The organism is Marinomonas pollencensis (assembly GCF_003387375.1).
Lineage (GTDB): Bacteria > Pseudomonadota > Gammaproteobacteria > Pseudomonadales > Marinomonadaceae > Marinomonas > Marinomonas pollencensis.
The window spans coordinates 1-57671 of the sequence record NZ_QUNG01000009.1 but is presented as its reverse complement, the minus strand read 5'-3'; the positions used below and the strand labels follow the sequence as shown (position 1 = coordinate 57671).

General features: G+C 45.7%; 49 protein-coding genes. 19 read left to right on the top strand and 30 right to left on the bottom strand.

Features of this window, described 5'->3' with window-relative positions; genetic code table 11:
* Positions 1 to 617: 617 nt before the first annotated feature.
* The 4 genes from olsF to betA all read left to right on the top strand — a co-directional run bounded on the left by olsF (position 618) and on the right by betA (position 6491).
* Entirely contained in the window at positions 618 to 2330 is a 1713-nt protein-coding gene (gene olsF / locus DFP81_RS12975; protein ID WP_115898326.1) for a bifunctional ornithine lipid synthase OlsF, read from the top strand.
* Between the two features lie 417 nt (positions 2331 to 2747).
* Positions 2748 to 3053, top strand: coding sequence for an isoamylase early set domain-containing protein (locus DFP81_RS12970; protein ID WP_115898325.1), 306 nt, complete (start codon positions 2748 to 2750; stop codon positions 3051 to 3053).
* Positions 3054 to 3352: 299 nt separating this feature from the next.
* Positions 3353 to 4810 carry a betaine-aldehyde dehydrogenase gene (gene betB, locus DFP81_RS12965; protein ID WP_115898324.1) on the top strand — a complete coding sequence of 486 codons (1458 nt, stop codon included), beginning with the start codon at positions 3353 to 3355 and terminating at the stop codon, positions 4808 to 4810.
* A gap of 13 nt (positions 4811 to 4823) precedes the next feature.
* A complete protein-coding gene (gene betA / locus DFP81_RS12960) occupies positions 4824 to 6491 on the top strand; it encodes a choline dehydrogenase (RefSeq protein WP_115898323.1) in 1668 nt (555 codons plus the stop codon).
* 85 nt (positions 6492 to 6576) lie between these two features.
* Here betA and DFP81_RS12955 read toward each other — a convergent pair whose 3' ends face one another.
* From DFP81_RS12955 to DFP81_RS12940, 4 genes are all read right to left on the bottom strand, one after another.
* Positions 6577 to 6957: a DUF6515 family protein gene (locus DFP81_RS12955; RefSeq protein WP_115898322.1), complete on the bottom strand. Its 381-nt coding sequence runs from the start codon at positions 6955 to 6957 to the stop codon at positions 6577 to 6579.
* A gap of 172 nt (positions 6958 to 7129) precedes the next feature.
* Positions 7130 to 7387 carry an EF-hand domain-containing protein gene (locus DFP81_RS12950; RefSeq protein ID WP_115898321.1) on the bottom strand — a complete coding sequence of 86 codons (258 nt, stop codon included), beginning with the start codon at positions 7385 to 7387 and terminating at the stop codon, positions 7130 to 7132.
* 94 nt (positions 7388 to 7481) lie between these two features.
* Positions 7482 to 8162, bottom strand: a complete 681-nt coding sequence (locus tag DFP81_RS12945; protein ID WP_115898320.1) for a response regulator — start codon at positions 8160 to 8162, stop codon at positions 7482 to 7484.
* Entirely contained in the window at positions 8155 to 9654 is a 1500-nt protein-coding gene (locus DFP81_RS12940) for an ATP-binding protein (protein WP_115898319.1), read from the bottom strand. The genes DFP81_RS12945 and DFP81_RS12940 overlap by 8 nt, the downstream gene beginning before the upstream one ends.
* Positions 9655 to 9800: 146 nt before the next feature.
* On the opposite strand from DFP81_RS12940, the gene DFP81_RS12935 reads away from it, so the two are divergent.
* From DFP81_RS12935 to DFP81_RS12925, 3 genes are read left to right on the top strand one after another with little or no spacing between them, the layout of a single operon-like run.
* Positions 9801 to 11186: a ferredoxin reductase family protein gene (locus tag DFP81_RS12935; protein ID WP_181903092.1), complete on the top strand. Its 1386-nt coding sequence runs from the start codon at positions 9801 to 9803 to the stop codon at positions 11184 to 11186.
* Between the two features lie 13 nt (positions 11187 to 11199).
* Positions 11200 to 11415, top strand: a complete 216-nt coding sequence (locus DFP81_RS12930) for a 4Fe-4S dicluster domain-containing protein (protein WP_115898317.1) — start codon at positions 11200 to 11202, stop codon at positions 11413 to 11415.
* Positions 11416 to 11418: 3 nt separating this feature from the next.
* The gene (locus tag DFP81_RS12925; protein WP_115898316.1) at positions 11419 to 13224 is read left to right on the top strand and encodes an FAD-dependent oxidoreductase; all 1806 of its coding nucleotides are present in this window, start codon (positions 11419 to 11421) and stop codon (positions 13222 to 13224) included.
* 62 nt (positions 13225 to 13286) lie between these two features.
* Here the strand turns inward: DFP81_RS12925 and DFP81_RS12920 are convergent, their stop codons facing one another.
* Entirely contained in the window at positions 13287 to 13964 is a 678-nt protein-coding gene (locus tag DFP81_RS12920) for a zinc metallopeptidase (RefSeq protein ID WP_115898401.1), read from the bottom strand.
* Between the two features lie 109 nt (positions 13965 to 14073).
* On the opposite strand from DFP81_RS12920, the gene DFP81_RS12915 reads away from it, so the two are divergent.
* Together DFP81_RS12915 and mltA are read left to right on the top strand one after the other, a co-directional pair.
* Positions 14074 to 14652 (top strand): DNA-J related domain-containing protein, encoded by a 579-nt coding sequence (locus tag DFP81_RS12915; protein WP_115898315.1) that lies wholly within the window; start codon positions 14074 to 14076, stop codon positions 14650 to 14652.
* Between the two features lie 143 nt (positions 14653 to 14795).
* Positions 14796 to 15974, top strand: coding sequence for a murein transglycosylase A (gene mltA, locus DFP81_RS12910; protein WP_115898314.1), 1179 nt, complete (start codon positions 14796 to 14798; stop codon positions 15972 to 15974).
* A gap of 119 nt (positions 15975 to 16093) precedes the next feature.
* Here the strand turns inward: mltA and DFP81_RS12905 are convergent, their stop codons facing one another.
* The 6 genes from DFP81_RS12905 to DFP81_RS12880 form a co-directional block, all read right to left on the bottom strand.
* Positions 16094 to 17044 (bottom strand): energy transducer TonB, encoded by a 951-nt coding sequence (locus DFP81_RS12905; protein WP_115898313.1) that lies wholly within the window; start codon positions 17042 to 17044, stop codon positions 16094 to 16096.
* Positions 17041 to 17472, bottom strand: coding sequence for an ExbD/TolR family protein (locus DFP81_RS12900; protein WP_115898312.1), 432 nt, complete (start codon positions 17470 to 17472; stop codon positions 17041 to 17043). The genes DFP81_RS12905 and DFP81_RS12900 overlap by 4 nt, the downstream gene beginning before the upstream one ends.
* Positions 17472 to 17891: an ExbD/TolR family protein gene (locus DFP81_RS12895; RefSeq protein ID WP_115898311.1), complete on the bottom strand. Its 420-nt coding sequence runs from the start codon at positions 17889 to 17891 to the stop codon at positions 17472 to 17474. The genes DFP81_RS12900 and DFP81_RS12895 overlap by 1 nt, the downstream gene beginning before the upstream one ends.
* Positions 17881 to 18558, bottom strand: coding sequence for a MotA/TolQ/ExbB proton channel family protein (locus tag DFP81_RS12890; RefSeq protein ID WP_245959159.1), 678 nt, complete (start codon positions 18556 to 18558; stop codon positions 17881 to 17883). The genes DFP81_RS12895 and DFP81_RS12890 overlap by 11 nt, the downstream gene beginning before the upstream one ends.
* A gap of 241 nt (positions 18559 to 18799) precedes the next feature.
* Positions 18800 to 20059, bottom strand: coding sequence for an MATE family efflux transporter (locus DFP81_RS12885; protein ID WP_281272038.1), 1260 nt, complete (start codon positions 20057 to 20059; stop codon positions 18800 to 18802).
* 213 nt (positions 20060 to 20272) lie between these two features.
* Positions 20273 to 21505, bottom strand: coding sequence for a multidrug effflux MFS transporter (locus DFP81_RS12880; protein ID WP_115898309.1), 1233 nt, complete (start codon positions 21503 to 21505; stop codon positions 20273 to 20275).
* Positions 21506 to 21835: 330 nt separating this feature from the next.
* Between DFP81_RS12880 and DFP81_RS12875 the strand changes: the two genes are divergently transcribed.
* Entirely contained in the window at positions 21836 to 23398 is a 1563-nt protein-coding gene (locus DFP81_RS12875) for a cation:proton antiporter family protein (protein ID WP_115898308.1), read from the top strand.
* An 87-nt stretch (positions 23399 to 23485) separates the two neighbouring features.
* Here the strand turns inward: DFP81_RS12875 and DFP81_RS12870 are convergent, their stop codons facing one another.
* The 10 genes from DFP81_RS12870 to DFP81_RS12820 all read right to left on the bottom strand — a co-directional run bounded on the left by DFP81_RS12870 (position 23486) and on the right by DFP81_RS12820 (position 36601).
* Positions 23486 to 23653 carry a DUF6435 family protein gene (locus tag DFP81_RS12870; RefSeq protein ID WP_115898307.1) on the bottom strand — a complete coding sequence of 56 codons (168 nt, stop codon included), beginning with the start codon at positions 23651 to 23653 and terminating at the stop codon, positions 23486 to 23488.
* Positions 23654 to 23694: 41 nt separating this feature from the next.
* Entirely contained in the window at positions 23695 to 23901 is a 207-nt protein-coding gene (locus DFP81_RS12865; RefSeq protein ID WP_115898306.1) for a DUF1289 domain-containing protein, read from the bottom strand.
* Positions 23902 to 24107: 206 nt separating this feature from the next.
* On the bottom strand, positions 24108 to 25529 hold the full coding sequence (locus DFP81_RS12860; protein WP_115898305.1) for an FAD-dependent oxidoreductase: 1422 nt from the start codon (positions 25527 to 25529) through the stop codon (positions 24108 to 24110).
* A 97-nt stretch (positions 25530 to 25626) separates the two neighbouring features.
* Positions 25627 to 30078, bottom strand: a complete 4452-nt coding sequence (gene gltB / locus DFP81_RS12855) for a glutamate synthase large subunit (RefSeq protein ID WP_115898304.1) — start codon at positions 30076 to 30078, stop codon at positions 25627 to 25629.
* 441 nt (positions 30079 to 30519) lie between these two features.
* Positions 30520 to 32070, bottom strand: a complete 1551-nt coding sequence (locus tag DFP81_RS12845) for an SPOR domain-containing protein (RefSeq protein ID WP_115898302.1) — start codon at positions 32068 to 32070, stop codon at positions 30520 to 30522.
* Between the two features lie 29 nt (positions 32071 to 32099).
* A complete protein-coding gene (gene aroB, locus DFP81_RS12840) occupies positions 32100 to 33203 on the bottom strand; it encodes a 3-dehydroquinate synthase (RefSeq protein WP_115898301.1) in 1104 nt (367 codons plus the stop codon).
* Entirely contained in the window at positions 33184 to 33750 is a 567-nt protein-coding gene (locus tag DFP81_RS12835) for a shikimate kinase (RefSeq protein ID WP_115898300.1), read from the bottom strand. Before DFP81_RS12835 ends, aroB begins: the two co-directional genes overlap by 20 nt.
* A gap of 41 nt (positions 33751 to 33791) precedes the next feature.
* Entirely contained in the window at positions 33792 to 34928 is a 1137-nt protein-coding gene (locus DFP81_RS12830) for a type IV pilus secretin PilQ (RefSeq protein ID WP_115898299.1), read from the bottom strand.
* A gap of 52 nt (positions 34929 to 34980) precedes the next feature.
* Positions 34981 to 35682 carry a hypothetical protein gene (locus DFP81_RS12825; RefSeq protein ID WP_115898298.1) on the bottom strand — a complete coding sequence of 234 codons (702 nt, stop codon included), beginning with the start codon at positions 35680 to 35682 and terminating at the stop codon, positions 34981 to 34983.
* Positions 35654 to 36601 (bottom strand): hypothetical protein, encoded by a 948-nt coding sequence (locus DFP81_RS12820; RefSeq protein ID WP_115898297.1) that lies wholly within the window; start codon positions 36599 to 36601, stop codon positions 35654 to 35656. The genes DFP81_RS12825 and DFP81_RS12820 overlap by 29 nt, the downstream gene beginning before the upstream one ends.
* Positions 36602 to 36751: 150 nt before the next feature.
* Between DFP81_RS12820 and DFP81_RS12815 the strand changes: the two genes are divergently transcribed.
* A complete protein-coding gene (locus tag DFP81_RS12815; RefSeq protein WP_115898296.1) occupies positions 36752 to 39196 on the top strand; it encodes a penicillin-binding protein 1A in 2445 nt (814 codons plus the stop codon).
* A 62-nt stretch (positions 39197 to 39258) separates the two neighbouring features.
* Here DFP81_RS12815 and DFP81_RS12810 read toward each other — a convergent pair whose 3' ends face one another.
* The 4 genes from DFP81_RS12810 to rpmE form a co-directional block, all read right to left on the bottom strand.
* Positions 39259 to 39819 carry an LOG family protein gene (locus tag DFP81_RS12810; protein ID WP_115898295.1) on the bottom strand — a complete coding sequence of 187 codons (561 nt, stop codon included), beginning with the start codon at positions 39817 to 39819 and terminating at the stop codon, positions 39259 to 39261.
* 152 nt (positions 39820 to 39971) lie between these two features.
* A complete protein-coding gene (locus DFP81_RS12805; RefSeq protein ID WP_115898294.1) occupies positions 39972 to 41240 on the bottom strand; it encodes a malic enzyme-like NAD(P)-binding protein in 1269 nt (422 codons plus the stop codon).
* Between the two features lie 175 nt (positions 41241 to 41415).
* Positions 41416 to 42189, bottom strand: coding sequence for a thermonuclease family protein (locus DFP81_RS12800; protein ID WP_115898293.1), 774 nt, complete (start codon positions 42187 to 42189; stop codon positions 41416 to 41418).
* Positions 42190 to 42197: 8 nt separating this feature from the next.
* Complete coding sequence (gene rpmE / locus DFP81_RS12795) at positions 42198 to 42413, bottom strand: 50S ribosomal protein L31 (RefSeq protein WP_115898292.1); 216 nt, start codon at positions 42411 to 42413, stop codon at positions 42198 to 42200.
* A gap of 260 nt (positions 42414 to 42673) precedes the next feature.
* Between rpmE and DFP81_RS12790 the strand changes: the two genes are divergently transcribed.
* The 6 genes from DFP81_RS12790 to DFP81_RS12765 all read left to right on the top strand — a co-directional run bounded on the left by DFP81_RS12790 (position 42674) and on the right by DFP81_RS12765 (position 48660).
* Positions 42674 to 44905 (top strand): primosomal protein N', encoded by a 2232-nt coding sequence (locus DFP81_RS12790; RefSeq protein ID WP_115898291.1) that lies wholly within the window; start codon positions 42674 to 42676, stop codon positions 44903 to 44905.
* A gap of 43 nt (positions 44906 to 44948) precedes the next feature.
* Positions 44949 to 45572 carry an SPOR domain-containing protein gene (locus tag DFP81_RS12785; protein ID WP_115898290.1) on the top strand — a complete coding sequence of 208 codons (624 nt, stop codon included), beginning with the start codon at positions 44949 to 44951 and terminating at the stop codon, positions 45570 to 45572.
* Positions 45573 to 45672: 100 nt separating this feature from the next.
* A complete protein-coding gene (gene hslV / locus DFP81_RS12780; RefSeq protein WP_115898289.1) occupies positions 45673 to 46239 on the top strand; it encodes an ATP-dependent protease subunit HslV in 567 nt (188 codons plus the stop codon).
* 15 nt (positions 46240 to 46254) lie between these two features.
* Positions 46255 to 47577, top strand: a complete 1323-nt coding sequence (gene hslU / locus DFP81_RS12775; RefSeq protein ID WP_115898288.1) for an ATP-dependent protease ATPase subunit HslU — start codon at positions 46255 to 46257, stop codon at positions 47575 to 47577.
* A gap of 21 nt (positions 47578 to 47598) precedes the next feature.
* Entirely contained in the window at positions 47599 to 47982 is a 384-nt protein-coding gene (locus DFP81_RS12770; protein WP_115898287.1) for a gamma-butyrobetaine hydroxylase family protein, read from the top strand.
* Between the two features lie 48 nt (positions 47983 to 48030).
* Positions 48031 to 48660 (top strand): ubiquinone biosynthesis accessory factor UbiJ, encoded by a 630-nt coding sequence (locus DFP81_RS12765; protein ID WP_115898286.1) that lies wholly within the window; start codon positions 48031 to 48033, stop codon positions 48658 to 48660.
* Positions 48661 to 48702: 42 nt separating this feature from the next.
* On the opposite strand, the gene DFP81_RS12760 is transcribed toward DFP81_RS12765, so the two are convergent.
* From DFP81_RS12760 to ilvA, 4 genes are all read right to left on the bottom strand, one after another.
* On the bottom strand, positions 48703 to 49560 hold the full coding sequence (locus DFP81_RS12760) for a DMT family transporter (protein ID WP_115898285.1): 858 nt from the start codon (positions 49558 to 49560) through the stop codon (positions 48703 to 48705).
* A 42-nt stretch (positions 49561 to 49602) separates the two neighbouring features.
* Positions 49603 to 50586, bottom strand: a complete 984-nt coding sequence (locus DFP81_RS12755) for an asparaginase domain-containing protein (protein WP_115898284.1) — start codon at positions 50584 to 50586, stop codon at positions 49603 to 49605.
* A 108-nt stretch (positions 50587 to 50694) separates the two neighbouring features.
* Positions 50695 to 52428: an arginine--tRNA ligase gene (gene argS / locus DFP81_RS12750; RefSeq protein ID WP_115898283.1), complete on the bottom strand. Its 1734-nt coding sequence runs from the start codon at positions 52426 to 52428 to the stop codon at positions 50695 to 50697.
* A gap of 137 nt (positions 52429 to 52565) precedes the next feature.
* A complete protein-coding gene (gene ilvA / locus DFP81_RS12745) occupies positions 52566 to 54071 on the bottom strand; it encodes a threonine ammonia-lyase, biosynthetic (RefSeq protein WP_115898282.1) in 1506 nt (501 codons plus the stop codon).
* A gap of 277 nt (positions 54072 to 54348) precedes the next feature.
* On the opposite strand from ilvA, the gene rpiA reads away from it, so the two are divergent.
* Positions 54349 to 55020 carry a ribose-5-phosphate isomerase RpiA gene (gene rpiA / locus DFP81_RS12740; RefSeq protein ID WP_115898281.1) on the top strand — a complete coding sequence of 224 codons (672 nt, stop codon included), beginning with the start codon at positions 54349 to 54351 and terminating at the stop codon, positions 55018 to 55020.
* Between the two features lie 48 nt (positions 55021 to 55068).
* Here rpiA and DFP81_RS12735 read toward each other — a convergent pair whose 3' ends face one another.
* Positions 55069 to 56040 carry a zinc transporter ZntB gene (locus tag DFP81_RS12735; RefSeq protein WP_115898280.1) on the bottom strand — a complete coding sequence of 324 codons (972 nt, stop codon included), beginning with the start codon at positions 56038 to 56040 and terminating at the stop codon, positions 55069 to 55071.
* A gap of 147 nt (positions 56041 to 56187) precedes the next feature.
* Between DFP81_RS12735 and DFP81_RS12730 the strand changes: the two genes are divergently transcribed.
* Positions 56188 to 57147, top strand: a complete 960-nt coding sequence (locus DFP81_RS12730) for a class 1 fructose-bisphosphatase (protein ID WP_115898279.1) — start codon at positions 56188 to 56190, stop codon at positions 57145 to 57147.
* Positions 57148 to 57671 lie beyond the last annotated feature (524 nt).

Here is a 57671-nt window from a genome sequence, read left to right as displayed (position 1 = left end):
TTCGTCCCAAATGGCGCCGCATCGCTGCTACCGTTTTTTGTGCCGCTTGGGCTGTACTCGAGTGGGTATCTGGAGAAGAGTTTTGGGCCCTGGTTGCAGTTGGGATTACCTGCTATTGCGTCTGGCATTTTTTCTACCGTTTTAACGATTCAGCCGAAAAATAGAAGCTTGCAAGAAAGCCGAAAGCAAACAATAGAAAACCGTCTAAAAAATAGACTCGCTTACCCTCCTGATGCCATTCTGGTCTAGGCTCCAACAGAAAAATCGTCAAGAAAATACACGCTAAGCTCCTTACTAAAAGCGCATTTCATACCATACTGAGACGCTCCTTTTGTTATAATACTTCGTGTTGAGTATCTATTTTCTTTTTCTTGCTAGATGGGCTTCTGCCTTATCTGAAAAAGAAAGTTTCCCAGATGACTCCGTCGCTACTGCCCTGCAGTTAGCGATTCTTGGCCCACTTCGGTGGGCTTTTTTTTGCCTTAACAAAAGGCGCCGTTTCATACATTTATTCAATGGTCATATTTCCGACACCTTAGCGTCACCAGCTTGTCATATAGTCACTCTAATCTCGAAGTAACCAATAAAGAACTCTTTCCCCTTAGCGGAGCTTCGCTGTGATACAAGTAGAACAATTGATTGCCAATAAATCACCTCAGTTCTTCGACAAGAGCCCTTTAATTACTCGCCCAACACTGAGTGTATTAAAACGCCTATTCCATGAAAATGAAGTAAACGACTTCCTAGAAAATAATGGCGACTGCATCGGCTTCGAATTTATTGATCGTGTTCTAGAACATTTCAATTTCACCTACCAAGTTGGCCAAATAGATCGCCGCAACATACCCGCTAGCGGGCGCGTTATGATCATTGCTAATCACCCTCTTGGTGCATTAGATGGCTTAGCTCTACTGCGTTTAATCGGCGAGATCCGTCCTGACGTTAAGATAGTCGGGAACGACCTTTTAATGGGTTTTGACGGTTTAAAAAACCTTGTTTTACCAGTAGATAACATGGGCGGTAAAACCGGGCGACAACAACTGAAAGCGATAATGAATTGTCTTCATAATGAAGAAGCTGTCATTATATTTCCTGCTGGAGAAGTGTCGCGTTTATCACCAAGCGGGGTAAAAGACCAAGGCTGGAATCATAACTATTTAAAGCTGGCGCAGAAGACCAACAGCCCTTTATTACCCGTCCATATTGGTGGACGCAACTCTATGCTGTTTTACACTAGCTCTCTTGTCTATCGCCCTCTTTCCACCATCCAGCTAGCAAACGAAATGTTTCGTCAGAGAAACCGAAAAATCCCGATGCAAGTAGGGCAAGCTATCCCCATTCAGGAGCTCGCAAAGCTACCTTTAAGCGACAAAGAAAAAAGTAAGCTGGTGAAACGTCACCTTTACCGTATCGCCAAGGGAAAAAAACCCTTATTAAAAACCGAAAAAACGGTTGAGCACCCACAAAACCGACAACTGATTCGTAATGAATTAAAGCAATCTGAGCACTTAGGCAGTACCAAAGACAATAAACAAATCTATTTATTTGACTACGACCCAGCCTCCATCACCATGAAAGAAATTGGTCGTTTACGTGAAATTGCCTTTCGTAAAGTAGGCGAAGGCACTGGAGAACGCTCCGACCTAGATAAATATGATCAATATTATCGCCACTTAATTCTGTGGGATGAAGAAGAGCTCGAAATTGTCGGTGCTTACCGTATCGGTGAAGTGGCGCGCTATATGAAAGAAGAGAGCCCAAACCGTATTTATAGCGCTGAATTGTTCTGCTATTCCTGTGATATGGAACCCTATTTTGAACAAGGTATTGAACTGGGGCGCAGCTTTATCCAGCCGAAATACTGGGGCAAACGCAGCCTAGACTATTTGTGGTACGGCATTGGTGCTTACCTAAATCGGCACCCAAATATTCGCTATATGTTTGGCCCTGTAAGCCTCAGCAATAGCTACCCTCAAATTGCCAAAGATTTTATCGTGTCTTTTTACTCTTTGTATTTCTCAGACAAAGAACACTTAGCGCGCTCATTCACCCCCTACCAAGTGACCCAAGAACACGCCGACATTATCTCGGGACTGTTTTCAGGCACCAGTTATGAAGAAGACTTTAAAGTCCTTAAAGAACAACTTGGTCACTTTGGGGCGAGCGTCCCTACTTTATTTAAGCAATACAGTGAGATTTGCGAAGAAGGAGGAGTTCGCTTCTTAGACTTTGGTGTCGATGCTGACTTTGGCTACTGTATAGACGGTTTAGTCTTAGTAGACCTAAATACAGTCAAAGAAGCGAAGCGAAAACGCTACCTAGGCCAATGATGATGGCGATTAGAGTGATGATGTAACTTATGGCGATGCTTATCGTGTGGTCGTTTAAAAACAACAAGATATATGATCTTAATGACCAATATTGCAATTAACACAACTAACACTGTCATTTGAAGGTCCATGTTATCACCTCTTTTTTAGAGTGGGTGCGTTATGTCACCTTCTAATTATAGTTCATAGAAGCAAAATAAATGTGCACTTTTTGATCAGTAGCACCAAACAGTAGCAGCGTTTAAGGGCTATTTTTATTATGATGTCAGAGGGTGTTCGTAGAAAAACCGCTCATTTGTTGTAATTTTTAATCGTATTAATAAGTTACGATTCATGGCGCAGGACTTGCTTAGAATAGGTGTCCTTACTTTCACCCTAGACATTAATTGCCTCTCAGACTGGACAATGGAGTTGGAAATGATTGAGAAAAAATATTTAAAAACCAAACCTGAATGCAAAGTAAAATTTGCCCTTCCTGCCGATAAGGTAGGTACTGCCAAAAATGTTGCTGTCGTTGGCGACTTTAATAATTGGGATTGCACCGCCAACCCAATGAGAAAGCAAAAATCAGGAGTGTTTGCCTCAACCCTAAGCTTAGAAGTAAACACAGCTTACCAATTTCGCTATGTTTTAGATGGCACTCAATGGCTAAATGATGACATGGCTGACGACTATGTGCCCAGCCCAGTAAGCTACGATAGCAATAGCGTAATTAGCCTTTAAGAAGCCGCACCGACTTTTTCTAAGCCCCTTACTTTAGCCCTTTAAAGTAAGGGGCTTAACTTTACATAGGTCATTATTCTCACGTGATAATTCTTACCTAGTTAGCACAACCTCTTTCTTTTCCCTAACGTTTCCAACTATCCTTAGACCACTAATTATTGCATTACGGCTGCTTTTTATAGTCAAAAAATGTACAATTGTTTTTATTAAACGAGCGTTTAATAAAAACGCGATAGTTAAAATATCGATTATTCATGCGAATTTATCGTCAAGAAACCAAATTCTTAAAGAGGTTTATCATGGCACATCAGCAGCAATATATTCACGGTCGCTACCATGCATCCACCAGCCAAGAGCACTTTGACACATTAAACCCAGCTACAGGTGAAGTCATTGCCACTATAGAGCACGCCGGACAAGCTGAATTAGATGCTGCTGTAGAGTCTGCTAAGAAAGGCCAGCAAGTGTGGGCAGCGATGAGTGCAGTAGAGCGTGGGCGCATCCTTAAAAGAGCCGCAGAATTGTTGCGTGAAAACAACGAAGAGCTGGCCCGTCTAGAAGTGCTAGATACCGGCAAACCACTACAAGAAGCCATTTGTGTCGACATTGAAACTGGCGCCGACGTTATCGAATACTACGCGGGTCTAGCCGATAAAATTCAAGGGGAATACCAAGACCTTGGCAACGGCAACTTTTTCTATACTCGAAAAGAGCCACTCGGTGTATGCGCCGGTATTGGTGCCTGGAACTACCCTATTCAAATCGCTTGCTGGAAGTCGGGGCCTGCTCTGGCTGCCGGCAATGCGATGATTTTCAAACCATCTGAAGAAACACCGTTAACGGCCCTAAAATTAGCAGAGATTTACACTCAAGCAGGTTTGCCTGATGGCGTATTCAATGTGGTTCAAGGCGATGCTCGCACTGGCCAAATGATTACCGCACACCCAGGTATCGACAAGGTGTCCTTCACTGGTGAAGTGGGTACGGGCAAAAAAGTCATGGCCGCTTCCGCGCAGTCCCTGAAACAAGTAACCATGGAATTAGGGGGCAAATCCCCAATGATTATTTTCCCTGATATGCCTGTTGATCAAGCGGTGTCAGCGGCAATGCTCGCTAACTTCTATACTCAAGGGGAAGTTTGCACCAACGGTACTCGCGTTTTTGTCCATGCTGACATTATGGATGCTTTCACTACAGAGTTAAAAACACGCACCGAAGCCATGATTATTGGTGATCCAATGGATATGGATACTCAAGTCGGCGCACTTATTTCTAAAGATCATATGCAAAAGGTACTGGGCTTTATCGATGCCGCAAAAGCTTCTGGCGCAACCCTATTGTGCGGAGGATACCAAGTTACTGAAAATGGTCTAGAAAATGGCGCTTTCGTTGCCCCTACTGTGTTTACTGACTGCACCGACGACATGCCTCAAGTACGCGATGAGATCTTCGGCCCTGTTATGTCGGTACTAAGCTTTAGCAATGAAGATGAAGTAATTGCCCGAGCAAATGACACAAAATATGGTCTAGCTGCCGGTGTTTTCACCAAAGACTTTGCCCGTGCACACCGTGTCATCAATCAAATGCAAGCCGGTATCTGCTGGATCAATGCCTGGGGATCTTCTCCTGCTGAAATGCCGGTAGGTGGTTATAAAGAATCTGGTGTGGGTCGTGAAAACGGCATCGAGACCTTGTATCACTACACACAAAATAAGAGCGTGTTTGTTGACCTAAACGACGTTCAAAACCCTTATTAAGCGAGCACAACAAATGAGTAGCGAATTATACGATTACATCATTGTCGGCGCCGGTTCCGCAGGGTGTGTGCTAGCAGACAGGCTGACAGAAAACGGTGATAACAGAGTATTACTTTTAGAAATGGGCGGCTCAGATAAGAGCCTGTTCATTCAGATGCCAACCGCTTTGTCATACCCGATGAATACGGAAAAGTACGCTTGGCAATTTCATACTGAAAAAGAGCCGGGCTTAGACAATCGAGAAATGCATTGCCCTCGTGGCAAGGTGTTAGGTGGTTCCTCTTCCATTAATGGCATGGTTTACGTTCGCGGTCACGCTTGTGACTTTGATCAGTGGGAAGAAAACGGTGCTAAAGGTTGGAATTATCAAACCTGTCTACCCTATTTCAAAAAAGCCGAAACCTGGAAGAACGGCGCGGACACCTATCGTGGCGGACAAGGCCCATTGTCGACCAACAACGGCAATGACATGACCTACAATCCTCTTTATGAAGCCTTCATTAATGCAGGTGATCAGGCAGGCTACGGTAAAACCGATGACTACAATGGCTACCGCCAAGAAGGTTTCGGTGCTATGCACATGACGGTCAAAAATGGCGTACGAGCATCGACCTCTAATGCCTACCTGCGCCGTGCAATGCAACGCCCTAACCTGACAGTAAAAACAGGGGTTCTGAGCCATAAAATCGTGTTTGAAGGTAAAAAAGCCGTCGGCATAGAATTCAGCAATAGCGGACACACACAACAGGTCAACGCTCGTAAAGAAGTCATCCTGTCAGCAGGCTCCGTTGGCTCACCACAATTGTTGCAATTGTCCGGAGTGGGTCCAAAAGAGGTACTTGAAAAAGCCGGTGTACCAGTCTTGCACGAACTGCCTGGTGTGGGTGAAAACTTACAGGATCACCTAGAAGTCTACTTCCAGTATTTCTGTAAAAAGCCTGTCACTCTAAACAGCAAATTGGGACTGATTAGCAAGGGGCTAATCGGTACTCGTTGGATGCTGTTTAAAACCGGCTTAGGTGCTACCAATCACTTTGAATCTTGTGGCTTTATCCGCTCACGAGCAGGGTTGAAATGGCCTAATATCCAATACCACTTCCTGCCAGCCGCTATGCGCTACGATGGCCAGGCCGCGGTAGAAGGCCATGGTTTCCAAGTCCATGTAGGACCAAATAAGCCAGAAAGTCGCGGTAAGCTATGGATCGAATCAGCAGACCCTACTGCCAAGCCTCGTATCTTGTTTAATTACATTTCTACCGAGCAAGATAAACAAGATTGGCGCGATACCATCCGTCTCACCCGTGAAATATTACAGCAACCTGCTCTAGACGATTTCCGTGGTGACGAGATTCAACCTGGTATGGACATTCAAAGCGACGAAGATATCGACCGCTGGGTAAAAGAAAACGTAGAGAGCGCTTATCATCCGTCTTGTACTTGTAAGATGGGCGACGATAGTGACCCAATGGCCGTCTTGAATGAGCACTGCCAAGTTCGTGGTTTGCAAAATCTACGAGTGGTCGACTCTTCAGTCTTTCCAACCATTACTAACGGCAATTTAAATGCTCCGACTATCATGGTGGCGGAAAAAGCCGCTGATATGATTCTTGGAAAACAAGCCTTGCCTCGTTTAGAAGCCCCTGTTTGGATTCACCCTGAATTTGAAAGTAAACAGCGTTAAAGCGGCTCATTAGACGCAAAAAGGCCCCATGCAATCTAACTTACTTGGGGCCTTTTTAATGCTGGCAGGGTATCGCAACATCCTCCTAAAAAGGGTCTTTCACTACTCGATATTGCTTACGCTGCGGGTCAAAACGATACCAAACACCTTTGCATTTAAAGTAATCATGGTCTTGATAATGCACCACTTTATGGTCTGCGGGAATATCATCTACCCACACACCAGGTGACGGCGCAATGACCACATAACCATGTGGTCCATCCCGATAAAATACGCCATCGGAATAATAAATATCGTTTCTAACCACCACATGTCGTGGCGGCAATGTGGTCAATACTGAGCCTATCGCCACGCCAGCGCCAAATGCAAATAATCCCAATGGCGCACCGCCACCACCGCGCGGCCCCATGGCACATCCAGACAAAGTTAAACAACAACTCAACACGAAAACAGAACGAAATCCCATAGTGATCTCCTTGTCATTTATGATGAGCGTTTATCTCTACCTCGAAAGGTGCATTCAACATCGGCGCTGTGCAGAAGAAGTTCGATCTACCTGCAACCTGATCCAATTGCTAGCCAAACACACGGTATTAGACGCGCTCATGCATTGATCTTATTAGCGATCGGTCGCTTAATTAATGGCTAGGTGGCGCTGGTAATTCTTCTTCCGTAAGGCTACCGCTGTGATCGGCATCAAAACGGTCAAAGTCATCCGCTAGGGGGCCTTTTACTTCGTCTTTAGTTAAGACACCATCACCATTGGTGTCCATTTGAGAAAAAGAAGGTGGAGCTTGTGGTGGCTGTCCGCCCGCCGCTAGGCTGTTGACAGAAAATAGCGTAAGCACACTGGCTGTGATAACAGGCAGTAACACTGCCGTGGAGAGCTTCTTCATAGTTTACTTCCCTTACTTAATCATAAAACTGGAATCAGTTTATTTAGTAAAGGAAGTGTAGGTACGAAGTTAGTATCCAATATGGAGAAAAAGTCTACTGGTCGTCAAATTTATAACCGACACCGTAAACGGATTTAATGCAATCTAACTCTGGATCTATGTCTTCTAATTTACGTCTTAGGTTTTTGATATGGCTGTCTATGGTTCTGTCTGCAACCACACGATGATCCGAATAAATATGATCCATCAGCTGATCACGACTATATATTCGGCCTGAGTTTTTAAATAACAGCGCTAGAATTTTAAATTCGGCGGGGGTTAAAGTCACCTTTTGTTGATGATAACGGACGGTCATAGAAGGCTCGTCTACTTGCAAACGAGCCTGCGTTTTTAGCGCTGGTGCTTCACTGCGGCGCAAAATGTTTTTCACCCTCACCACCACTTCTCTGGTGCTAAATGGCTTACAAATATAATCGTCCGCTCCAAGTTCCAAGCCCAACAATCGGTCAATTTCTTCTACTTTAGCCGTTGCCATGATGACAGGAACTTCGCTAAACGAACGTATATCACGGAAAATATCTAACCCATTTTTATTTGGAAGCATTAGATCCAAAATAATCAAATTTGGGTTATTTTCCTTAACAAAATCAACGACAAGTGCGCCATCATCGAGCTGATATGCTTGATAGCCAGCATGCTCTAAATACTCACAGAGGATAGCCGCTAATGTTGGCTCATCTTCAACCACTAAAATACTTTTCTTTTTCTCATCCATTGTTAATTTCTCTTTTCAATCTGACTTCAATAACTAAACCACCCAACTCGGAGCGCTTAGCGACAATGCTTCCACCATGCATCATGACGATGTTTTGGCAAATAGATAGACCTAACCCTGAGCCACCGTGAGAACGGCTGCGAGATTGATCTACTCGATATAGACGTGCAAATAACTTGTCTAAGTGAACCTCTTCTACCCCGGGCGAGGAGTCTTCAAACAACAAAACCACATCATCCTTGTCAGCTTGTGCGGCTAACTTGATGGTGCCCGGGGCATCCGTATAGCGCAGACTGTTTTCAAACAAGTTCACACACAACTGTTCAAGTGTCTTCTCATCACCCATGATAAATACAGGCGCGCTCAGTGCTCTTGTTAAGACGAGACCTTTTTGCTCTATTCTATGCTCAAAGCGATTCGCAACACTTTGCACGAGAGCAATAATATCGAGCCGCCGAACATCTAACTGGTATCCCCCTGCATCGGTTTTTGATAACAGGTAAAGGTCGTCGACCAAACGACGCAACCCCATCACCTGATGATGCATAGAATCCATGCGCTTCATCTCCGGCTTGCGGATTCCATCTTGGATCGCTTCTAATTCACTACGCAACACCGCGATGGGGGTGCGTAATTCATGAGATATATCGACAAGCCATTGCTCACGGCTTTCCTTTTGACGCTTCAAACTGCCCGCTAGATACTGAAACCGGTTAGCTAACTCGCCAAATTCATCATTACTACCACCTTCGAAAGTGAAGCTATAATCCCCCTCAGAGAGAGCATTTGCGCCTTTTTGTAAGCGTTTTAGTGGTAATAAAAAATGCCGAACCAAGCCTAATGCAACGATTAACGAAGCTAATCCAGCTAGGCCTATTATCCAGATCAAATTGCTTTGTTGTTGTGCATAAAACTGCCCCACCAAAGGCCCTGATAGTTGATCTTTTTGCTTCAAAACGATCCAACCAACTACCTTTCCAGATTGCTTAATGGGCTCTCTAAACCACTCGACACTGGTCTCTTCTTGATCTGGAAAATACACCCCAGCGACCCATTGATGGTCTTTGTTTTCAAGAAAAAGACGATGACTAATCGGACCAAATTCTTCAGCAACAGCCGCATTCCTCGGTGGGAATTCATGGCGTTCGCGGCCATGTTCAGGGCCTCTGTCGGGCCCTGGGCCAAGTTCAATATTAGGGCTCGGATGACGCTCAGGAGCAGAGTGCTCACCGGGAAAAGGCATGCCTATTTTAACAAACATCTCTGCCCATATTTCAGGCTGCATTCTTAGCGTTTGCCAGCCATCATCTGCAGAATAATACCCAGACAATAGATTTGCGAGCCGCCCTACTTCCTTTTTTTCTTGCTGATTTAAGTACTCTTGAAAGCCTGATTTAAAGCTGTAACTAACAAAAAAAGTCATACCAATAACCAGCAAAATACTGGTCATAAACAAGGAAATAAATAATTTTGTAAAAATGGGAACTCGCACTGTATTTCCTTATTTTATAAGCTAGATAACGTATTTTAACGCAATTTCCAGTGTTCTTTGAGCTTGTAAAACTTTCACTTTTCTCCATATTCAACACAATTTTCAGCGCTATGGTAGTAGGGAATATTTCACGTTTAGGTGTGCTCATGACAAGCATGTTAGCAAGTCGGATCTTGGCGTCTTGGTCGCAGTTTATAAAACAAAAAGCCTATCCAACACAAGGCTGGTTAATACTACAAATTTGTTTTTTAGTGGTGATACCCTATGTTTTTTTAGCCATTTTACCTATGGATAACAAAGGACTTTATGTCGGAATATTGAGTTTTTTAAACCTAATAATGATGGTTTCCATGATGCTGCAATTCCCTCTAGCCGCCAGGCTTAAGCGGGCAAAATTGTTCTCTCGCATTGATTGGAACATGCAACAACATAAACGTATGGGAAAATGGATTGGGGCATTTTTCTTCCTCCACCCAGCATTGATCTTATTACCAAAGTGGTTTTTGTCTGGCGCAGATCTAAGTCTTTCGATTATTGAATCCATTACCGCCCCACGCTTATTAACAGGAATTATTGCTTGGGTATTACTGGCAGCCTGGGTGCTTTTTTCCATTTATAAAAATAAGTTTCCACTGAGTTATGCAAAATGGAAGCTGCTGCATACTGCCGGTTTTATGGCGATTTTAATACTCGCCACTTGGCACATCACACAAGTTGGTAGCCATGGTCAGTTTGGCCCGCATATCAATCAAGCTTGGTGGCTAGCTTGCGGCTTATCTCTGGCGTTTACCGTCTATGGCTATACGCTAAAACCTCGCCATTTGAGTAAGCACGCTTTTACCTTGGTGAGTCGAGAAAAAGCCAACTTTAATGATTGGTTAATCACGATAAGAGCCCAGTCTGACTTTACCTTTCAAGCAGGACAATTTGTTTGGCTGAGTACTCAAAAAGACGCCTATCGTCTGGACTACCATCCATTTTCTATCGCCTCTACCCCAAGATCACTACCTGAGTTGTCTTTTGTAGTGAGAGAGCTAGGTGACTACACAAGGTCTCTTGATCAGCTACAACCAGGACAAGCTGTTTTCGTCGATGGTCCCTACGGCAATATGACGCTTGCCACGAATGACACCAGCAATGCCATCATTTTGATTGCTAGTGGCATTGGCATCGCGCCGATAATCGGCCTGTTACGTACGCTTGCTGAGTCCAATGAGCCGCGCCCAGTTCGCCTCATCTACAGTAACCGTACTTTCTCTCAGATGTTATTTTGCGATGAGCTTGCCCACTTCGAACAAAACATGGAGGACTTTAAAACCCGTTTTGTCTGTTATTTACCATCAACTTCTCCTATTTACTATCAGGGTTTTATTGACAAAACCTGCTTACAAAACGCCCTGCAAGACGTTCCAGTTGAGACCAGTTCTGTGTATTTATGCGGCTCCGCCGTCGCCGTAAAAAACATTCGCTATGCGCTGAAGGATTTTCCCATCGCCGCGCGAAATATCTATTTCGAACAACTTTCATTTTAGTAGGAATACATTAATGCCTATTCATCAAATTTCCGGTTGTATCGGCTGTAACGCTTGCATTGAAAGCTGCCCGACCGATGTTATAAAGCTCGATGAAGCCACTCAAAAGGCCGTCATTAAGTACCCTGAAGATTGCCAAATCTGCCATTTATGCCGGCTATATTGTCCGGTAGGCGCCATTACCATTACTCCAGAAAAATCCATTCCTGTGATGGTTTCTTGGAGGTGATAGATGAGTGATTCAGACAACAAAGGCCTGTCACGGCGCCAGTTTATTGGTACCGCAGGAGGAGTACTTGGCGCCGCGGCCGCTGGTGCTTATGTTTTTAATCAGATGGATTTTAACAAGCCGCCAATCAGCAACGACACGCCACTGCCACCCAGCACCTTCTCAGTCAAACACATAGAAAGCGATGTACTCGTCATTGGTAGTGGCATGGCAGGATTATTTGCCGCGGTAAAAGCCCATGATGCCGGAGCCAAAGTCACCATGGTATCGAAAGGCCGATTAGGCAGTTCGGGGCTGACCCCTTTTGCTAAAGGTATTTTTAGCTACGATAAAAATACCAGTAACATGAGCATTGACCAATTTGTTGCCAAAGTCTCAGAGTCGGCCATTCAGTCCAATAATCCTGTCTTTACGCGTCAACTTGCGGAGCACTCCAAAGCACGGGTCGAAGAACTTAAAGAATGGGGCTTCTTTGATTCCCCCCTTTATAACGAATCCTTCTCTCGCCCGATTAATGAACGCGCTATTCCGCTTCACCAAAGGGTCATGATCACCCACTTAATCAAAGAAAATGGCCGAGTGGTCGGCGCTTCTGGTTTCAGCTTAGACAAACCTAATCTGATTCATTTCAAGGCCAAAACTGTGGTGCTATGTTCCGGCTCCGGTGGTTTCAAACCCAGCGGTTTTCCCGTGTGTGATCTAACCCATGATGGCACCATTATGGCGTATAAAATTGGCGCCAAAGTGACCGGAAAAGAATGGAATGACGGCCACCCGGGTTCTGCCAAAAACTCGGGCTCGAGTTATGACAACTGGCACGGGCAAGTTGAAGAAAAACCTAGTATTACAGGGGCTGATATACATCATGATCTGGGCGTCGATATTAACTATCAAGCCTACAAAATAGGCCCTCCTATTACCATGGGGCCGCCTATGGGACCGCCGGGTAAAAATAGCCAGCAGCAAGCCCAAATGGCACAGGCCAAAGGAGGCCCTTTTGTTCCTGCTGCCTTTAGACAGCGATCAGCGCCACCGCCACCGCCACCGCAAAAAGAAGGAGGGATTCTAGCGCTATTTTCTGGTAAAAAGCCGGGCGGTGGCCCCCCTCCTGGTATGGGCGGAGAGCAGGTTGGTGGTTCAAGCGCTGGTATGGCGATTCATAAATCAGAAGGCTTAACCCCAATCAATGAAACAGGACTTAGTACCATCCCTGGCCTCTATGCGGCGGGGGATGCGCTCGGCTCACACATGTCTGGTGGTATTTATGCTCAAATAGGCTCCTCCCTTGCAGGTTCGGCGGTGCAAGGCGCCATTGCCGGTGAAGCCGCAGCACAAGCCAGCCAAAACACGCCTTCTGTAAGCGTTAATGCAGACCGTCTAAGGGAAATTGAACAGGAGATATTTGCGCCACTAAAACGTAAGCGCGGCTATAGCCCTGCCTGGGTAACACAAGTGCTGCAAGGTATCATGATCCCTAACTTTGTTCTCTACATCAAAAAAGAGCGTCTGCTTCAAGCGGCATTAGCTTATGTAGAAGAACTTAAAGAGCATCATGTACCCATGCTAATTGCCAATGACTTACATAAGCTGCGACTGGCGCACGAAACCGAAAACATGATTATCACGGCAGAAATGAAGCTTAAAGCGTCAATCATGAGAAAAGAAAGCCGCTGCAGTCACTATCGTTTAGATTACCCAGAGATTGACCATAAGAACTGGCAAGCGTGGATTAATATTTACCAAGATGAAAACGGTAATATGGCCTTTGAAAAGCAACCTTTTGGCAGCTGGGCTAAAGCCATTAGTTGATGGTTTGTCTGGCACCATATCGTGCAGGAATCACGATATGGTGCGCCATCAATGGAGCCTAGTTAACGTTTAAACCAACGCCATACAAACAGCATTTTTAATAAAGCAGCCGACACGTATGTCATCGCACAAGCGAACAAAATGCGCTTCACTTTAGGTAAATCTTCTTTCGGCAAATAGTCGCCTTCCGCTAGAATTGGTAAAGCTTTATGGAAACTGGCATCCCACTCTTCAGGCAAAATGGCAAGTTGCACAAAAACCGCTAACAACCCAGATATCCCCACGACCAGCGCATGGATCACTACCGCATATGGAATATGTAATAAGATCGACAGCAAAGGCCAGCCAATCAATAAACCTGCGGCGAGACGTTGTAGAAACACCGCTTTAGGTAAATAACGCATTCGCAAGCGGGCAATCCCTTCTTGGCGCTCATGGGCAATGGCATGGCCCACTTCATGACTCGCGACGGCCACCGCAGTCAGCGATTGACCATTAAACACACTAGGGCTTAGACGAACTTTATGTTGCTGTATATCAAAATGATCCTGCCCTTCTTGGGTGGTTTCTACCGACACTTCATGCAACTCAAAGCGGCGAATCAGGTGCTCGGCTAATTCGCCGCCAGAACCCGGCAAATCGTCGCGCTTTTTGGCGTAACGCTGTAAGGTGAACTTCACCCATAAATGCGGTCCACAAAACAGAACTAAAAACAGTAAAATACCCAGTATCCACAACATAACGCACCGTTTAGTAATAACAAAATAAGCGCCATTGAACACAATGACTTTGACCCTTTTGGGCTCACTCATCTACACTTTACGTGTTTTCACAGGGAAGAAACAAATTATGAGAAACCCATTAATTGGCCCTATATTACATATCTTAAGGGAACATCCAGAAGGTGTTGGTGAATTTGAGATCCTTAAGACACTTAAGCAGCAGCTTCCAGAGTTGCAAGACATTGCAGTAGATATCAACCTGCAACTGTTCCGGCAACACTTTTTAATCATGAACGCTCTCTACCAGTTACAAACAAGCTTATGGCAAGAAGAGTCCCTCACCCTCTCAATAAGTGCTACCCATATTAGAATCCTCTCCACAAAACAAGTTCCCTCTTCGAGCAGCAACGAAGTAAACAATAGTGTAGAAGCAAAGCTTGCAGCCTATTATCTCGACTGGAACGAATACGAAAAGACCGATGAACAAGAAGTGTCGCGCTTGCTAAACAGCTTTTACCAAGGAATCTATCTCACAGGCGATCGAGAGGCTGCCCTAGAAACGCTGCAATTAAACCAAAAATCTCCCACTAAAGCAGAAATAAAGCGCCAATATCGCAAACTGGCTCATTATGCCCACCCAGATCACGGCGGAGACACAGAACGCTTTATTTCCTTACGTCAGGCCTATGAATGCCTTATGTTTTAGCTGTCAGTAAGGCTTTCATAAAGTGTAAATTCAGTCCCTAAGCATTGCGTTACCTTAGTCTAGCACTCAAGATAAATAGCACTCGCAGCGACCACATATTAATAGCTGCTTATTATTTATAACGTTCAAGAGACAAGACGCTTATGATCAGATGCATTTTACCCTGTGCCACACCCAGCAAAAGTAAAGCCAAGTCACTGCTTACCACCCTTAGCTTATTGTCATTTTTATCATTAACAGCCTGTAGCCAGTTTGAAGTCGACTCCTCCAATGACTTTGAAAATAACGGTTTAGATAAGAACGGGCTAAAACGAGAAAGCCTATATTTAAAGGAAAGCCTTCCTCCTGGTTTGCCCTACCCTGATGCCAGTTTTCAAATCGGTCTAGAACAACAGCAACGCTACCTAAATAAACTGTCTGAGCAAACCTATGCCTTACAAGATACTCAGGTCAGTGTTACACAACTCAAACAAGTCACCAATGAGGTCGAACAATGGCTTAAACAGCCTAGCTACACCCCACACTTAACAGCATTGCAACTTGCAGGCCAAGACTACCGAGGCAACGTGCAGATCACGGGCTATTATGTGCCAGTGATTCCCGTCCGGCACACTCCGGATGCGGTATATCGCTACCCTCTTTATCGTAAACCATTAACACGAGACGCCAACGGCAAGTTTCCTAATCGTGAGCAGATTGATTTTGAAAATGCGCTACAAGGCCAAGGGTTGGAAATCGCCTACAGCGCGGACCTAGTCGATAATTTCTTCTTACATGTGCAAGGTTCAGGTGTGGTGCAGTATGAAGATGGCTCAAGAGAGTTGCTCTCTTGGGGTGGAGTTAATGGTTGGCCGTATCGCAGCCTTGGTAAGATCCTCATTGAAAATGGTGAAATAGATCGGGCTGATATTTCCGCACAAAGCATCAAACGCTGGCTAAAAGAGCATCCAGATAAAGTGCGAGAAACGCTGTCACAGAACCCAAGCTATTTGTTTTTCAGTGAAGGACTGTCTGCGCCTGTCGGTGCAGCAAACGTACCTCTTACACCACTTTATTCGGTTGCCGTCGACCCTAAGGTGATCCCTCTTGGCTCAATTCTATTGGGAGAAATGCCTAAACTTGATCAACAAGGTAACCTCATCGGTCACGAATTTCGCCTGCTACTCGCGCAAGATAAAGGCGGCGCAATAAAAGGGCCTGGGCATATCGATTGGTATCAAGGCATTGGAGATGAAGCCCATGTTCATGCGGGGCAACTCAAGCATTTTGGTAAAATATGGCTGTTATTGCCTAATACTGTAAACGCCCTATCAGAGCCGTAATATTCACCTGTTGTTGCTGCTGAGCCACTTCAGGCAATAAAAATGGCGCCTTTACTGAATAAAGGCGCCATATGTTCATACTGTGTTTTGAGGATTGTACTGTTTAGTGGTGATAGGGCTTAATAATCACTCAATTTAAAAGACACAGGTAGTGTAATCTTTAACTCTTTTTCTGTCATATCCTTGGTAAAGGCTGGCAGAGGAACGGCACGTCTTAGCATTTTCATAACCGCCTTATCGAGCCGACGATGGCCCGAGCTTTTCACTATCTTCGCATCAGATACATCACCATCAGCATAAACGGTAAAGGCTAATGTCACGACACCTTCTTCATTTCTGCGTCGAGAGGCTCGAGGATAGCGCTTGTTCTGTGCTAATGCGGTAGCAAGCTGAGTAAAATACTTCGCTTTTGCTCCTGGGTTCCCACCCGTGCTGGCCGCGTTAGCGCTGCCTGTTGTGGCTTTTTGGCTGGCCTGTGACTTTGGCCCTTGTTTCTGAGGAGTGCTACTCGCCACTTGCTGAGATTGAGTCGGTTGCGCATCGGCCGTTGAGCTTGTTGCTTCTGCCGCGACGGGTTCTGGCTTAGGCTCAACTTTAGGTTCTGGCTTAGGCTCTGGTTTAGGCTCTGGTTTAGGCTCAACTTTAGCCACGACTACGGGCGATGTTTGCTTGACGACAACAGGCGGCTTAGCTTTGATCACGGCTTTTTCAACCGGTGTGGGCTTTTTCTCGACTGGCTTTGGTTCTGCCTTTTTGACGGGTTTGGGCTCTGCTTTTTTCTCTACCGGCTTTTTAATCGGTTTCGGCTCGGGCTTCTTTGGAACAACTTTTTCTGGTTCCTTTTTAGGGGGTTCTTCTAGGTTTTTTTTCGGCTCAACTTTTTCTTGCTGAGCAAGCGTATTTTGCGCCGCAGAGCCCATATCTCCCATCATTCCAAGGTCAAACTCAATGCCTTGTGCACCGGCCCCCTTACTGCCTTCTACCGGCTGATGAAAAACAACATAAAACCCTGCTGCATGCATCGAAAGTGCCGCAACCCCTGCTATTACCCAATGACGCTTTGAGATCATTGCTGACCTCTTTCTAATTGTGTCGCTAAACTCACTTTGGTCAGTCCAGAGGCTCGAATTTCACTAAAAATAGGTCTTAGCCTATCCACAGGAGTTAGCCCATCTGCTTTGATTTGTACCCAAAATTTATCTTTGTCTTGCGCCTGCTTAAACTGACTTTCTAAAGCGGGTTTTATGGCGTCCAGCGTAACCAATTTATCATCTAAATAAATCTGCTTATTCTCACCCACTACAATCAGCACATTAGGGTCTGTTGCTGCTTTGTTATCATTAATAGAGCTCGGCGGAATCACAGGAATAGGGTCAGCTTTGCGAATTTGGCCTGCTACCATAAAAAACACCAACATAAGAAAAACGACATTGATCAATGGCACCATGTTGTCGTCATCGGCTTTATTCTTAGCCGCAAACTTATCCGCTATTTTCATTATTTATCCTTGCTGGAAAACGCGTTCGCAATAGACACGGTCTTCGCACCACTTTCTTTTAAACGATCAGCCAAGCTCATGACACTTTGTAGGTTTACCCCATCTTCTGCCTTAACTGCAAAAGTGCCTTTCTTATGCTCTGCTACTAGCGTTTTAAACCATGCTGTATCGGATAAAGCGTAGGCTTGGCCTTCTAGCCACACCATCTGATTATTCTGCTTAAGGGTTAATAGCACAATATCATTGTCTTTACTGTCTACTGGGGTGTCTGCAGGTACCGCTAATGGCGTATCCACTGTACGCCAAGGGACAAAGCTTGAGGTCAGCATAAAGAACAAAAGTAGGATGAAAACAATGTCTATTAACGGAGTCAGGCTGATCGCAGTTTTACGCTTCGGCTGACTTAAGTTAAGCGGCATGTAAAACCTCTTTCGCAGCCTTAGCCACTAAGCGCTCTGCTTCTTTGCAAGTGAAGACTTGTGTCACTGCGTCATTCACCATATGAGAAATACGCTCTACCTTACGCTCTAACCAGCTGTGCATAGTCACAACGGGAATAGCAACAGCCAAACCCACTGCCGTGGTTAATAGTGCCTGCCAGATACCGCCAGACAACACAGAAGGATCCACTTGACTGCCTGCCCCCTCCATTTGCTGGAATGCGGTAATCATACCGAGCACGGTTCCTAACAGACCTAATAGTGGGCTTAAGGAAGCAATGATTTCTAGCGGGCGGAAATACGAACGTAGTTGATTCAGTTTGTTCATTGCCAGTCGTTCTACTTCTTCACGAATACGGTCTACTTCCATCTGACCGGATTGTAGTGAACGAATCGAAAAACCCACCAACGAATCAACAGGACGTGTTTCATCCAATAACTCTAGTGCCTGATTTGAGTTTTGCTGACGCCATGCTTGCAACGCTTTATCAACCGTTTTACGACTTTCTGCACGCAACGAAGCAAACTGCCACAGTTTCATTAAAACAATCGTCAAGGCAACAACAGAGAACCCCATTAAGATCCATACTACAGGTCCACCGACCTGCAAAAAATCAACAATCTGCTGCTGTACTGAATTTTCCACGTTGAACTCCAAATAAGAGAATGACTAATAAAACAAATGGTATTCATTCTCAAATACGTTTTCAACTAAACAATTGTGCAAGGAGCTTCATATTTGCGAAATATGCTCTATTCACCGGGTAAAGCGCCTCTCCCAAAATGACTTTTGTTCACATTGAAGGGATAAAACCAACAACGCCACTTGATAGCCTCTATCAAATGGCGTTGTGTAAAAACAGACTCATCAGTGAGCAACAACCAATTTATGCTTTTTCTAGCATCCTCAGTGCGCGACAATAGATATACCAAGAAGCAATCCCTGCCAGTAAATTACCTGCCAATACCCCAGCAAAAAGTCCCTTCAGCTCAGCTATCTCCGCGCCAAGCCAGAGACAAGGCAAAAAGAAAGCAAACAGGCGCAAAGCTGAAATAACCAATGCGGTATAGGATTTACCTAAAGCATTAGAAATCGACACCATCAACATACAAACACCAAGCGGCCCTAAACTGATCGGCACCACCATCAGGTGCCAACGAAGAATCTGTTGTACTTCTGGCTCACTGGTCATCAAACTGGCTAAACCACTGGCAACCAACAAAGTCACCACGGCGATTAATAGCTGAAATAACAACACAAAGCGGCAGGCCACTTTCACAATATAACGAATGTCCTCCATTCTACCCGCTCCTAACAAACGTCCAACAAACGGTGGCATGGACATAGTCAGTGCTAACACAGCAACAATAGAGAAAAATTCATAACGCGAACCCAACGCCCAAGACGCGACCGCCGCCGTACCAAAGCCAGCAATCAATTTCGTGGCAAGCATAGACGATACAGGAGGCAGCAACTGACTCACCATAGCGGGCCCCATAATATGACCAATATCAGAGAGACTTTGCGTTATTTTCAGGTCTTTCCAGTCAAAACTTAGCCAATGCCGACGAGTCACAAGCGGTGCAACGATCAACAAACCAAGGACAAAAGATAAAGTCGTGGCAATAGCCGCCCCATTCAAACCTAACCCTAAGGTAAAGATAAAAATAGGATCCAGCGCGAGGTTTAACAAACTAGTTACTATCATCATGACACCTGGCAACATGGTGTTACCATTAGAACGACAGATGCTGTAAAAAAAATAGATTAAGGCACCGATCCAAGCACTTAGCAACCAATGGGGCCAATAACTGTCAATCACGGGATACACCGATTCTGGAGCGCTTAACAAGGCTAATATAGGGTGTCGCAATAACCAAATCAGCACAGTGAAAAAGGCCAAGCCAACGCTGCCAATCATTAACACCAACCCACCTAACTGCTTGGCGTAACGAACTTTTTCAGCGCCTAATGCCCTAGAGATCATCGCGGTTGTCGCAATCCCTAGACCGACTTGCAAACCAATCACTATCATTTGAATAGGTAATGTAAAGCCCTGTGCTGCCAATGGAAGCACGCCTAATTGGCCTATAAACGCGCTGTCTACTAACTGAAAACTCATAAATGACAAGATGCCAAATAACATGGGCCAAGTCATGGTGAAGAGTTCGCGGGCGAGAGATGGTTTAGCTGAGTTTGAAGTCATAAATGGGTATGTTTAATACATGTAAAAATAAAGAGTTTCGATTATACGTGATTTTCAAAACAAGTTCGTGATATCGAAATTTGCCTATTTAAAACCATGATGCAGCCTTAAAATACGCGGCTTATAGATGGCTAAAGTGCAATTTGCCGAGCGCTATTTCTCAGAGGGAAAGCGCTTGGCAATGTGCAATAGCACCAAACTGGTAGAAGAGAAAATCAAAAAACCACACGCCAATGGTGTAACAGAGTCGGCGTAAAATAAGCCAACCAGAGAAGAGAGCATTACTCCAATCAAGCTTGACGATGCCGAGACGATGGCTGCGCCAAGCCCTGCGGTGCGGCCCAATGGCTCCATCGCCATGGCGTTAATATTACCAAACAACAGACCTTGGCAAAAAAACACCAAGACCCCTAATGTTAAGAATAGCCATAAAGGCGGCACCCCCTGATGAACCAACGCACTTGTCAGCATTACCACAGAGGTTGTCGCTAACAAAATCAGAGCCGCTTTCACCAACAGCGCCATACCTAGACGCATGACTATGTTGCCATTGGTAAAAGACGCAACCCCTGCACCACAAGACAGTAACGCAAAATAAAGTGGAAAATCCTCTCCAGTGCCGTAAATATCTTGAAAAATAGACTGCGCAATACTCAAATACAACAGCATGCCGCTGAACACACACCCTGTGATTGCGATATAGCACACAACATCAATACGCTGAAAAATATTTCGCGCATCTCGTATTAAACGCGATGGTCGAAAAGGCTGACGCTGCTGTTTCGCTAACGTTTCCCCCTGACGTAAGACAAACCATAAGGTTGCGATGGTCGCTTGCACTAAAAAAGCAACAAAAATCCAACGCCAACCGCCTAACAACATCACCTTTTGACCAAACCAGGGCGCTAACATAGGCACTAAAATAAAAATCACCATCACATAAGACATGATTCTTGCCATCGCAGCGCCTTTATAAAGGTCTCGGATTAACGCTCTAGACGCAATTTTAGGACCTGCTACACCGATGCCTTGCACTACTCGTCCCAATAACAACATAGGCAAACTTTGGGCTGTCATTGCCATAACAGTGCCTAAGGCATAAATACCCACACCAATTAAAATCGTTTTACGGCGCCCAATAGCGTCTGATAAAGGACCAAAAATAATCTCACCAAATACCATACCAAATACTAACCCAGTCACTATCCATTGGGTCTGGTGATAATCTGTCACCAAAAAAGCTTGGGTGATATCAGGAAAAGCCGGCAACACTGCATCCATACTCAATGCCGTCAATGACATCATTAAAGCAAACAGCGCAATAAACTCTTTTTCTGGCAAGCGTTTTGCCAATGAGTTTAAAGGGGAAGTTTCAGGGGTCGACATTCTTGTTCCTAATTCAAAGTCATAAAAAGCGCAGTGTACGCGTCTATACCTTTCTTTCACACCTAATTAGCCAACAAGATATGCCAACCAATATAAAAAAGACGACTTATTATTGAGCATCAAACACACAACAGAATAGGCGGCTTCATTAATCGACATACTTGATCATAGGTTTAGAAAAAGGCGGATAAAAGCGTAGATCATGCGCGAAAAAAGCGCCTCAAGCGCAATATTCCTAATGTCCTTTAAGTGTGAATTTCGTATCATAATCAGCACCACAGTGAGTGTACTTTGGCACGCTAACGGTTTTTAGAGAATTAGAAGGATTACATGGAATTTATTTGGATATTATTTGCTTTTGTTTGCGGCCTTGCCGTGAAACTCATTAATTTACCACCGCTTATTGGCTTTTTGTTAGCCGGCTTTTTACTAAATGCTTTTGGTATGCAACCCAGTAGCACTCTAGACTCTTTAGCGAACCTTGGTATTACCTTGATGCTATTTTGCATTGGCTTAAAGCTCCATGTGAGAGATTTATTAAAGCGCGAAGTCTGGGCCTCCACCCTTGGTCATATGAGTTTGTGGTCCTTACTACTGATGGCTGTCTGCTTATTATTAGGCAGCTTAAGTCTTCCTTTCTTTGATATATTGGATTTCAAAACCGCGGCACTGCTTGGTTTTGCTCTTAGTTTTTCTAGTACAGTTTGTATCGTCAAGCTACTTGAGGAGAGCAGTGAATTAAAAACTCGTCATGGACAATTAGCCTTAGGCATTTTGGTCATGCAAGACATAGTTGCGGTTGTCTTTTTAGTATTTGCCACCGGAAAAATCCCTTCGCTCTGGGCGTTGGCATTGTTTGGCTTAATATTAATTCGCCCTGTGTTTAATAAAATCGTCGATAAAGCTGGTCACGGTGAAATGCTCCCGCTTACTGGACTTTTTCTGGCACTCGGTGGTTATGAACTGTTTTACCTTGTAGGCGTGAAAGGCGACCTAGGGGCACTCATTTTCGGCATTTTACTCGCTTCACACAGTAAAGCGGCGGAAATGAATAAAGCGCTAATGAACTTCAAGGATCTGTTCCTTATCGGCTTTTTCTTGTCCATCGGTTTTACCGCGTTGCCAACCCTTAATATGGTCATGGTTAGCCTACTTATTTCCGTGGTTATTCTGCTAAAGTTCGCTCTGTTTTTTGCCTTATTTACTAAGCTGAAATTACGTGGCCGTACCGCATTCTTGTCCTCTATTGTGTTATCGAATTACAGTGAATTTGGCTTGATTGTCGTTGCTCTTAGTGTGGCCAATGGTTGGCTCGCGAAAGAATGGCTTGTGGTGTTAGCCTTAGCAGTATCCTTCTCTTTTATCGTGACCAGTTTGCTGTATCGCAATGTCCATCGCTTATACCGTAAAAACAAAGAGACCATTCGTCGCTTTGAACACCCTACCTGCTTACCTGAAGATGTTTTTGTTCAACCTGTTGATACGGAAATCTTAGTGGTCGGATTAGGACGCGTAGGACGCGGCGCCTTTGAGTCATTAAAAGGTCTAGTGGGAACAACCGTCGCTGGGATGGACGCAGATCGCAATCGTATTACGCAAATGCAAGCTGCCCAAGAGAACGTATTTTATGGCGATGGGGAAGATGCTGACCTTTGGGAGCGTCTTGATACGTCAAGCATTCATTTAGTGTTATTAGCATTACCTGCAACAGAAGACACTACTAATGTGGCGGTGCAGTTACGTAAAGCCAATTACACAGGCCAAATTGCCGCTATAGCACGCTATCAAGATGAACGCGAAATCCTGATAAATAGCGGTATAGATAATGTCTTTAACTTCTATACCGAAGCCGGAACAGGTTTTGCCGAAGAGAGTTTGAGTTTGATTCGCTAACCTGAAAATCCGGTAAAATGTAAAAAGCGATGTGCTACTGCACATCGTTTTTTCGTCTTTATTCTGCCTGTTAGCCTGCGCAAAACGCTAGGAAGCTTCCATATCTCGCTTTGCTTTTACCATTTCGGCTTGTGCTGTTAGCTCTGCATAACGCTTAATATCCCCTGCTCGTTGGGCCTGCATCGCTTTTTCCAGTAGTTTCTCATACTCTTTATTGAGCGCTTTTTGCGGGTTAGATTTAAAAAAAGAAAACATAGTCTCCCCCTTATATTAAAGACTTATCTTAGATACGTCAGTCAGGTCTTCTTGGATGATATAAAGATGCTATGAATCTCCCTGTGATCTGCTTGTGCCCTACGCTCTGCAATACAGTTGAGCGTATCTTGTTTCTCGTTTTGCGACGCGGCTGACCAGGCTAAAATCTCTTTTAAAGAACGAAAGCAACCTAGGCAAATATCTTGCTCATTAAGGCAACACTGTCTAATACAAGGGCTATCAATCATCCTACACCGTCACACAGGTCATCTTAGTTCACTAAGTGTAGACCATTTATGCATGCTGTAAGCTCATTCGCTTAAGCCCGTCTTTAGATAACCATGGTATGGTCTTAAAACGAAAAAAGCACTTTTTTGGAAATCAAAAAAGTGCTTTTGTGAAACATATAGCACTCACTTTGTAAAAAATAATGAGCACCATAAGTTACTTTAAGTTAAACGTCTAAGAAGTCCATGATGCCTTCAGCCGCTTTACGACCTTCATCAATGGCCGTTACAACTAGGTCAGAACCACGCACCATATCGCCACCAGCAAAGATCTTCTCATTGGTAGTCTGGAACATGTACTTGCCTTTCTTAGGTGCGATCACTCGACCACGAGCATCGGTTTCAATACCAAACTTCTCAAACCAAGGCGCTGGGCTTGCTTGGAAACCAAAGGCAACCAAAATCGCATCAGCCGGAATAATTTGCTCACTGCCTTCGATGACTTCAGCACTGCGACGACCATTTGCGTCAGGCTCACCCATCTTAGTTTCCACTACCTTGATGCCTTCTACCTTGCCATCACCAACAATTTCTACTGGCTGACGGTTGAAAAGGAACTGAACCCCTTCTTCACGGGCATTGGTTACTTCTTTGCGAGAACCAGGCATGTTTTCTTGGTCACGACGATAAGCACAAGAGACACCTTTGGCACCTTGGCGAATCGCGGTACGGTTACAGTCCATCGCCGTATCACCACCACCTAAAACAACCACTTGCTTGCCTTTAAGGTTAATGTATTCACTCTCGTCTTCTTCAAAGTCTAGGCAATGATTAACATTAGAGATCAAGTAATCTAGTGCATCATGAACACCAGGCAAATCTTCACCTGGGAAGCCGCCTTTCATGTATTTATAGGTTCCCATGCCTAGAAAAACCGCATCGTATTCTTCTAGTACATGTTCAAATGGCACATCATCGCCAACAGACGTGCCTAATACAAACTCGACGCCCATTTCTTCAAAAATTTCTCGACGGCGTGTCATCACACTTTTTTCTAGCTTAAATTCAGGAATACCAAAAGTAAGCAAACCACCAATTTCAGGGTACTTATCGAATACCACAGGCTTAATGCCATTACGTACCAATACGTCCGCACACGCAAGACCCGCTGGCCCTGCACCAACGATGGCCACGGTTTTATTGACCGGTACCACTTTCGACATATCTGGGCGCCAGCCTAGAGCAAACGCAGTATCTGTGATGTATTTTTCAACCGAGCCAATCGTCACCGCGCCAAAACCACCTTCGCCTAAGGTACACGCCCCTTCACAAAGACGATCTTGTGGGCAAACTCGACCACATACTTCAGGCAGAGAATTGGTTTGATGGCTCAACTCCGCTGCTTCTAATACATTCCCTTCACTTACCAGCTTCAACCAGTTAGGAATGTAGTTGTGCACAGGGCATTTCCACTCACAATAAGGGTTACCACATTCAAGGCAACGGTGAGACTGCCCTTTGGCATGCTCTTCCTCAAACGGTTTATAAATTTCGACGAACTGAGCCTTACGAGTAATTAAAGGCTTCTTCTTCGGATCTTTACGATCCACCTCGACGAATTGAAATGCATTGTTCAAGCGCTCAGACATAAGCTGCTATCTCCTATGGCCGCTTGCGTACAAGCGGCACTTCTCTCAAATGGGTCAAACTGATTCATTAATGGTGCTTTGCACCACTCGCCAAGTTTTATTCTGGGCGCTGACGAGTACTATCTAACAGCGCACCTAAACTCGCGGCTTTTGGTTTTACTAGCCAGAATTTGCCAATGTAGTCATAGAAGTTTTCTAAGATTTCTTTGCCCCATTCGCTGTCAGTTTCTCGAACATATTCTTCAATCACACTACGCAAATGAGAACGATATTCTTCGGTTATTTCCGTTCCTACGCGCTGGATTTCAACCAACTCATGGTTGTATTTGTCCACGAAGGTACGATCCATATCCAATACGTAAGCAAAGCCGCCTGTCATACCAGCACCAAAGTTGTAGCCAGTATCACCCAGTACGGTTACCAATCCACCTGTCATATATTCACAACAGTGATCCCCTGCCCCTTCAATAACAGCATGGGTCCCCGAGTTACGTACAGCAAAGCGTTCACCCGCAATACCAGCGGCAAATAATTTACCGCCAGTCGCACCGTATAAACAGGTGTTACCAATAATAACCGTATCTTGAGATTCAAAAGCAGAGTGACGTGGTGGGCGAATAACAAGCTTACCGCCCGTCATGCCTTTACCTACGTAATCGTTCGCATCACCTTCAAGATACATGTTCAAACCACCCGCATTCCAGACACCAAAACTTTGTCCAGCAGTACCTGATAGTTTCAATGTTAATGGAACATCGGACATGCCTTGGTTACCGTAACGTTTCGCGATTTCACCAGATAAACGCGCTCCAATAGAGCGGTCACAGTTGGTGACACGGAAGCTAAACTCGCCCCCTTCTTTTTCTTCAACCGCAGACTGTACTGTTTCCCACATTTTCAGCGCTAACAAGCCCTTATCATGAGGCGGATTTAGCGGTGTTAAGCAATACTGTGGTTTATCCGCAGGAATCGCATCATTCAACAGGATTGGAGAGAGATCTAAATTCTGCTGTTTATCCGTTTCACCCGGTAAAATCGTCAGTAAATCAGTGCGTCCGATCAGGTCTTGCAAACGTGACACACCTAACTTCGCCATCCATAAACGCGTATCTTCAGCCATAAAACGGAAGAAGTTTTTAATCATTTCTACGGTGCCGATGAAATGTTCATCACGCAGCATTTGATCTTGTGTTGCCACCCCTGTTGCACAGTTATTAAGGTGACAAATACGTAAGAACTTACAGCCCATGGCGATCATTGGTGTCGTACCAAAACCAAAGCTTTCAGCCCCCAAAATAGCCGCTTTAACAACGTCTAAACCTGTTTTCAAGCCACCATCTGTTTGCAAACGGATCTTGCCACGTAGGTCGTTAGAGCGCAGCGCTTGTTGTGCTTCTGCTAAACCTAACTCCCAAGGAGAACCGGCATGACGTATCGAGGTTAATGGCGACGCCGCCGTACCACCGTCATAACCTGAGATAGTGATCAAGTCTGCGTAGGCTTTTGCCACACCCGCGGCAATCGTGCCGACGCCCGGTTCAGACACTAGCTTCACTGACACTAGAGCATCTGGGTTAACTTGTTTTAAATCAAAGATCAGCTGAGCCAAATCCTCAATCGAATAAATATCGTGATGCGGTGGTGGTGAAATCAAGGTAACACCTGGAACCGCGTAACGTAAGCGGGCAATCAAACCGTTCACTTTACCGCCAGGCAACTGCCCACCTTCACCTGGTTTCGCACCTTGCGCTACTTTAATCTGTAGGACTTCAGCGTTTACTAGGTATTCAGGCGTCACACCAAAACGGCCAGAGGCAATTTGTTTGATTTTAGAACGACGCTCAGTGCCATGACGAGCAGGGTCTTCACCACCCTCACCAGAGTTAGAGCGACAGCCCAATTCGTTCATGGCCTGTGCTAACGCTTCATGCGCTTCTGGAGACAATGCACCTAATGACATACCTGCCGAGTCAAAGCGCGGTAGGATGTCTTCCAGAGATTCTACATCATCAATAGAAATCGCTTTCGCTTTATCGGACAAGGTAAACAAGTCGCGAAGCATAGAAGCGGGGCGATTGTTAACGAGTTCAGTGTAAGCCGTGAAGTCTTCAAATCGGCCACTGCCTACTGCTGTTTGTAGGTTACGAACCACATCTGGATTAAAAGCATGGTATTCCGCATCATGAACGTACTTAAGGTAGCCGCCCTGCTGAATAGGTTTACGTTGCTTCCATGCGTTGTTGGCCACGGTGACCTGATCACGCTGGAAGTCCTCAAAACGAGCACCTTTAATACGGCTTGGAACGCCTTTAAAACAAAGATCTACGACCTTGTCATCCAAACCAACCGCTTCAAAAAGCTGGGCGCCACGATAAGAGGCAATGGTGGAAATCCCCATTTTAGATAGGATTTTCATCAGGCCTTTGTTGATACCCTTACGGTATTTCACATGGCAGCCTATTGGGTCACCTAGGACCTCCCCTTTATCCACCATGTCATTGATCAAGCGGTAAGATAAGTAAGGGTAAACAGCTGTCGCACCAAAGCCTAATAAAACCGCAAACTGATGAGGGTCACGTGCAAAACCAGTATCGGCAATAATATTAGAGTCACAACGTAAGCCAACCGCCGTTAGGTGATGGTGCACCGCACCCACAGCCATTGGCGCAGGAATAGGCAAATGGCCTTTTTCGATATCACGATCGGTAAGCACTACGATCACCGCACCATTACGAACCACTTCTTCTGCACTAATACGTAAGTTCTTCACTGCTTGTTCTAAAGAAACTTCATCTGGGTTGTAATTCGTATTCAAGCGCACCAAACGAAAACGGTGGTCGTTCAACGCCAACAAACGGCTGTATTTACGAGGCGATAGAACCGGCGACGATAGAATAATACGGTTCGCATGCTTAGGTGTTTCTTCGAACAAATTGCGCTCTACACCAATACAGGTTTCTAGAGACATCACTACAGACTCACGCAATGGGTCTATTGGTGGGTTCGTTACCTGAGCAAACTTCTGACGGAAATAGTCGGTGACCGGACGAGTCTGGCTAGACATCACCGCCATTGGCGTGTCGTCTCCCATAGAGCCAACCGCTTCATGACCACTTTCCGCTAATGGACGGAAAATTTGTTCACGCTCTTCAAAAGACACTTGGAACATCTTTTGATAAGCCAACATCTCTTCTGTGGTGAAAGGTTCAAACTCTAGCGAAGACTCTTCTAGCAAAGACTCAATGCGGATCGCTTCTTGCTTCAACCATTTTTTATAAGGATGAGCAGACTTCAAACGGTTGTCGATGTCATTGGTATGCAAAACTTGGCCAGTCTGAGTATCTACCACCAGCATTTGACCAGGACCAACACGGCCTTTCGATACCACATCTTCTGGTTTGTAATCGTAAGTACCGATTTCAGATGCCAGCGTAATAAAGCCGTTTTTGGTGATCACCCAACGAGAAGGACGCAAACCGTTACGGTCTAACATGCAGATAGCGTGACGACCATCAGTCATAACCAGACCCGCTGGGCCGTCCCATGGGTCCATGTGCATTGAGTTGTACTGATAGAAAGCACGCAACTCTGGATCCATGTTCTCAACATTTTGCCAGGCTGGCGGAATAATCAAGCGCGCAGCACGGAAAATATCGACCCCACCGGTCACCAATACTTCTAACATATTGTCCATAGAAGACGAGTCAGAACCGGTCAAATTAACCAATGGTTGTAAATCTTGAAGTTCAGGAATCAATGGTGAACGCAGTTTACTGCCACGTGCTAAAGCCCAATTACGGTTACCTTCGATCGTGTTGATTTCACCATTATGCGCCAACATGCGGAATGGCTGTGCCAACGGCCATTTTGGCAAAGTATTAGTAGAGAAACGTTGGTGAAAAACACAGATTGCCGTTTGTAGTGCCTCGTTGCCTAGGTCTTTATAAAATACCGGCAAATCGGCAGGCATCATTAGGCCTTTGTAAGACAAGACTTTGTCAGATAAAGAACAGATATAGAAGTTTTCAAAGTTCGCTAACTCGATTTCCGTTTGACGACGAGCAACAAACAAACGCGTCGAGAAAGTGCGAGCGTCCATACGATTGCTGTCGACAAATACCTGCTCAATACGTGGCAAGCACTCTTCAGCAATACGACCTAGACAAGACGCGTCCGTTGGCACTTCACGCCAACCAACAACGTTTAAACCTTGTTCTTTTAACTGTCTCGTCAAAACCTCACGCTGCTCGCTAGCCGCAGTGACGTCTTGGTCCAAGAAAACCATGCCGATACCATAAAGATCAGACAAGGTGTGGCTAAATAAAGACTCAGCTTCGCCGCGTAGAAAAGTATCCGGCTTTTGAATAAGAAGACCACAGCCATCGCCAGTTTTGCCATCGGCAGCGATGCCCCCACGGTGCGTCATACATGTCAAAGACTCAATGGCTGTTTTTAATAGTTCATGGCTTGCATTGCCTTCCATATGTGCAATTAAGCCAAAGCCACAGTTGTCTTTGAATTCGCCAGGACGATAAAGACCTGCATTCATACACCAACTCCCACAGTTGAAACGTAAAGATATCAAATAGATCTGAATATAATTTTTGGCGATCAGGCTAGTCGAAAGTCGATCAATTGACTTTGAGAATGATTATTATCTGCCTTGTCAACCACCAAAAAGGAAAATGATCTTACCTCGCAGCGTGCGGCGACTCAAATCAAGCTCACTGAATTTACTGCCATTTCAGGGGTTTTTCATGGGGGCTTCAGAGCAATTAAACGCTTCTAGGAGAATTATCTATGGTTGGGGATTTTCCAAACAGAAAATTCCTCTGTGGATCTGTGTATTTCAGAGATAAATGGTTTTTTTATAAGAAAATGGCTTTTTTTGAAAAGAAATACGTCGCCATCTCGAAAAAAACAGCCCAATTGTGTGATTTAAAAGTCAAAGAAGCGAGCAAATACAGTGCAATCCAGCGTATTCAGACGATTATTCGAATTTTTTAATGTCTTGCTGAATACTGCGTACACTTCTTGCCCAAGGGTTCAAATTTTGCAAATCCTTCGGCAAAGATTCAACAGAAGCAATGGCTTCACTGCGGTTACGGTACATTCCATAAACCACAACGTACCAATCTCGACCGTTATACTTTGACTTAAAATAGCTAAAAACACTGATGCTACCCTGAGACTTAATAAAATCCTTTACCGTATCAAGGTTATAAGTACCCAGTAGTTGCAGAGTATAACGACCTGGACTTTGCGCTAGCCACCATTGTGTTTTATCAAACGCATCTGTGGCTTGTTGTTTTTCTGGAATCGTTGCTGTCTTCTCTACTGGCATTGGCTGAAGTACAACCTTAGGCCGCTCCTGAGTAAGCGTCGGCGTAGTCGTGACCGGACTGTCCTGACGTATAGGAGCGGTAGAGATAGAAGATTGGGCTGGTGCAACAGTTGGCTCACTGTCTGGCTCTGCTGCTTCGGTAGGAATAGGTGGTAAGCCAAGGGCGCCCTCGGTGCCTATTTTACGCTGCATGGCATCGATTCTGGCAATGGTCGCAGAAGATGATTGCCCTGCTCGCGGCTCTATTTTGGGGCTTAACGGGATCACGTTACTGGTCCGATCTGCCACTTGCAACTCGGTGTCATCAGGATCACTAAAGAGTACCGCAATTAAAATGCCCAGCATCACCAAACACAATAACGCCATATGCACCAATGGAAAACCGAGTGCCAAATTAAAACGTCGACCGCGTTGTGCGCCCTTGCCGGCATTTCCCATCATCGCTTGAGCGATTTTATTAATAGCACCTGGATAGCCAGCGGACTCTTGATGGATCTGCTTAATTTGCTTGTCATTAAATGGCAGGTTGATACTACCGCCGACGGTCCGTACTCGGTGCAGCAAGTACGCTTTCGTTTGCTCTAACGAATAAGGCGCGATGGTCAAAGTATGACTCAGCTGTTCATAACGTGAACGTTGATAAGCATCTAAATTGCGCGAGAGAGGAAACTCGGTAAACAATGCCACATGCGGTACGGCTTGATTCTCTGTGGCCAGCGACATCATATCCAGCAACATGCTGACGGCATCGGTATTCAGTTCTTGTGCATTATCGATCAAGATCAATGCTTTTTGGCCTTGCGCCTCTAGATCATGAGAAAACTTTAGCAATGGTCCAAAAGTGGCTTCATTGGGCGGCTCTCTTAATTGTGAGGCAAAGCCTGCGTATATCGCTTGCAGCAATTGTCCTGCCGTCATCAACATACTGGCTTTCACTTGGCTAATAATGGTCGAATCATCTTGATGGCGGACAAATTCCATCATAAAACGACTTTTACCACTGCCCTGTGGCCCTTGCACTACCGATAATAAATTGCTGTATCGGCTTAAATGCTCTAGTAATGCCAGTTGTTGGTTGCCTTCTTCTGAGGCGAAGTAAGCCGACATGTCTTTTGAACCGAACGGGTCCCTCAGCGTCGCTTTTGGCGGCTGATTCAGTGCGCTTTCTAAGTCAAACTGAAAATTCGGTTCTGACATACAAGTCCTTTAAGACGGCAGAAATCTCATTATGAAGGTATTTTCTCACTTGCTTCTAAAGCATCGATGATGCACTCATCAAAGTCACTCATCGGAAAATCTGACGTGACAATCGCATCACCGAGCGAGTCTAATAACACCAGCCTTAAGCTGCCATCAAGCACTTTTTTGTCCAGCACCATCAGCGCTTTAAAATGCTCTAAGGTCATTTCCGCAGGTGGTAATACAGGTAAATTCGCCGCTTTAAATAAGGCCACCGAACGGCTCACATCTTGCTCAGTGAGATTCCCCATACGCCAGGATAAATCAACCGCGAGCACACAGCCAGCGGCGACCGCTTCTCCGTGTAACCAATTACCGTAGCCCATATGAGTTTCAATGGCGTGACCAAAGGTATGGCCTAGATTCAAGATAGCGCGAATTCCCCCTTCACGCTCATCTTGAGCAACCACATCGGCCTTAGCCACACAGGAACGATAAATAGCGTCGCTGATTTTATCATTATCCAATGCCATTAAAGCGTCAATTTCTTGTTCCAACCAATCAAAGAACGCAGCATCACATATAAGCCCATACTTGATAACCTCTGCCATACCAGCAGACAGTTCTTTAACGGGTAAAGTAGACAGCGTGTGCGTATCAATAATCACCGCTTGTGGCTGATAAAAAGCACCGATCATGTTTTTACCGAGCGGATGATTGACGCCCGTTTTACCACCGACAGATGAATCCACTTGAGAGAGCAAGGTTGTCGGCACTTGAATAAATGCCACGCCACGCTGATAAGTAGCAGCAGCATAACCTGCCATATCACCAACCACTCCGCCACCTAACGCTATGATAGTCGTGGTGCGATTATGCTTTGCCTCTAACAGCGAAGTCATGATCTGGCCGTATGTCTCTAATGTTTTGAAGGCTTCGCCATCAGGTAAAATACAGGTTGCCACTTGATAAGACTCAGCCAACATTGACACCATGGCATCGAGATATAAAGGTGCGATGGTTTCATTGGTGACAATCATGACTTGCTTACCATGAATTGCCTGATCAAATAGGTCCTTCTGCTGACGAATTCCGCCACCTATATAAATAGGGTAACTTCTCTCTCCTAACTCAACCGTTAACGTTCGCATTCTGTGTCTTGCTCTCTGATTTTAAATGACGTTTGATGGCCTCTAAAGCCTTATTTGCTACCGACTTGGGGTGTCTTGAATCGGTTTCTACAACCAAGGTAGCGACCTCGCGATACAATGGGTCACGCACTTTAAAAAGCGCAGTCAGTGTCGCCCTTGGGTCGCTGGTCTGTAATAGAGGACGGTGATTACTTTTCGATGTGCGATGAAGCTGCTGTGAAACAGACGCATAAAGGTAGACGACTAGCGCATCACTTTTTATCAGTAGCTCGCGGTTTTCTTCGCGCATCACAATACCGCCACCCGTCGCAAGAACAACACTTTCTTGATTATGTAGCATGCACTCTAAGGCGTGAGTTTCGCGTTTACGAAAGCCATCTTCACCTTCTTTTTCGAAAATCCAAGGAATATCAGCCCCGGCATTCTCCTCTATGATTCGGTCTGAATCATAGAATTCTCTGCCCAACGATTGTGAAAGCAAACGACCTATGGTCGTTTTTCCAGCACCCATTGGGCCCACTAAAATTATATTGGGAGCTTTTATCATTGTTTCAAATACATCGGAATTAAGCAGATTCAGGCTGCAGCCTAGTTAACTGACATTTGTAGCAGCTTTGGTGTAATAAATACAAGTAATTCAACCTTTTCTTGTTGTTCTGTTTGTCTTTTGAAGAATATACCCAGTATCGGAATATCGCCTAAAAGCGGAACCTTACTGGTTGTTTTAAAACGTTCTTCTCTAAAAATCCCCCCTAAAACAAGGGTTTCTTGGTCGTTCACAACCACTTGCGTTTTTAACCGGTTGGTTTCCAAACTCGGCACACCATTGACCAACTCCCCAACGGAGTCTTGGTGAATGGTTAACTCCAACAAGATACGCTTGCCTTCTTTAACAAATGGCCTTACCTCTAACAATAAAGCAGCGTCGCGAAACTCAACATTCACAGAATCGTCATCTACTGTTTGATAAGGGATTTCGGTGCCCGACTCAATTCGCGCGAGTTGCCCCTCAATCGCCACCACTTTTGGCTTTGATAACACCTTAGCCATGCCTTCGCTTTCTAGCATATCCAAAGTAAACGACAGCAAGCTTAAGCCACTCGAGCCCGAGACGGATAAACGACTGGTTGGCGCCAATGCGCCTAGATCAACCGCGCCACCAACAGAAGAGCGCACGCTATTCGATAAATTGGCCTGCCAATTCACACCAAACTGAGATTGTGCAGAGGTACTCACTTGGGCAATCTGCGCGCTGATTTCTATCTGTCGCAGCGGTGCATCTAGCCAAGCCAGCGTTTGCATTAACCCCTCAACAGGCTGACAGTAATACGTAATCAGCGAATTGGTTCGTTCATCAACCACCAAAGAAATACTCGGATAAAGCACTTTCAGATGCCCGCCAACGGCATTTGCTTTGGCGTGACGCAATACCCAATAAGCCCGTTGACACTTTTCCTGTTGGCTTTTGGGCTGAGCCGGCATCAGCACAGCAACAGCTCCCTGCCACGTCAGCTCAATTTTGGGATTTTGCGCCACCGCCGCCATCACCTCCTGCCAAGACGCGTTCTTAATCGACAGAGTTAACTTATCATCAATATCTGGGCTGATAACTAAGCTTTCCTGCATCTTTGACGCCAACCAAGGCAACACCTCTTGTATCGCTCGCGCTTCAAAAAAAACATCCATAGCGAGTACTCGTTGGGGCATCCATAACATCAAGGTCATCAATAATGCCCACCTCCGGCCGCTTCTTTTTAATCCTTTCGAACACATAGCATCACTCCTTCACGCCATTAAAGCCGCCAACAAACAAGGACAACTTTTCGCCGGATAAAGCCCTTAGTGTCACTTCATCTGGGGTAATCCGAGCTATTGATAAGCTTAATTCAGGCAGCCAATCACCCGACTCCACCCAGCGTTTATTGACACCATAAGACAGCAACGCGGAGGCTTCTCCGTTCTCAACAACCACTAAAACTAAACGCCATTTAGCTAGGCCTTTAGGTAACACAGAGACACCAATAGGCAACCAATCATGCGGGGCTCGTGACGCCATGGGCCGCAAGACATCAAACAAAAGTTCGCCGTGCCACTGACCATCCATTGAGAAATGCCACTGTGCCTGCGTTAGCCCCACTGCGACTTGCTCTTGTAGCTTTTCTTGCCATACCTGCCAATCTACTAACGACATTTTTCCGCTCACAGACCATTGCGTCACGCTACCACTATGGCTATTCACCACTCGAGTCGATACGCTGTTTGAGGCAAAATTTCCCGCTACTAGTTTCTGGTTTTGGGCTAGTTGTTGCGCACTTATGCCTTCCCATCGCGAGGCTTGGCTAGAAGCGACTTGCTGAGCACTTTGCCGCGACTGCCAGAGTGGATACCAAGCCCCCATTTGCAACATAATCAGCAAGCACAACAGAGTGAATGAGGGGGACGGCCACGCTTTAACGTGCAAAAATCCGAAGCGCCACATCGATCACCTCCTGAGACTCTAAAAGTTTGCTCTGAGGCAAAACTTGCCAGCGCCAATGCGGAAAAGCCTGGCGCCATTGAGCCAATAAAATAGGCAAGCTATCATGCGGTAGCGTCAAATACGCTGTCGCAGCATGCTGCTCACTGCTTAGGGAAGAAAGCCGGACATCTTTAGGTAAAGTACGTAACATTGTCAGTAACTGAGAAACAAACACACTGCCCTTCTGAGGCAAACTCAGAGCCTGCGTTTGCTGCTGCAAAGTCACAGCTAGTTGCTTATGTTGACGGTCAAGAAGATAAAAATAACCCAGTATTAACAGGTGTAACGAAACACTAAGCAGTACAAAAACCAACCAGCGGCGGACAAGATTACGGCGCCGGTCTTCTTCTGGTTGGTAGTTAGACAGCTCGAACTGCCCCCAAGTATAACGAGCAAAGCGCCGCGACGAGCGCTGCTGCCATTGCTGCATCGATATCAATCGACAGTCCTGCGCGGCGTCAAAGGGCTGACGCAGTAAATCCCTTAACATTTTCGAACAAGCAATTACATGCAATTGAAATAGGTCTTTGTTTAACTTATCAACACTGTGATGGAAAAAGATCTCATTCGGGGGCGCAAACGTCGTCTCTGAGGCAAATGCCAACGCAGCCAATGGGGCTAATTTAGGAGATAATGGGTGGGCTATCTGATGCTCGGAGACAGATAACCAAGCATTAGGTACGACAATAAGTAGCTGCCGACTGCTCGCGAGCACACTCTGCTTCAACTCTTGTTGGAGTAACTTGATTTGTTCATCGCTCGGCACTGGACGCGCGTCTTCAACGTCAAATGGGAGCGCTTTAGGGCAAGACTGTATTGGGTAGATATAACATTGTGAGGCGGTGTAAAAGACCACACAATCGGGGGATATTCGCTTCATGATTCATCCTTGAAATAATCAGCTCAATATTGTTTCGGTTTCCTAACCGAATACTGGCAAGATAACACGATTTGCTGCAAAGTTGATCAAGTATGCGCCGCCTAACTTAGTTATAATGTTATTTTTTTAATCCATTTGTATTGGATCTGTATGTTGAAAGTATTAAAAATCTTCTTTTTCTTAGCCTTGTTCGGTGCTCTTTGTAGTGCTGTGATTACCTTTGCCGTTTACCAGAGCGTTAAAGACCGCATCCCAACAGTGACTCAGTTAAAAGACACCGAGCTACAGATTCCTTTAAGAATTTACACTGCGGACAATAAGTTAATTGGCGAATTTGGCGAGCAGCGTCGAACCCCTATTAGTTACGCACAGCTGCCAGCCGAACTAGAGCACGCGATTCTAGCCGCCGAAGACAGCAATTTTTACCATCACCCTGGTATCGATATTATGGGCTTAGGTCGTGCGGCGATGCAGCTGGTCACGACGGGGAAAATTCAAGGTGGCGGTAGTACTATCACCATGCAGGTGGCAAGAAACTACTTTCTCTCATTCGAGCAGACCTTTACCCGAAAATTTACTGAGATCTTCATTTCTTTAAAAATGGAACGAGAGCTCACAAAACACGAAATTCTTGAGCTATACGTCAATAAAATCTATCTCGGTAAACGCGCTTATGGCTTTGAAGCCGCCGCACAGGTGTATTATGGCAAAGAGCTAAAAGACCTGAACCTAGCGCAATACGCCATGATTGCAGGTCTACCGAAAGCCCCTTCGCGGTATAATCCAGTTGCCAACCCGTCACGCGCACTTATCCGCCGTAACTGGATTTTGCAGCGCATGTTGTCACTTGGCTCCATTAATAAAGAGCAATACCAAAGCGCCGTAGAAACGCCGGTTACCGCTAGTGACTACGGGATCACACCGGATGTAGACGCAGGTTACATTGCGGAAATGGTGCGCTCTGAACTACACCAGACCTATGGGGACAAACTCTACACTGAAGGTCTCACTGTCTATACCACGATTGACTCCAAGCGCCAGACTGCCGCAAATAAAGCCATTAACGATGGCGTCCTAAGCTATGATATGAAGCACGGCTACCGAGGCGTTGTTGCGTCCCACCCGGAGCTCCTCGACAAATCGCTCAAAGAGCAAGAAAAAGCACTGAAGCAATATAAGACATTACACGTTTGGCGTGTAGGTTTAGTCATCTCAACTACTGACCAATACGCTAATGTACTGCTTAATAATGGCGATCAAATCACTCTTTCATGGGATTCTATGAAATGGGCGAAGCCCTATATTAACGACGATTTGCAAGGTCCAGCACCAAAAACGGTGGCTGACATTATGGTGCCTGGGGACATTATCGATCTCAGACCAGATGCTGATCTTGGCTGGATTCTCACCCAAAAACCAAAATTGCAAAGCGCCTTAATCTCGATCAAGAGTAGAGATGGCGCTATTCAAGCCTTAGTCGGCGGCTTTAATTATTATGAGAATAAGTTTAACCGTGTTACCCAATCTAAGCGTCAGCCTGGCTCCAGCTTTAAGCCTTTCATTTACTCCAGCGCTTTATCCCGAGGCTATACCGCAGCGAGTCTGATCAATGACGCTCCCGTTGTGTTTGAAGATTCAAATCTGGATAAAGCATGGCGCCCAACCAATGATAATGGCCGCTTTTATGGCCCAACCCGTTTACGCCCTGCGCTGTACCGTTCGCAAAATATTGTGTCAGTCCGCTTGCTGCAAGAATTGGGCATCAGCCCAACCATCAAGTTTTTAACTCGCTTTGGCTTTAATGCAGACGAGCTGCCACGCAACTTATCACTGGCTTTGGGCAGCGCAAACGTATCTCCTATGGAAATGGCGACAGGTTATGCGGTGTTCTCAAATGGTGGCTATAAAATTACCCCTTATTTAATTGACCATATTACGGATCGCAACAATGAAGTGGTTTTTCAAGCCACACCCGACACAGTATGTCGCAGCTGTACTTTACTGGACAGCGACCAACAAGACGGCAAACAGTCAGGTTTGTTCGCTACCCCTCAAGGCGTGCAGAACCGTCCAGTTGCGGAGCAAAGATTAACCCCTGAAGTGGATTACCTAATCTACGACATGATGCGAGATGTGATCCAGTACGGTACAGGCCGACGCGCCCGCGTGCTAAAACGACCGGATCTCGCAGGGAAAACAGGTACCACTAATGACGGCAAAGACGCTTGGTTCTCTGGCTATAATGGCTCTCTAGTTACTACCGTCTGGAGTGGCTTTGATGATTCTACCAGCCTAGGACGAGGTGCTTTTGGCAGCTCAGTATCACTGCCTACTTGGATAGATTATATGCGTGTAGCGCTAGATGATACGCCACTGTCTTATGTGCAAAAACCGTCTACCCTAGTTACCGTCCGTATCGACCCCAAAACCGGCGAACGGGCGCTTCCTGGACAGAAAGATGCCATCTTTGAGATGTTTCGTAGGGACCATATCCCTGCCCAACGCACGGCAAATGTTCTGACCTCTGATAATGGTCAGGAGAATGAAGCACAGCAAGAAAAGCAATCCGACAATGCGCTCGAAAACCTTTTCTAAAAACGCTTAACAAGCAACGTCTTTAAAAAAATCAGCCAAGTGCTGATTTTTTTATATGACGTTTACTGCCATTTTTTTCTTGGTGACTGATAACCGTCAAAAGCGGCGAGCAGTTGTGAGGGGGAATCCGCTTGAATGATCATGTCAGCATAAGGCTGTTTAATGAATCCGGCATCTTGCATTCCCTTTACCATGGTAAACAAAGGCTCATAAAAACCAGCGACATTGTAAAATGCACAGGGTTTATTGTGTAACCCCAATTGCGCCCAAGTCCACACTTCAAAGATTTCTTCTAAGGTGCCAATTCCCCCGGGAAGTGCGACAAATGCATCCGCTAATTCTGCCATTTTAGCTTTGCGTTGATGCATATCAGCCACTAGATGTAACTCTGTTAACGCCAAATGAGCAATTTCTTTTTCTTGGAGATGTTGAGGAATCACCCCTATGACATTGCCACCAGCCTCGAGTGTGGCATTCGCAATCACCCCCATTAAACCGACATGGCCACCGCCATACACCACATCAATTTGATGCTCCGCAAAATAACGCCCCAAGCTAGCCACAGCGACACTATATTCTTCGGTCACTCCTAATGCTGAGCCACAATATACCGCCACTCTCATCTAATTTACTCCTTTACCTGAAATTGGTATCACTCAATCGCCTCTACCAAACCCTGTGTTTGGCACAAAATTCAAAGCAAAAAAAAAGGCGCTGTCTCTATAAGACATCGCCTTTTCTATTAGAGTAATACTACTCACTCTTTGAGAAATACTTAGCCACCAAAGTGATCTAGGTTCTCTAATGGGTAGAACTCTGGGTATGGAAGTGTTGCCACACCAGAATCTACCGCAGCTTGTGCAACCGCTGCAGAAACAACATTCAACAAGCGAGAATCCATTGGTTTTGGCAGGATGTACTCTTTACCAAAGCTCAATGCACCGCCGCCGTATGCTTCTACCACATCAGCTGGGGCTTCTTCTTTCGCAAGATCTTTCAATGCATGAACTGCTGCTACTTTCATTTCTTCATTGATCTTAGTCGCGCGAACGTCTAAAGCACCACGGAAAATGAATGGGAAGCCCAATACATTGTTTACTTGGTTCGGGTAGTCAGAACGACCTGTCGCCATGATCAAGTCATCACGAGTAGAGTGCGCCAATTCAGGATTGATCTCTGGATCTGGGTTTGAACAAGCAAACACGATCGGATTAGCGGCCATTTTATTTAACTGCTCGCCAGAGAAAAGATCAGGACCAGACACACCAATGAAGACGTCTGCGCCATCAATTGCATCATCCAAAGTACGTTTATCAGTATCAATCGCAAACATCGCTTTGAATTGGTTCAAGTCATCACGACCAGAGTGGATAACACCTTTACGGTCAAGTACAAAGATGTTTTCACGTTGCGCACCACAAGCAATGATCAGCTTCATGCAAGCTGTCGCTGCGGCACCAGCACCTAGACAAACGATCTTAGCCGATGCAATGTCTTTACCTTGTAACTCAAGCGCATTTAACAAACCCGCTGCCGTCACAATCGCGGTACCGTGTTGGTCATCATGGAAAACAGGGATAGAACAACGTTCGATCAACTGACGTTCGATTTCAAAACATTCTGGTGCTTTGATGTCTTCTAGGTTGATACCACCATAGGTGTTTGCAATACGAGCAACCGTATCAATAAAAGCTTGTGGGCTTTCAGATTCAACTTCTACATCAACAGAGTTAACGCCAGCAAAGCGTTTGAACAACAACCCTTTACCTTCCATTACTGGCTTACTAGCCAATGGGCCTAGATTACCTAAACCAAGAATCGCAGAACCGTCAGAAATAACCGCTACAAGATTGCCCTTACCAGTGAATCGGTAAGCAGCTTCAGGGTCTTTTGCAATTTCGCGACAAGGCTCAGCCACACCAGGGCTATAAGCTAGAGCAAGGTCACGTGCCGTTGCTGTTGGCTTGGTAATAGTAGAGCTCATTTTTCCAGGTACTGGATATTCGTGGTAATCCAGTGCAGCTTGCTTGATATCTTCTGCCATTATGATGTTTCCGTCTATTATTTGGTGTTTTATATTAAATACTTATCTTACTTAGACCTTGTTCAAAAAACTGCGTTTTTGGAAGCGGTCCTTTTTAGTATTATCTCAGAATAGTCTGCCTCAAAAAGCCTTATAAATCACATTAAAAATGGAACCAACTCGCCACAAGGGTGAATCACATTGCGTCCATATCTTTAATGTCATTTGGGTGTTTCACCGTGAGAACCCAAGACTGATATTTTGATTTGCGACTGCTCCGTTTATGTTGCCAGCCACGCACTTCAACTGTATGACCTTGGAGAAAAAATACTTTCTGAGCTGGCCAATAGTCTGAAGCGCTGGGCGGTAAATTGATCACTAGCCCCTGATTGGTTTCTAGCCACCACCCACCTCGGTTATGAGCAATGGAGGTGATTGCTACTCGAGCCATTACAAATCCGGCTTGTGGCCGCCACTGTAATGATTGCTGCCATACTCCCAAATGCGCATTACGAGCCACTTGTTCAGACGCCTGAAAACAGGCCTGATAAGCAAGGTTAGGAGGTACAGCAACACGGTAACCTAGCCCAGCAGATAGTAACTGACTTGATAGTGAAATACGATCTTTATCGAAAAGGTAGTACAGATATCGTCCGTATTTGTCACGCCCATCTTTACTGGGTTGTAAGTACACATAACGCCCTGAAAGCTGAATTAACCGGCGCTTTGCGGCGACAGCAAACGGCTCATGAAGCCCCTTTTCGTGGTCTAATTCAGGGGTATTAATGCCCACTAACCGAACTCGACGGCCATCGGCTAAATACAAGGTATCGCCATCTACCACCCGCTTCACTTGGGCGCGTTCAAGCGCTCCCGATGCACGACATAAATCGTTCGCATAAGAGGCGCTGGATAAAAACAAAAAAAGCGCCAAGAAAACTTGGCGCTTTTTTTGAAAAATCACTTTCATTCGGCCAATTACTTAGCTGAACGACGTGCTCCGAAACGCTTGTTAAAGCGATCAACACGACCACCAGTATCCAACATTTTCTGTTGGCCAGTGTAGAATGGGTGACATTGGCTGCATACATCAACGTGCATGTCTTTACCTAAAGTTGAGTTTAGGTTCAATGTGTTACCACAAGTACAAGTAGCAGTAATTGCAGAGTAATTTGGATGGATATCGTTTTTCATTGTATTTACCTTCAAGTTTGGTGTGCCGCCACTTGATCGACATAGGGGCTTTCGCCTCGTCAAGCACCGCACGATTCGTTGTACAGACATTGTACAGTGGTACCAAGAGCGCGTATTTTAGGGATCAATCGGTTAATCATCAACCTTTTTATCGCGCTTTCCCGAAAAATTCACACTCGCGCCCAATAGCCACAGTAACGTACACTTAGAAACGCGATCGCCCACTGTTCATTTTTTACTAATAAGGCCACAACACACACATGCAAGAGGCACTTTTAACCCCTTACCCTTTCGTCCAGATTGCGTTACCCGTTCCGATGCGTACCTTATTTGACTATAAGATACCCAAAGCGATGGCGCTACGTCATCGCTTGCAACCTGGCATGCGCGTCAAGGTGCCTTTTGGTAAAAGCAGCCGCCTTGGGGTCATTGTTTCATTTAGTGAGCAAAGCCAATGGGATGAAAACAACATCAAGCCCATTACCTCTTTGCAAGATGAAGCAGCGGTTATTCCAAGCGAACTGATGATTCTATGCGAATGGGCGGCGCGCTATTATCACCACCCAATTGGCGACGTGTTATTTCATGCGTTGCCCGTGTTACTTCGGAAAGGGGAAAATGCAGAGTTTCGTACTGAAAACTGGTGGTTTACAACCCCCGAAGGCCAACACAAAGACCTTGAATCACTGGCCAAAGCACCGCGCCAACAAGACTTTTTAAAGGCGGTACAACAGCACCCCAATGGCATGAGCCAAAATGCAATTTCTTCCCTATCTCTGTCTACCAGTGCCGGCAAAGCACTAGAAGAAAAAGGCTTGCTGCGACGCGAACAACGTTCATTCAATAAAGCAGGAGAGAAGCACACTCACCAAACTCAAGTTGCACCTATCTTAAACCCAGAACAGCGACTTGCTACCGATCATTTACTGGATATGGCTTCTTCTTTTGGTGTTGCTTTGTTAGATGGAGTCACTGGCAGTGGCAAAACCGAAGTCTTCTTACGGGTCATGGAAAAGCTGATAGAAGATGGCAAGCAAGTCTTGGTCATGGTGCCTGAAATTGGCCTAACACCACAAACATTGAAGCGCTTCGAAAGCCGGCTACACACTGATATTGTCCTCATGCATTCCCATATGAGCGACCGCGAACGCTTAGACGCATGGTTGTTGTCCGCCAGCGGCCACGCCAAAGTCATTATTGGTACCCGCTCGGCCGCTTTTATTCCCGCTCCGAATTTAGGTCTGATCGTTATCGATGAAGAGCACGATGCCTCTTACAAACAGCATGAGGGGTTTCGTTACCACGCTCGTGATTTGGCCATTAAACGTGCGCAGCATCTTAATATTCCGGTCTTGCTGGCTTCTGCAACCCCTTCTTTTGAAAGTCTCGCGAATGCATTACAAAAACGTTTTGCATGGTTAAAACTACGTCAGCGAGCCGGCAGTGCCCAGCCCCCTAAAATGGAACGCGTTGATTTACGAGGCCAAAACCTAGTCAATGGTTTTAGTCAGCAAGCGCTCTCAGCAATGGAACTGTGCCTTGCTCGACAAGAGCAAGTCTTGGTGTTTCTCAATCGCCGCGGCTACGCGCCTACGTTAATGTGTCATCAATGTGGTTGGATCGCCAGTTGTGACCATTGTGATGTGAACTTAACCGTCCATAAACGTGCAAACAAACTCCATTGCCATCATTGTGATGCTCAAAAAGCCCTGCTTCACAGCTGCCCTGAATGTCAGTCTGAAGAGCTGTTTACTGTTGGAGAAGGTACGGAACAAATTGAGACACAGCTGTCTGCTCTTTTTAAAGACGTCCCTATTCTACGTATTGATCGCGACAGCACACAACGTAAGTCTGCCATGGCTCAACTGACGCAGAAAATTCACGAACACAATCAAGCCATTCTGATTGGCACCCAAATGTTGGCCAAAGGGCATCACTTCCCCAACGTAACCTTAGTGATCGTCATGGACGCCGACGCGGGACTTTTTTCTGCCGATTTTAGAGGTATGGAACGCACAGCTCAGCTTATTACCCAAGTGGCTGGCCGTGCTGGCCGTGCCAAAAAACCAGGCCATGTGTTGTTGCAAACCTACCACCCAGATCATGCGGCAATTGAATGTCTATGCAATCTTGGTTACGAGCATTTTGCGATCGATGGTTTAGCTGAACGCAAAAGCTTATCCTTACCTCCTTTCTTTCACCAAGTTATTGTTCGCGCAGAGTCAGGCAACGAGCAAGAAGCAATGCAGTTACTCGCAGCTATGAAACAGGATTTAGAGCCTCATTTTCCAGCAGGTTTGCTGTCAGTCGGCCCTTACACGGCGATCATAGTACGTAAGGCTGGACAACATCGTGCTTTACTCTCTATTAAGTCTGCTAATCGGGCTCCTTTGCATCAGATCACCGCACTCATGACCCATTGGCTGGAACAAGCGACACGGCAACATAAAATTCGTTTTGCGATTGACGTTGATCCACTGGAAACTTACTAGCCAAGTCCGCATAATGTGCACAGTTTCTTAAAAAGCCGAAAATATGTTTAATTTTGTACAAATTGCAACCAAAGGCACTCGCCCCAAAAAAGGCGCAACGCGTCGTGCAGCTCCACCAGCGAAACGCAAAACTCCTTGGTGGTTATGGCTGATCGTGCCGACTATTCTGATCGCCTTTATCTATGGTTTAACCCAGCTAAGCCAAGTGAAAAGTCCGCCTCAGGCAAAGCCAGTTCGCCCGCAACCGGTCGAGAGTAAAACCGCCAAAACTGAGGTAAAAAAAGCCCCGCCAAAGAAAGCGGAAGCACCAAAGAAAGAGTCATTTGATTTTTATCAAATCTTGCAAGACAGTGAAGTCGATACTAGCCATGTTGACGCTTATCAATATGAGCCTCGTGGCGAACAAGACTTTTACTACATGCTCCAAGCGGCCTCATTTCGTAATTCAAAAGACGCGGACCGTATGCGAGCTAAGCTGATACTAGCAGGCATGGTTGATACCAGTGTGCGTCAAACCACCAGCACCAAAGATGGTAAGCCTTGGTATCGGGTGGTGATCGGCCCATTCAATGACCGTTCCAAAATGAACCATATTGAAGACAAATTAGTCGATATGCGCATTGAGGCTTACTCCTACAAAGTGAAAAAAGAGCTGCAATCTAAGTAATCTTCGCGCATACAAAGTGAAAGACACTTCTGTATGCGCATTTCGCTTGAAAATCTTCCTGACTGCCCCCACCTTGTAAGAATCGAATTTGGAGTAGACCATGACAACGATTCTTACAGTACGCAAAGGCAACCAAGTCGTCGTAGGCGGCGATGGACAAGTCTCTTTAGGCAACACCGTGATGAAAGGCAACGCACGTAAAGTGCGCCGCCTATACCGTGGTGAAGTGATCGCAGGCTTCGCCGGCGGCACCGCAGACGCCTTCACTCTTTTCGAACGTTTCGAAGGACAACTCGAAAAACATCAAGGACACCTCGTTCGTGCCGCCGTGGATCTGGCGAAAGACTGGCGCTCTGATAAAGCGTTACGCCGCCTTGAAGCCATGCTGATCGTCGCTAACAAAGAAAGCACCCTAATCATTACTGGTACCGGTGATGTGGTCGAACCGCAACATGGTGCTTTGGCCATTGGCTCTGGCGGTAACTACGCAGAAGCGGCGGCTCGTGCCTTGATCGACAACAGCGATTTAAGCGCAAAAGACATAGTCGAAAAAAGCCTAAACATTGCGGCCGATATTTGTGTGTTCACTAACCACAGCTTGACCATCGAAGAAATAACCATCGATTCTCAGCTTGAAGACAAGTCCGCCACGTCCACCAAAGAATAAACGAGAGAACTCAACATGAGCAGCATGACCCCAAGAGAGACGGTTAACGCATTAGACAATCATATTATTGGCCAGCAAAAAGCCAAACGCGCGGTGGCTATTGCACTACGCAACCGCTGGCGCCGCATGCAACTTCCTGAAGACATGCGCGCAGAAATCACCCCTAAAAACATCCTGATGATTGGACCAACAGGGGTGGGTAAAACCGAAATTGCACGCCGTTTGGCCAAGCTATCAAACGCCCCTTTTATCAAGATCGAAGCCACTAAATTTACCGAAGTCGGTTATGTTGGCCGTGACGTAGAGTCGATTATTCGCGACCTAGTCGAGATGGCGATCAAAATGCTACGCGAGCAAGAAACCGCAAAGCTGCGCCATAAAGCAGAAGATGCTGCCGAAGATCGTATTTTGGACATTTTATTACCTCCTGCTCGCGGTGGTGACCCAGAATTAGAAAATAACAGTACACGTCAGGCTTTCCGTAAAAAACTGCGCGAAGGTAAGCTAGACGACAAAGACATAGAAATTGATCTAGCGGATTCCCCTATGGGAGTTGAGATTATGACGCCTCCTGGCATGGAAGAAATGACCAGCCAGTTGCAAAACATGTTCTCTAGCATGGGGTCGCAAAAGACCAAAAAACGCAAACTGAAAGTCAAAGAAGCGTTGCGTCAGGTGCGTGATGAAGAGGCCTCTAAGCTGGTTAACGAAGATGAGCTTAAAGCACGAGCAGTTGAAGCGGTTGAGCAAAACGGTATCGTTTTCCTAGACGAAATCGATAAAGTCGCAAAAAGCTCCGAACGTTCTGGCGGTGAAGTCTCTCGTGAAGGTGTTCAGCGTGATCTTCTTCCTTTGGTTGAAGGCTGCACAGTGAGCACTAAATACGGCATGATCAAAACCGATCACATCTTGTTTATCGCATCCGGTGCTTTCCACTTGTCTAAACCATCTGATTTGATCCCTGAGCTACAAGGTCGTTTACCCATTCGCGTTGAATTAGATGCGCTAACGGTCAACGATTTCGAGCGTATTTTGGTTGAACCAAGTGCCTCTCTGACTCAACAATACATTGCCTTGGCAGCGACTGAAAACATCAATATTAACTTCACCACCGAAGGTATTCACCGCATTGCGGAAATTGCTTTCCAAGTCAACGAGCGTACCGAAAACATCGGTGCTCGACGCTTGCACACGGTATTAGAGCGATTGCTAGAGGAAGTTTCTTACTCAGCGAGCGACATGCCAGACGGGCAAGAAGTTGATATTACTGCCGCGTATGTGGATGAGCAATTAGGTGCCATCGTTGAAAACGAAGACCTAAGCCAATACATACTTTAATCACTACCACTAGGACAGAGCATCATGACACCTGCACCAACCAAGATTCATTACCATAAGCAATCTCGTGAATTGGAGCTGGCGTTTGCTGATGGTCAGTCTTTTCGTTTGAGCGCGGAATATCTCCGCGTTCATTCTCCTTCAGCCGAAGTACGTGGCCATGGCTTACAAATGCCAATCCTGCAATACGGCAAAAAAGACGTCTCTATTCAAAATGTCGAAGGCGCTGGCAATTACGCGCTAAAGATCAGTTTCAATGATGGTCACGACACTGGGCTCTATACTTGGGAATACCTGTATAACCTAGGCAAAAACCATGACGAGCTTTGGAAAATGTACCTGGATCGCCTTGAAAAAGAAGGTCAGACGCGGGAAACTTCGGTGATTCAGCTCCATCAGCTGTAGTGCACATACGTTTTTAAAAAGCATCGCTTCACACCATTAGGAATTAACATGAGCTCCCTTAGCCTTTCTGCTATCAGTGCGATCGAACACGCCATTAACCTTGCCCTTAAGCAGGATGATCCATCGCAAGCACGTCTTAGCAAACTGGCCGGCCAGCAAGTTTTCCTCTATGTGGAAGACTTTTCTTTGATTTTACAAATCCATATTCTTGAAGCCGGTGTCATGCTACACCGTCCAGAAAGCCTAGATGAAGTGGACCTTGACCCTCGTTTAGACACCCTAGTACAAGGCCCAAGTTCGGCTTATCGTAAGCTACTTGAAGGCGACGGCTTCTTTGATGGCGACCTGCGCATTCAAGGTAACGCACAGGCGTTGATGACCTTACACAAGGTAATGGAAAACTTTGAATTGGACTGGGAAGGATTACTGGCTGATTACATCGGTGATTTACCCGCTTCTGCACTGGCGCGCCTATTACGCAAGCAATGGTCTTGGAGCAAAGAAGCTGCCACCAGCTTGCAGCTTCAATTGGTACAACACCTACAAAACGACAGTCAGCTATTACCGAGTAAAATTGAGTTCGAAACCCTAGTCGATGACTTAGAAAATTTTGCTACTAGACTCGACCGCGCCGAAGCCAAACTGCGCATAATGGAACGCAAGCGCAGCCAGCCATAAGCGCTGGTTTCCATAGAAGCTAACGACTCGGCTTCGCCCGGCTCAAGCCTTTCTGCTTAAATAGACGCCACCAATGGTGACAACAAAACCAGCAAGCTGAACCAACGTCATGGTTTCATTAAATAAAAAGTAGCTTTCAATCGCTGCTAATGGCGGTGCGAGTAACAAAAAAGTCGACACCTGAGACGCTCTGCTTTTGCGTAATAACCACACCATCAAGAAGACTCCGCCACCCGACAACACCATTACACCCCACGCTACCAGAGCAAAAGATTGCCAGGCGACGACAAACAGTCGCTCCCCCAAAAACAGCATAAAGCCACAGGACACCACACTGGCGGCAAGGTTTTGAATCGCCATGGAGCTAAAGATATCCGACGAGGAGATCGACATTTTTTGGTAGGTTACGCCCAACGAAAGCGACACAATTGCCATGCACGCCAAGACCAGTGTTAACAGAGAAACAGCGCCTTGCTGAGCCTCCCATTTCAATGCTGGGCTGACCACCAAAAGCAACCCAAAGATACCAACCAGAATGCCTACAATACCCCTTAAAGAGGTTTTTTCTTTGATCAACAAAAAGGCTAATACCGTCACTAATGCTGGCTGTAGCGCTCCTATCAGAGCCATCATACCAGCTGGTAAGCCTTTGGCGATCGCCACATAGGCAAAGCCAAGGTAAAAACCATTCATTAACATGCCAGCAATAATATGCTTCGGCATTTCCTGCCATTTCGGAAAAGGTCGGCGCAGCAAGAGGGCAATCATCAGGAACAATAATCCAGCGCAGAAAAAGCGGATACTCAAATACACATTGGGGTCAATCTGACCGACAATTAATTTACCTGTAATAAATCCAGCGGACCAGATCAACACCAAAAGCATAGAGAGTAGCGCCATTGCCCTTCCTTATTCTCTTTTCAAAAGCGTTATCTCAGACAATTAGCGGTTAAACACACCTTTGATTTCACGACTGTCTAGACCTAAACCAATTAAGAAGTGCAAGCGTGCAAATGCCGCTTCATGGGTGCTATCTTTACCTGAAATCACACCCGCTCTGGCCAATGCTTCACTTTCACAAGCCTCATTGTTTGCAATACGGCCTCCTTCGCATTGACTAACATTAACAATCACTACCCCCTGATCCGTAGCGCTTTTTAGTAATTCATACAATTCAGGGTCGGTGGTGGGTACAGTGCCCGCGCCATAACTGAGCAATACCGCGCCTTTCACTTGAGGGGTTAACAAGCCTTGCCAATGCTGGACCTGTACTCCTGGAAACACAGGTAAGACAGTAACCGCGCCCTCGTCCATGTCAGGAATACGGATTTTCATCGGTGGTTTAATCAGTAACTGAGCGAAGCTGCTGTCGCGCCATTTCCAATCAGACTCTAACACCCCATATTCAAGCGCTTTTGGAGAGCTAAAGGCTTGCCAATCACTGGTGTGAGATAAATGTGCGCGGTCGCCATCAATCAGGCGATTCGCGAAGAATAAAAACACGCCTTTTAAGTTCGCTTCACACGCCGATACCGCACCCAATACATTGTTCATGGCATCACTTCGTGCCTTACCCATGGGAGCGCGTGAGCCCGTCACTATGATGGGCTTCTTACTTGGCGCAATCATGTAGCACAGCGCTGCGGCGGTGTACGCCATAGTGTCAGTACCATGCAGTACGATAAAAGCGTCAAACTCTTGCCATTTACTTTCTATATCACGGGCGATTGTCTGCCAGTCTTTTGGTGTCACATTGGCCGCAACCATTGGCGTATCATAACTGTGCACTACAAACTCATGATCAAGCTCTGAGCTAGATTCAAGCTGCCTTGTTAGTTGCTCAGCAAAAACTGGGTTCGCCACAAGGCCATGGTCTGATGGCATCATGCCCATTGTGCCGCCGGTGTTCGCGATATAGATTTTCATAGGCTTTTTCCATTCCTCGGTTAATGTTCTTTTTTCGTTATTAAAAAGGCGCTGACCTGAGAAGGGAGCGCCTTTCGTTTACCGATTAAACAACATTTACGCGAACATTTACATGCGCTCTAAGGTCTCAATGCCTAATAAAGCCAAACCTTGTTTCAAGGTCGCCGCCGTGTTTAACGCCAATTGTAAGCGGCTGTTCTTCACCTCTTCTTCTGCATTTAGTATTGGGCATGCTTCATAGAAGGTCATGAAGGTTCCAGCCAAGTCATATAAGTAAGCACACAAGAAATGCGGCATACCGTCGTTGGCAACTTGTTGAATGGCTTCTTCAAACTGGCACAACTTCACGGCCAACGCACGCTCTTGCGCTTCTAGCACCGCAATATCACCGGTTAAACTTGTTACATCGATCTCTGCGCGTTTTACAATGCTGGCAATACGAGAATAAGCGTACAGCAAGTAAGGCGCTGTGTTGCCCTCAAAGCTCAACATGGTATCCCAGTTGAAAACATAGTCACTGGTACGGTTTTTCGATAGGTCGGCGTATTTCACCGAAGAAATTCCCACCACACGACCAATGTTGCGCAGCTCTTCTTCACTCATGTCTGGGTTTTTAGAAGCTACTAGCTGGTATGCGCGCTCTTGCGCTTCTTCTAACAAAGCAGACAGTTTTGCCACACCACCAGAGCGTGTTTTAAAAGGTTTGCCATCACTGCCCATCACAGTACCAAATGGCATGTGTTCTAGCTGAGTACTTGGTTTCACAAAGCCCGCTTTACGAGACAAGGTGAAAATCTGTTGAAAATGCAGGGATTGGCGCGCATCAACGAAGTACAGTACTCGATCTGCATTCAAGGTATGCTGACGAAAACGTACTGCGGCCAAATCTGTCGTCGCATATAAGAAACCACCACCGGTTTTCTGTACGATCACTGGCGTGATTTCACCGTCTTTATTGGCAAACTCATCCATGAAGACACACTGGGCACCATTCGACTCTTGTAACAAGCCTTGCTCTTGTAGATCATTGACCACATTCGCTAAATCGTCGTTATAAGCACTTTCTGGCATGACGTGCTGACGCTCTAGAGAAACGCCCAACATCTTGTAGGTTTCTTCACAGTGGGTTAATGAGATATTGATAAACTCATCCCACAACGCCAAGCACTCTTCATTGCCTGATTGCAGCTCTACGACCAATTCACGGGCACGTTTAGCAAACGCTTCATCGTCGTCGAAGCAGGTTTTTGCTGCACGGTAGAAGGTTTCAAGATCGGACAAGGCCATGCTGATTTCAGCACTCTCAGAACGCAAACGTTCCATGTAAGCCAACAACATACCAAACTGAGTACCCCAGTCACCTACATGGTTTTGGCGTACTACGGTATGACCTAAAAACTCTAGCGTACGCACTACCGCATCACCAATGACGGTTGAGCGAAGATGACCAACGTGCATTTCTTTCGCTAAGTTTGGTGAAGAGTAATCCACTACCACAACTTCGGGTGAAGCCACTTGGTCAATGTCTAGGTGATCGCTGCTACGTAGCTCGGCTAACTCTTTGCCCAACCAAACATTTTTCAAGAAAATATTAATAAAACCAGGACCCGCGATTTCTACTTTCTCTGCCACATCAGACAGATCCAGTTTTTCAAGAACCTCCTGAGCGAGTGCACGAGGGTTGGTTTTTAGCGCTTTTGCTACGCCCATAATGCCGTTAGCTTGGTAATCGCCAAACTGCACTTTAGCAGACTGACGAACAAGGGCTGGTGAGCCATCCGGCGCGCCAGCTGCGACCATTGCCGCTTGAATACGTTGATTCAGAAGGGTTTGAATATTCACAAGAGACCTTTTAAACAGTGGACAATCTACTCATTAAGAGTAAGTGCCAGAATCACACAACCCTCTGGTTGCTTTCACAAACAGAGGGCTGAATTCAGAAAATGATAGTGCTGCAATGATAACCGATTTTCCGGTTTTTAGCGAAAGAACAGCTTGCAGGCTTCATTGTTATTTTCATCTTGATAAGGGTAACCAAGCTCGTCCAGATAATGGGTAACATCGGTTTCTTCACCTACCGCTTGTAAGCCCACTAAGACGCGACCATAAGCATCGCCGTGATTACGGTAATGGAACATGGAAATATTCCATTGTCCGCCCAATGTATTTAGGAACTTCAATAAGGCTCCAGGACGTTCAGGGAACTCAAAACTGTAAAGCAGTTCCCCTTTGTCGCTACGTAGATGTCCACCAATCATATGACGCACATGCACTTTCGTCGTTTCATCATCAGTCAGATCAATAATCTCGTAATCTTTAAGGTCTGCTAATAATTCCTGACGGCTGTGTGGGCTGCCTCCCAATGCGACACCAACGTAAATCACCGCTTGCTGATCACTGCCATAACGATAATTAAATTCGGTAATATTACGGCCAACCAGTGCTTGGCAGAAATCTTTAAAGCTGCCTGGCGCTTCGGGGATTTTCACGGCAATAATGGCTTCACGTTTTTCACCCAACTCAGCACGCTCAGAAACATGGCGTAGACGATCAAAGTTAACGTTAGCGCCGCTGTTTATAGCCACTAAGGTTTGGCCTTTCGCCCCTTCTCGCTCGATGTACTTTTTCAAACCCGCTAGAGCACATGCCCCTGCTGGCTCAGTGATCGCGCGAGTATCATCGTAAATGTCTTTGATAGCGGCACACATTTCATCTGTGGTGACGGTAATGACTTCGTCTACAGTGTCTTTGGCAATATCAAAAGTATTTTTACCAATTTCTGCAACGGCGACACCTTCTGCAAAAATGCCCACTTGCGCTAAGCGTGTTGGTTCACCTTTTTCCAATGCTACTTTTAAACAAGCAGCATCTTGAGGCTCAACACCAATGATTTTGATATCAGGACGCAGGTATTTGATGTAAGCCGATACGCCCGCGATCAAGCCACCGCCGCCTACTGGAATAAATATCGCATCAATATCGCCTTCGTGCTGGTGTAAGATTTCCATGCCAATGGTGCCTTGCCCGGCAATGGTGTCTAGATCATCAAACGGATGCACATAAACTTGGCCTGTTTGTGCCATGATCTCACGAGACTTGGCTGACGCTTCATCAAAAGCATCACCAAACAATACAACTTCTGCACCGTGGTTACGCACCGCACTGACTTTTACTTCCGGCGTTGTCGCAGGCATCACGATGGTCGCCTGAATGCCCAGTTTCTTAGCCGCTAAGGCCAAACCTTGTGCGTGATTACCAGCCGAGGCTGCAATGACCCCACAGGCACGCTCTTCTGCAGTGAGCTGACAAATTTTGTTGTATGCCCCACGAATTTTGAACGAGAAAACTGGCTGTAGGTCTTCACGTTTCAAAATAATCTCGTTGCCTAACCGATTAGAAAGTTGATTGGCGCGAGTCAGTGGTGTTTCTACGGCAACGTCATAGACACGTGCCTGTAGAATTTTCTTGATCATGGTATGGGGCATAATGTTTCCTAAGCGAATTACAATGAACTATGTGAGTGATAAAACCTACCAGCGCACATGTCATCCAAAAAAACGGAACATGAAATATACTCTTTCGACTTGTTTCACGCAAAGACAGATGCCCATATAGAACCAATTAATAGCGCATAAAATCGATAAATTGTCTGTTTTTTCGGGCTAACATTCCCTACTTGATATGCTTATAATATGACCACCCTCAGAGGAGGCTATTTGTGCAAAATAGCCCCGCAGAAACATAAGAAAAGGCTCTAGAAGCATGACCCAAGACGAACTAAAGCAAGCCGTGGCAAAAGCCGCTGTTGAATACATTTTACCAATGCTGGATCGCGATACCATCGTAGGTGTTGGTACCGGCTCTACTGCCAATCTTTTTATCGATGCATTGGCTAAACACAAGCACACTTTTGATGGCACCGTTGCCAGCTCAGAAGCGTCTGCTGAACGTTTGAAAGGCCATGGTATTCCGGTTTATGAGCTAAACAGCGTGTCTGAAATCCGTGTATATGTTGATGGCGCAGACGAATCTGATCACCATTTACATCTTATTAAAGGTGGCGGCGCAGCTTTGACTCGCGAGAAAATCGTCGTTGCGTGCAGTGATTTGTTTGTTTGCATTGCTGATGAATCAAAGCTGGTAAATGTATTGGGCGACTTCCCATTACCAGTAGAAATTATTCCGATGGCACGCGGTCATGTAGCGAGAGAAATGGTCAAACTTGGTGGCGATCCTGTTTACCGTGAAGGTGTTGTCACTGACAATGGTAACCATATTCTGGATGTCTACAATCTAGAGATTCTTGACCCGATCGCATTAGAAAAAAGCATTGATGGCATTGTTGGGGTAGTGACGAACGGTTTATTCGCTAAGCGCTCTGCCGATGTTTTATTGCTCGCAACAAAAGATGGCGTCAAAACCCTGAAAAAATAAGCGCTCACAAGGTTTATTCGAACAAATCTTGCATCCAGAAGTCGCTGCTTAAAACCAGCGACTTTTGCGCATAACAATAAACTGCCCTATTCCAAGTACCACTAACACCCCACAAAACAACCAGAAAGCCATACCACTTTCTGTTCCTGGCATGCCGCCAATATTGATACCAAACAAGCCTGTTAAAAACCCTAAGGGTAAGAAAATAGCCGATAAAATCGACAGCACATACATACGTGCATTCATCTTTTCTGACTGCAAGTTAACAAACTCTTCTTGCATAAATAAACAACGCTCACGCAGTGATTCTAAAGCCTCAACATAACGAGTAATATCGTTTGCCGACTCTTGCAATTGCACTACTTGCTCCTTGGTTAACCAAGCTTGTGACTCCACAGCTAAGCGCTGAATCGCTTCTTTTTGAGGCACAAGAAAACGCCGTAATCGAACGGTTTCTATGCGCCGTTGAACCAAGCTACTACGCTGATCTGACGCTGCGGTACTCTGAATCAAATTCTCTTCCAGCTCTGCTAACTCATCTTCTAAGTCATCGATCACTGAAGCCATACGGCCAGTTAATGTTTGAGCCAAAATCGTCATCAGGTCTGCACTATTAATCGGCCCATCCCCTACACTTAAATCCTTTACTATGTCTTGCACAGACAACAAGCGACGGCGGCGGCTAGAAACAATAAAATGTGGCGTCACCCACAACCGCAGTGACACCATGTCGGAAGGGTTAGAGCCGGGGTTTAAATTCACACCACGTAAAGTCACCAGCACACCTTGACCTATCTTGGTCGAACGTGGGCGAGTTTCTTCTGCACACAAAGCTTCTACCACGGCTTCTGGCATATCTTCCACTGTAGAAAGCCACTCCCTAGCGTCTCCTTTACTAAAGTCGATATGTACCCAGCGTCCACCTTCTTTGGGCACCTTATTAGGTAACAACTGATGATCTAACAGCGTGGCACCACCCTGACCATTTAACTCTAAGTGATGAACAATAAAATCCGACATAGTATTTCCCTAAACTTGTTGCCCGTAGGTTATCCGAAAAATCAACGATTCCCTATTTATTTTAAGCACATTTAGCAGACTCAGCTGACACTCTCTTCCTAGGGTGGCATAATTTCTACACCTCTAAAAACAAGGATATTCCAGACCATGCAAAACCTTTCTCAAGTGTTAGCATCCAGCGCCGTCGAAGATTCACTCCAAACGGTACTGATCCAAACAACTGATACCTGCGTTGCTATATCTGACGTGTTAAAGCAAGGCTCACTCGCTGGTATTTTAGGCATGGCTGGAAATGAAAATGTCCAAGGAGAAGAACAAAAAAAGCTCGATGTCATTTCTAATGACATGCTCAAAGACGCCCTGCTAGCGTGTCCTGAAGTTCGTGCTATTGCCTCAGAAGAAGAAGAGGATATTGTGCCTGCGAACACCAAGGGCGAATACTTGATCGCCTTTGACCCGCTTGATGGCTCTTCTAACATCGACATCAATGCCATGGTCGGCACCATCTTTTCCATTTATCGCCAAACTGGGGATAACCCTGCCACCGAACAGGACTTTTTGATCCCAGGTAAAGAGCAAGTCGCAGCAGGTTATGTACTCTACGGTCCTTCCAGCATGCTGGTATTAAGTACCGGTAATGGCGTAAACATGTTTACCCTAGATCCAAAAACAAACACTTTTTTACTGACCGAAGAAGGTGTAACCATCCAGCCAGAGACTCAAGAGTTTGCCATTAACATGTCAAACCAACGATTCTGGTCAGAAAGCATACAAAATTATGTCAATGACTTGGTAAAAGGAAAAGAAGGTAACAGAAACAAGAACTTCAACATGCGTTGGGTCGCTGCTATGGTTGGCGATGTGCATCGAATTTTATGTCGTGGTGGTATTTTTATCTATCCTTGGGACAACAAGGATCCAAGCAAACCAGGCAAACTTCGTCTTATGTACGAAGCCAACCCTATGGCGATGTTACTCGAACAGGCGGGCGGCAAAGCATACACTCATACAGACCGTATCTTAGACATCCAACCTAACGCTATCCACCAACGTGTCGCCGTCATACTCGGCGCCGCCAACGAAGTGGATAAGTGCCTAAGTTATTAACAATCAAAAAGCATTAAGCCGATTTTGACTCAATGTGGACAGCTTAATAAAAGCAGAAAAAGACGCCGAACACGGCGTCTTTACATATTCCCCCTCCTTTTTAACCAGACAGGCACACCAACTACTCTTAATAAGACAGGCATATTATTAGCTTAATACAAGCGGCCATTACGCTCTCTACTCTTAATAAGACAGGCATATTATTAGCTTAATACAAGCGGCCATTACGCTCTCGATTGAAACCATTCGGTGTTCATGAAAGCAAAAATATACTGATTAGCCATCAGTATTCGAAAGCAAAGTAGTAACTTCCTTTTGAAAGTCGATGATTAAGCAATTTTTACACGTAAGAAATCCTCAGCTTAATGCTGATAGATGACATTCAGATTGCTATTGGATTCAGCCGAGCCGCTGATTACGATTGCTGTGCCGCTTTCGTTGGTGAGCGTCACAATACTGATCAAGGGAGGCTGTTTGCCCGACTACCCTGCCCGTTCTGGCTTCAAATTCCGTGGCCATGCACA

What these genes read in the sequence shown, in the direction of transcription:
- DFP81_RS12885 (WP_281272038.1), bottom strand. Translation starts at nt 20,059, where the DNA reads ATGTTATTTGGCATCTTGTCATTTATGAGTTTTCAGTTAGTAGACAGC.
- DFP81_RS12785 (WP_115898290.1), top strand. Translation starts at nt 44,949, where the DNA reads ATGTTTAATTTTGTACAAATTGCAACCAAAGGCACTCGCCCCAAAAAA.
- DFP81_RS12950 (WP_115898321.1), bottom strand. Translation starts at nt 7,387, where the DNA reads ATGAAGAAGCTCTCCACGGCAGTGTTACTGCCTGTTATCACAGCCAGT.
- DFP81_RS12815 (WP_115898296.1), top strand. Translation starts at nt 36,752, where the DNA reads ATGTTGAAAGTATTAAAAATCTTCTTTTTCTTAGCCTTGTTCGGTGCT.
- DFP81_RS12760 (WP_115898285.1), bottom strand. Translation starts at nt 49,560, where the DNA reads ATGGCGCTACTCTCTATGCTTTTGGTGTTGATCTGGTCCGCTGGATTT.
- DFP81_RS12730 (WP_115898279.1), top strand. Translation starts at nt 56,188, where the DNA reads ATGCAAAACCTTTCTCAAGTGTTAGCATCCAGCGCCGTCGAAGATTCA.
- DFP81_RS12930 (WP_115898317.1), top strand. Translation starts at nt 11,200, where the DNA reads ATGCCTATTCATCAAATTTCCGGTTGTATCGGCTGTAACGCTTGCATT.
- DFP81_RS12830 (WP_115898299.1), bottom strand. Translation starts at nt 34,928, where the DNA reads ATGACCTTGATGTTATGGATGCCCCAACGAGTACTCGCTATGGATGTT.
- DFP81_RS12925 (WP_115898316.1), top strand. Translation starts at nt 11,419, where the DNA reads ATGAGTGATTCAGACAACAAAGGCCTGTCACGGCGCCAGTTTATTGGT.
- DFP81_RS12935 (WP_181903092.1), top strand. Translation starts at nt 9,801, where the DNA reads ATGACAAGCATGTTAGCAAGTCGGATCTTGGCGTCTTGGTCGCAGTTT.
- DFP81_RS12955 (WP_115898322.1), bottom strand. Translation starts at nt 6,957, where the DNA reads ATGGGATTTCGTTCTGTTTTCGTGTTGAGTTGTTGTTTAACTTTGTCT.
- DFP81_RS12875 (WP_115898308.1), top strand. Translation starts at nt 21,836, where the DNA reads ATGGAATTTATTTGGATATTATTTGCTTTTGTTTGCGGCCTTGCCGTG.
- betB (WP_115898324.1), top strand. Translation starts at nt 3,353, where the DNA reads ATGGCACATCAGCAGCAATATATTCACGGTCGCTACCATGCATCCACC.
- DFP81_RS12800 (WP_115898293.1), bottom strand. Translation starts at nt 42,189, where the DNA reads ATGAAAGTGATTTTTCAAAAAAAGCGCCAAGTTTTCTTGGCGCTTTTT.
- mltA (WP_115898314.1), top strand. Translation starts at nt 14,796, where the DNA reads ATGATCAGATGCATTTTACCCTGTGCCACACCCAGCAAAAGTAAAGCC.
- DFP81_RS12945 (WP_115898320.1), bottom strand. Translation starts at nt 8,162, where the DNA reads ATGGATGAGAAAAAGAAAAGTATTTTAGTGGTTGAAGATGAGCCAACA.
- DFP81_RS12970 (WP_115898325.1), top strand. Translation starts at nt 2,748, where the DNA reads ATGATTGAGAAAAAATATTTAAAAACCAAACCTGAATGCAAAGTAAAA.
- betA (WP_115898323.1), top strand. Translation starts at nt 4,824, where the DNA reads ATGAGTAGCGAATTATACGATTACATCATTGTCGGCGCCGGTTCCGCA.
- ilvA (WP_115898282.1), bottom strand. Translation starts at nt 54,071, where the DNA reads ATGCCCCATACCATGATCAAGAAAATTCTACAGGCACGTGTCTATGAC.
- DFP81_RS12790 (WP_115898291.1), top strand. Translation starts at nt 42,674, where the DNA reads ATGCAAGAGGCACTTTTAACCCCTTACCCTTTCGTCCAGATTGCGTTA.
- DFP81_RS12865 (WP_115898306.1), bottom strand. Translation starts at nt 23,901, where the DNA reads ATGATTGATAGCCCTTGTATTAGACAGTGTTGCCTTAATGAGCAAGAT.
- hslU (WP_115898288.1), top strand. Translation starts at nt 46,255, where the DNA reads ATGAGCAGCATGACCCCAAGAGAGACGGTTAACGCATTAGACAATCAT.
- DFP81_RS12765 (WP_115898286.1), top strand. Translation starts at nt 48,031, where the DNA reads ATGAGCTCCCTTAGCCTTTCTGCTATCAGTGCGATCGAACACGCCATT.
- DFP81_RS12820 (WP_115898297.1), bottom strand. Translation starts at nt 36,601, where the DNA reads ATGAAGCGAATATCCCCCGATTGTGTGGTCTTTTACACCGCCTCACAA.
- rpmE (WP_115898292.1), bottom strand. Translation starts at nt 42,413, where the DNA reads ATGAAAAACGATATCCATCCAAATTACTCTGCAATTACTGCTACTTGT.
- DFP81_RS12915 (WP_115898315.1), top strand. Translation starts at nt 14,074, where the DNA reads ATGAGAAACCCATTAATTGGCCCTATATTACATATCTTAAGGGAACAT.
- DFP81_RS12920 (WP_115898401.1), bottom strand. Translation starts at nt 13,964, where the DNA reads ATGTTGTGGATACTGGGTATTTTACTGTTTTTAGTTCTGTTTTGTGGA.
- DFP81_RS12895 (WP_115898311.1), bottom strand. Translation starts at nt 17,891, where the DNA reads ATGCCGCTTAACTTAAGTCAGCCGAAGCGTAAAACTGCGATCAGCCTG.
- DFP81_RS12835 (WP_115898300.1), bottom strand. Translation starts at nt 33,750, where the DNA reads ATGATAAAAGCTCCCAATATAATTTTAGTGGGCCCAATGGGTGCTGGA.
- rpiA (WP_115898281.1), top strand. Translation starts at nt 54,349, where the DNA reads ATGACCCAAGACGAACTAAAGCAAGCCGTGGCAAAAGCCGCTGTTGAA.
- DFP81_RS12755 (WP_115898284.1), bottom strand. Translation starts at nt 50,586, where the DNA reads ATGAAAATCTATATCGCGAACACCGGCGGCACAATGGGCATGATGCCA.
- DFP81_RS12880 (WP_115898309.1), bottom strand. Translation starts at nt 21,505, where the DNA reads ATGTCGACCCCTGAAACTTCCCCTTTAAACTCATTGGCAAAACGCTTG.
- DFP81_RS12905 (WP_115898313.1), bottom strand. Translation starts at nt 17,044, where the DNA reads ATGATCTCAAAGCGTCATTGGGTAATAGCAGGGGTTGCGGCACTTTCG.
- DFP81_RS12845 (WP_115898302.1), bottom strand. Translation starts at nt 32,070, where the DNA reads ATGTCAGAACCGAATTTTCAGTTTGACTTAGAAAGCGCACTGAATCAG.
- aroB (WP_115898301.1), bottom strand. Translation starts at nt 33,203, where the DNA reads ATGCGAACGTTAACGGTTGAGTTAGGAGAGAGAAGTTACCCTATTTAT.
- DFP81_RS12860 (WP_115898305.1), bottom strand. Translation starts at nt 25,529, where the DNA reads ATGTCTGAGCGCTTGAACAATGCATTTCAATTCGTCGAGGTGGATCGT.
- DFP81_RS12825 (WP_115898298.1), bottom strand. Translation starts at nt 35,682, where the DNA reads ATGTGGCGCTTCGGATTTTTGCACGTTAAAGCGTGGCCGTCCCCCTCA.
- DFP81_RS12735 (WP_115898280.1), bottom strand. Translation starts at nt 56,040, where the DNA reads ATGTCGGATTTTATTGTTCATCACTTAGAGTTAAATGGTCAGGGTGGT.
- DFP81_RS12870 (WP_115898307.1), bottom strand. Translation starts at nt 23,653, where the DNA reads ATGTTTTCTTTTTTTAAATCTAACCCGCAAAAAGCGCTCAATAAAGAG.
- DFP81_RS12900 (WP_115898312.1), bottom strand. Translation starts at nt 17,472, where the DNA reads ATGAAAATAGCGGATAAGTTTGCGGCTAAGAATAAAGCCGATGACGAC.
- hslV (WP_115898289.1), top strand. Translation starts at nt 45,673, where the DNA reads ATGACAACGATTCTTACAGTACGCAAAGGCAACCAAGTCGTCGTAGGC.
- DFP81_RS12805 (WP_115898294.1), bottom strand. Translation starts at nt 41,240, where the DNA reads ATGGCAGAAGATATCAAGCAAGCTGCACTGGATTACCACGAATATCCA.
- gltB (WP_115898304.1), bottom strand. Translation starts at nt 30,078, where the DNA reads ATGAATGCAGGTCTTTATCGTCCTGGCGAATTCAAAGACAACTGTGGC.
- DFP81_RS12810 (WP_115898295.1), bottom strand. Translation starts at nt 39,819, where the DNA reads ATGAGAGTGGCGGTATATTGTGGCTCAGCATTAGGAGTGACCGAAGAA.